40 protein-coding genes and 1 pseudogene (2 of these 41 cut by a window edge) are annotated in these 57,671 nt (G+C 58.3%); 26 read left to right on the forward strand and 15 right to left on the reverse strand.

Annotated elements, in window-relative coordinates:
* The 4 genes in view from ACZ5WQ_RS04320 to ACZ5WQ_RS04335 are tightly spaced (at most 45 nt apart) and all read left to right on the forward strand, a layout consistent with a single transcriptional unit that may run on beyond the window.
* Nucleotides 1-1,930 carry the 3' portion of an ATP-binding protein gene (locus ACZ5WQ_RS04320; RefSeq protein WP_464383214.1) on the forward strand. Its footprint begins 884 nt before the window's first position, so the window shows 1,930 of its 2,814 coding nt (coding positions 885-2,814); its start codon lies off the left edge, out of view; the stop codon is at nt 1,928-1,930.
* Between the two features lie 45 nt (nt 1,931-1,975).
* Nucleotides 1,976-2,476, forward strand: coding sequence for an SMI1/KNR4 family protein (locus ACZ5WQ_RS04325; RefSeq protein ID WP_464383215.1), 501 nt, complete (start codon nt 1,976-1,978; stop codon nt 2,474-2,476).
* Nucleotides 2,477-2,498: 22 nt separating this feature from the next.
* Nucleotides 2,499-4,070, forward strand: coding sequence for a hypothetical protein (locus tag ACZ5WQ_RS04330; RefSeq protein WP_464383216.1), 1,572 nt, complete (start codon nt 2,499-2,501; stop codon nt 4,068-4,070).
* Nucleotides 4,071-4,075: 5 nt separating this feature from the next.
* Entirely contained in the window at nt 4,076-5,011 is a 936-nt protein-coding gene (locus ACZ5WQ_RS04335; RefSeq protein WP_464383217.1) for a hypothetical protein, read from the forward strand.
* A gap of 417 nt (nt 5,012-5,428) precedes the next feature.
* Here the strand turns inward: ACZ5WQ_RS04335 and ACZ5WQ_RS04340 are convergent, their stop codons facing one another.
* On the reverse strand, nt 5,429-6,823 hold the full coding sequence (locus tag ACZ5WQ_RS04340) for a tyrosine-type recombinase/integrase (RefSeq protein ID WP_464383218.1): 1,395 nt from the start codon (nt 6,821-6,823) through the stop codon (nt 5,429-5,431).
* Between the two features lie 972 nt (nt 6,824-7,795).
* Here ACZ5WQ_RS04340 and ACZ5WQ_RS04345 point away from each other — a divergent pair.
* The 4 genes from ACZ5WQ_RS04345 (at nt 7,796) to ACZ5WQ_RS04360 (ending at nt 14,111) form a co-directional block, all read left to right on the forward strand.
* Nucleotides 7,796-9,268: a spinster family MFS transporter gene (locus ACZ5WQ_RS04345; RefSeq protein WP_464383219.1), complete on the forward strand. Its 1,473-nt coding sequence runs from the start codon at nt 7,796-7,798 to the stop codon at nt 9,266-9,268.
* Between the two features lie 436 nt (nt 9,269-9,704).
* Nucleotides 9,705-10,520, forward strand: a complete 816-nt coding sequence (locus ACZ5WQ_RS04350; protein WP_464383220.1) for a motility protein A — start codon at nt 9,705-9,707, stop codon at nt 10,518-10,520.
* Nucleotides 10,513-11,298, forward strand: coding sequence for an OmpA/MotB family protein (locus ACZ5WQ_RS04355; protein WP_464383221.1), 786 nt, complete (start codon nt 10,513-10,515; stop codon nt 11,296-11,298). The genes ACZ5WQ_RS04350 and ACZ5WQ_RS04355 overlap by 8 nt, the downstream gene beginning before the upstream one ends.
* A gap of 197 nt (nt 11,299-11,495) precedes the next feature.
* Complete coding sequence (locus tag ACZ5WQ_RS04360) at nt 11,496-14,111, forward strand: EAL domain-containing protein (protein ID WP_464383222.1); 2,616 nt, start codon at nt 11,496-11,498, stop codon at nt 14,109-14,111.
* A 25-nt stretch (nt 14,112-14,136) separates the two neighbouring features.
* On the opposite strand, the gene ACZ5WQ_RS04365 is transcribed toward ACZ5WQ_RS04360, so the two are convergent.
* Nucleotides 14,137-14,772, reverse strand: coding sequence for a hypothetical protein (locus ACZ5WQ_RS04365; protein ID WP_269687423.1), 636 nt, complete (start codon nt 14,770-14,772; stop codon nt 14,137-14,139).
* 106 nt (nt 14,773-14,878) lie between these two features.
* Nucleotides 14,879-15,907 carry an IS30-like element ISPsp4 family transposase gene (locus tag ACZ5WQ_RS04370; protein ID WP_057392730.1) on the reverse strand — a complete coding sequence of 343 codons (1,029 nt, stop codon included), beginning with the start codon at nt 15,905-15,907 and terminating at the stop codon, nt 14,879-14,881.
* 205 nt (nt 15,908-16,112) lie between these two features.
* Here ACZ5WQ_RS04370 and ACZ5WQ_RS04375 point away from each other — a divergent pair, with 205 nt between their 5' ends.
* From ACZ5WQ_RS04375 to ACZ5WQ_RS04400, 6 genes are all read left to right on the forward strand, one after another.
* The gene (locus ACZ5WQ_RS04375; RefSeq protein WP_269687422.1) at nt 16,113-16,457 is read left to right on the forward strand and encodes a YggL 50S ribosome-binding family protein; all 345 of its coding nucleotides are present in this window, start codon (nt 16,113-16,115) and stop codon (nt 16,455-16,457) included.
* A 744-nt stretch (nt 16,458-17,201) separates the two neighbouring features.
* Nucleotides 17,202-18,767: a TolC family protein gene (locus tag ACZ5WQ_RS04380; RefSeq protein WP_464383223.1), complete on the forward strand. Its 1,566-nt coding sequence runs from the start codon at nt 17,202-17,204 to the stop codon at nt 18,765-18,767.
* A complete protein-coding gene (locus ACZ5WQ_RS04385) occupies nt 18,767-19,516 on the forward strand; it encodes an efflux RND transporter periplasmic adaptor subunit (RefSeq protein ID WP_464383224.1) in 750 nt (249 codons plus the stop codon). The genes ACZ5WQ_RS04380 and ACZ5WQ_RS04385 overlap by 1 nt, the downstream gene beginning before the upstream one ends.
* A 39-nt stretch (nt 19,517-19,555) precedes the next feature.
* Complete coding sequence (locus ACZ5WQ_RS04390; protein WP_464383225.1) at nt 19,556-26,584, forward strand: DUF4347 domain-containing protein; 7,029 nt, start codon at nt 19,556-19,558, stop codon at nt 26,582-26,584.
* 9 nt (nt 26,585-26,593) lie between these two features.
* Nucleotides 26,594-27,940, forward strand: coding sequence for an efflux RND transporter periplasmic adaptor subunit (locus ACZ5WQ_RS04395; protein WP_464383226.1), 1,347 nt, complete (start codon nt 26,594-26,596; stop codon nt 27,938-27,940).
* Nucleotides 27,934-30,045, forward strand: a complete 2,112-nt coding sequence (locus ACZ5WQ_RS04400) for a site-2 protease family protein (RefSeq protein ID WP_464383619.1) — start codon at nt 27,934-27,936, stop codon at nt 30,043-30,045. The genes ACZ5WQ_RS04395 and ACZ5WQ_RS04400 overlap by 7 nt, the downstream gene beginning before the upstream one ends.
* 436 nt (nt 30,046-30,481) lie before the next feature.
* Here ACZ5WQ_RS04400 and ACZ5WQ_RS04405 read toward each other — a convergent pair.
* Nucleotides 30,482-31,569, reverse strand: a protein-coding gene (locus ACZ5WQ_RS04405) for an IS3 family transposase (protein WP_464383227.1) whose coding sequence is annotated in 2 segments (ribosomal slippage) — nt 30,482-31,317 and nt 31,317-31,569 — 1,089 coding nt in all. Because the reading frame shifts where the segments join, the coding sequence is not laid out codon by codon here.
* 85 nt (nt 31,570-31,654) lie between these two features.
* Between ACZ5WQ_RS04405 and ACZ5WQ_RS04410 the strand changes: the two genes are divergently transcribed.
* The 5 genes and pseudogenes from ACZ5WQ_RS04410 to ACZ5WQ_RS04430 all read left to right on the forward strand — a co-directional run.
* Nucleotides 31,655-32,170, forward strand: a complete 516-nt coding sequence (locus ACZ5WQ_RS04410) for a LysR substrate-binding domain-containing protein (protein WP_464383228.1) — start codon at nt 31,655-31,657, stop codon at nt 32,168-32,170.
* Nucleotides 32,170-33,075, forward strand: a complete 906-nt coding sequence (locus ACZ5WQ_RS04415) for a LysR family transcriptional regulator (RefSeq protein ID WP_285676489.1) — start codon at nt 32,170-32,172, stop codon at nt 33,073-33,075. The genes ACZ5WQ_RS04410 and ACZ5WQ_RS04415 overlap by 1 nt, the downstream gene beginning before the upstream one ends.
* 136 nt (nt 33,076-33,211) lie before the next feature.
* Nucleotides 33,212-33,841 (forward strand): glutathione S-transferase family protein, encoded by a 630-nt coding sequence (locus ACZ5WQ_RS04420; protein ID WP_464383229.1) that lies wholly within the window; start codon nt 33,212-33,214, stop codon nt 33,839-33,841.
* Nucleotides 33,842-33,866: 25 nt separating this feature from the next.
* Nucleotides 33,867-34,844 carry a pyridoxamine 5'-phosphate oxidase family protein gene (locus ACZ5WQ_RS04425; protein ID WP_464383230.1) on the forward strand — a complete coding sequence of 326 codons (978 nt, stop codon included), beginning with the start codon at nt 33,867-33,869 and terminating at the stop codon, nt 34,842-34,844.
* A 55-nt stretch (nt 34,845-34,899) separates the two neighbouring features.
* A pseudogene (locus ACZ5WQ_RS04430) lies at nt 34,900-35,012 on the forward strand (DUF1348 domain-containing protein); the annotation flags it as partial.
* A gap of 26 nt (nt 35,013-35,038) precedes the next feature.
* Here the strand turns inward: ACZ5WQ_RS04430 and ACZ5WQ_RS04435 are convergent.
* Nucleotides 35,039-36,058: an AraC family transcriptional regulator gene (locus ACZ5WQ_RS04435; RefSeq protein ID WP_464383231.1), complete on the reverse strand. Its 1,020-nt coding sequence runs from the start codon at nt 36,056-36,058 to the stop codon at nt 35,039-35,041.
* Nucleotides 36,059-36,178: 120 nt separating this feature from the next.
* Between ACZ5WQ_RS04435 and ACZ5WQ_RS04440 the strand changes: the two genes are divergently transcribed.
* Nucleotides 36,179-37,909 (forward strand): N-acyl-D-amino-acid deacylase family protein, encoded by a 1,731-nt coding sequence (locus tag ACZ5WQ_RS04440; protein WP_464383232.1) that lies wholly within the window; start codon nt 36,179-36,181, stop codon nt 37,907-37,909.
* A gap of 60 nt (nt 37,910-37,969) precedes the next feature.
* On the opposite strand, the gene ACZ5WQ_RS04445 is transcribed toward ACZ5WQ_RS04440, so the two are convergent.
* From ACZ5WQ_RS04445 to ACZ5WQ_RS04455, 3 genes are all read right to left on the reverse strand, one after another.
* Complete coding sequence (locus ACZ5WQ_RS04445; protein WP_269687407.1) at nt 37,970-39,292, reverse strand: amidohydrolase; 1,323 nt, start codon at nt 39,290-39,292, stop codon at nt 37,970-37,972.
* Complete coding sequence (locus ACZ5WQ_RS04450) at nt 39,225-40,316, reverse strand: helix-turn-helix domain-containing protein (RefSeq protein ID WP_464383233.1); 1,092 nt, start codon at nt 40,314-40,316, stop codon at nt 39,225-39,227. The genes ACZ5WQ_RS04445 and ACZ5WQ_RS04450 overlap by 68 nt, the downstream gene beginning before the upstream one ends.
* Nucleotides 40,317-40,430: 114 nt before the next feature.
* The gene (locus ACZ5WQ_RS04455) at nt 40,431-41,351 is read right to left on the reverse strand and encodes an MBL fold metallo-hydrolase (RefSeq protein ID WP_464383234.1); all 921 of its coding nucleotides are present in this window, start codon (nt 41,349-41,351) and stop codon (nt 40,431-40,433) included.
* Nucleotides 41,352-41,687: 336 nt separating this feature from the next.
* Between ACZ5WQ_RS04455 and ACZ5WQ_RS04460 the strand changes: the two genes are divergently transcribed.
* Together ACZ5WQ_RS04460 and ACZ5WQ_RS04465 are read left to right on the forward strand one after the other, a co-directional pair.
* A complete protein-coding gene (locus ACZ5WQ_RS04460; RefSeq protein ID WP_464383235.1) occupies nt 41,688-43,814 on the forward strand; it encodes a TonB-dependent receptor family protein in 2,127 nt (708 codons plus the stop codon).
* 106 nt (nt 43,815-43,920) lie between these two features.
* Entirely contained in the window at nt 43,921-44,082 is a 162-nt protein-coding gene (locus tag ACZ5WQ_RS04465; RefSeq protein ID WP_464383236.1) for a hypothetical protein, read from the forward strand.
* Between the two features lie 21 nt (nt 44,083-44,103).
* On the opposite strand, the gene ACZ5WQ_RS04470 is transcribed toward ACZ5WQ_RS04465, so the two are convergent.
* From ACZ5WQ_RS04470 to ACZ5WQ_RS04485, 4 genes are all read right to left on the reverse strand, one after another.
* Nucleotides 44,104-46,560: an EAL domain-containing protein gene (locus tag ACZ5WQ_RS04470; protein ID WP_269687402.1), complete on the reverse strand. Its 2,457-nt coding sequence runs from the start codon at nt 46,558-46,560 to the stop codon at nt 44,104-44,106.
* 13 nt (nt 46,561-46,573) lie between these two features.
* Nucleotides 46,574-47,005 (reverse strand): response regulator, encoded by a 432-nt coding sequence (locus tag ACZ5WQ_RS04475; protein WP_233049593.1) that lies wholly within the window; start codon nt 47,003-47,005, stop codon nt 46,574-46,576.
* Nucleotides 47,002-49,167, reverse strand: a complete 2,166-nt coding sequence (locus tag ACZ5WQ_RS04480) for a sensor histidine kinase (RefSeq protein WP_464383237.1) — start codon at nt 49,165-49,167, stop codon at nt 47,002-47,004. Before ACZ5WQ_RS04480 ends, ACZ5WQ_RS04475 begins: the two co-directional genes overlap by 4 nt.
* 81 nt (nt 49,168-49,248) lie before the next feature.
* Complete coding sequence (locus tag ACZ5WQ_RS04485) at nt 49,249-50,223, reverse strand: hypothetical protein (RefSeq protein WP_464383238.1); 975 nt, start codon at nt 50,221-50,223, stop codon at nt 49,249-49,251.
* Between the two features lie 123 nt (nt 50,224-50,346).
* On the opposite strand from ACZ5WQ_RS04485, the gene ACZ5WQ_RS04490 reads away from it, so the two are divergent.
* The 3 genes from ACZ5WQ_RS04490 to arfB all read left to right on the forward strand — a co-directional run bounded on the left by ACZ5WQ_RS04490 (nt 50,347) and on the right by arfB (nt 52,617).
* Entirely contained in the window at nt 50,347-51,381 is a 1,035-nt protein-coding gene (locus ACZ5WQ_RS04490) for an Lnb N-terminal periplasmic domain-containing protein (protein ID WP_464383239.1), read from the forward strand.
* Nucleotides 51,382-51,395: 14 nt separating this feature from the next.
* Nucleotides 51,396-52,106 (forward strand): type 1 glutamine amidotransferase, encoded by a 711-nt coding sequence (locus ACZ5WQ_RS04495; protein WP_285676477.1) that lies wholly within the window; start codon nt 51,396-51,398, stop codon nt 52,104-52,106.
* A gap of 97 nt (nt 52,107-52,203) precedes the next feature.
* Complete coding sequence (arfB, locus tag ACZ5WQ_RS04500) at nt 52,204-52,617, forward strand: alternative ribosome rescue aminoacyl-tRNA hydrolase ArfB (RefSeq protein ID WP_088277890.1); 414 nt, start codon at nt 52,204-52,206, stop codon at nt 52,615-52,617.
* Between the two features lie 3 nt (nt 52,618-52,620).
* Here arfB and ACZ5WQ_RS04505 read toward each other — a convergent pair whose 3' ends face one another.
* The 3 genes from ACZ5WQ_RS04505 to ACZ5WQ_RS04515 all read right to left on the reverse strand — a co-directional run bounded on the left by ACZ5WQ_RS04505 (nt 52,621) and on the right by ACZ5WQ_RS04515 (nt 57,138).
* Complete coding sequence (locus tag ACZ5WQ_RS04505; protein ID WP_464383240.1) at nt 52,621-54,366, reverse strand: alkaline phosphatase D family protein; 1,746 nt, start codon at nt 54,364-54,366, stop codon at nt 52,621-52,623.
* Between the two features lie 73 nt (nt 54,367-54,439).
* On the reverse strand, nt 54,440-55,486 hold the full coding sequence (locus ACZ5WQ_RS04510; RefSeq protein WP_233049598.1) for a DUF2817 domain-containing protein: 1,047 nt from the start codon (nt 55,484-55,486) through the stop codon (nt 54,440-54,442).
* A 434-nt stretch (nt 55,487-55,920) separates the two neighbouring features.
* Nucleotides 55,921-57,138: a serine hydrolase domain-containing protein gene (locus ACZ5WQ_RS04515; RefSeq protein ID WP_464383241.1), complete on the reverse strand. Its 1,218-nt coding sequence runs from the start codon at nt 57,136-57,138 to the stop codon at nt 55,921-55,923.
* 205 nt (nt 57,139-57,343) lie between these two features.
* Between ACZ5WQ_RS04515 and ACZ5WQ_RS04520 the strand changes: the two genes are divergently transcribed.
* Nucleotides 57,344-57,671 carry the 5' portion of a YkgJ family cysteine cluster protein gene (locus ACZ5WQ_RS04520; protein ID WP_088277872.1) on the forward strand. The gene runs 50 nt beyond the window's last position, so the window shows 328 of its 378 coding nt (coding positions 1-328); it begins with the start codon at nt 57,344-57,346; its stop codon lies beyond the right edge, outside the window.

Here is a 57,671-nt window from a genome sequence, read left to right on the forward strand (position 1 = left end):
GGCAGGTGAGCAGGCACAGGTGGAAGGGATTTGCCGTCAGTTCGCTGATTTTTATCGGGTTAACAGCAGTAAGTTTCCGTTGGAAACCCAGTCGAATGTGTATTTTGAGCGGCTGTGCAAATCCTACCCGATTCACCCTGAGATTTTTGATCGCCTGTACGAAGACTGGTCCACGCTGGACAAGTTTCAGCGCACTCGTGGTGTGCTGCAGTACATGGCGATTGTGATTCATCGGCTGTGGAACTCGGATAATAAAGACGCGCTAATCATGCCCGGCTCTATTGCGCTGGATGATGGCAATGTGCGCAACAAGAGTATTCATTACCTGCCGCAGGGCTGGGAGCCGGTGATCGAGCGTGAGGTGGATGGGCCTCGTTCTGAGCCCTACGACATCGACAGCCGTGATACACGCTTCGGTGCGGTGCAGGCTGCCAGGCGCGCCATGCGAACGGTCTTTTTGGGTAGCGCACCCGCAGGCACTGGGCAGATGGTCAAGGGAATCCAAGTTGAGCGGATTCTGCTGGGGGCCGTACAGCCGGAGCAGACGGTGGCGGTATTTGAAGATGTCATCAAGCGTTTGCGTGACCGCTTGCATTACCTCTATGCCGAGCAGGATCGGCTGTGGCTGGATACCAAGCCTAACCTGCGGCGCGAAATGGAAAGCCGCCTGCAGAACATAAGCACTCGAGAGCAGCTCATACCGCTGCTGCGAGACAAGGTACGTTCGGTATTTGCGAGCAATCACAATTTCGCCGGTATCAATGTGTTTGCCCACTCAGGCGATATTCCCGATGAGTTTGGCCACGGGCCTCGCTTGGTCGTGCTGCCCCCGAGTGCAGGGTTCAGTCGTGGCGACGGCAAAGCCGCTCAGTCTGCTGCGGAAGACATTCTGACAAAACGCGGAGACCAGCCACGCCAGAAGCGCAACCGTTTGATCTTCCTGGCGCCGGATTACGATGTAGTCAGTCGCTTGAAAGAAGCGGGTCGCGTTTTCATCGCCTGGCAGGAGATTGTTGCTGACATCGACGACGGCAAGCTCAACCTGGATGTGTTCCAAGCCAAGCAGGCGAAGAAAAATCGTGATGGCGCCGAGCAGACTCTCAAGCAGGTTGTTAGGGATTGCTACAAATGGTTGCTCTGCCCGTCAGAAGACTTTGCCGCTGGGGCACCGCGCCTTAGCTGGGAAGCGGTTGCAGTATCGTCGGCGGCTACCAGCCTCGTAGCAGAGATCGAGAACAAACTGCGTGAAGAGGAGTGGGTCGTCACCGACTGGAGTCCCGTTCATCTCAAGCAGCTGTTGGAGAAATGGTACTTCCGCGACGGCGTAAACGAAGTCAGTGCGCTGAAGGTTTACCAGGACTGCTGTAACTACCTTTACATGCCGCGGTTGCTTAACGATGGCGTGTTCAAAACCACATTGGCTAAAGGCCTTGGCTCTACCGACTACTTCGGCTTGGCTGCAGGGAAAGAGGGTGAGAAGTACCTCGGCTTTGTGTTTGGACGCGACACCATGGTTACGCTGGATAGCGATACCTTGCTTGTGCAGCGTGATACTGCTGATGCTTACCGCGAGGCAACCAAGCCAGCAGCGCCGGAGCCAGTTGACACTCGTGGCGTGGAATCTCCTTTCGGTGGGAGTGCGGGCCCAGTGGATGCTGGAGCTGAGCCGGAATCGTTGCCCGAGCCGGCCGGTGCCCCGCTGAAGACGCGTTTCTACGGCACAGTCGACATAGATCCGGTTAAGGCCAAAATGGACTTCGCGCAGATCTACGATGAGGTCGTCGAGCAACTCACGTCGCGTCTGGGAGTAGACGTGCGTATTTCGGTCGAGATCCAAGCCAACTGCCCGGCAGGGTTTGATGAAGCGCTGCAGCGTACCATCAAGGAAAACTGCAGCGTCTTGAAGTTTGCACCGCCTGATTTTGAGTGATGGTGTTTTCAGCATTTGAGTGTGGTGATACGCAGGAGGCGACAAATGAAGCAGTTGTGGCAGAAGCTGGAAAACCATCTACGTGAGCATAACCCTGAGCTGCTTGCAGACCTGAATCCGCCTGCGACGGATGCGCAGGTGCGTGAGCTGGAAAAAGTGGTAGGGAGAGCGTTACCTGCAGACTTGGTCTCTTTGCTGAAGCAGCATAACGGTCAGGGAGGTATCGCGGACTACCTCTTTGGTGATTATGAATTCTTATCTAGCGCCAGAATGTTGGATGCTTGGGCATTTTGGAAAAAACATAATGACGCCGGTCGTTTCGACCAGGAAGAAGTCACTCCCGAAACGGGTGTGACCTCAAATTGGTGGAGTGACAGTTGGGTGCCATTTGCATATAACCACTCTGGTGATTATCTGTGCGTTGACCTCGGGCCCGCCGTCGGCGGAGTGTCTGGACAGGTTGTGTCTGTTTGGCATGATGACGGAGCAAGGAAGGTGAAGGCCGAAAGTATTACCGAATTTATGGTGCAACTTTTCGGCATTTAGTCGTTTTCTAAAGGAGTGGGCGATGGATCTTGGTCTCGTTGAATTGAGGCAGAAGCGGCTTCAGATGCTATTTGACGACTGTCAGCAGCAGGTGATTTCTCAGGTTATAGGGCCCTTTGGGCTCTCTGTCGCTATGTTTGAAGACCGGAATGGTGGGAATGTAACAACCGTCCATAATTTTGAGCGAGAGCCTGATGCTATCGATGGTAGCAATAGCTACATAGCCGAGAAGGATCATGGGCATTACGAGGAGTCTCGCTCTAAGTACGAAAGAGAAAAATTTAAGCAGATCAGTAAAAAAAAGAAAGATGAGCTTAAGTCTGCTGGCGTCGATGGCTATACAGGCAAAGCTGTTGCTGCGGCGGATCTTGAGGCTGATCATGTGACTTCGCTGAAGGTGATCCACAACACCCGTAAAAACCATTTGGCTTTTGAAACGGGTGATGATTATGACAGGCTTTCAGGTGTCGCAAACGCAGATGAAAATCTGGTGGCCACCCATAGGGACGTCAATAATCCTAAAAGAGCCAAGGATATTATCGATTTCGCTAACGAGGAGGTCGACGGCACGACAAATCGGGACTCGTTAGGCCTCGATGATCAGCTCATGCTCGCAGCGAAAGGAAGGTCTGAAAAGCACCTCGAGTCTACGGCGAATCACGCGATTTTGAAAAAGCAAGCTGGGGAACTGCTCCAAACCGGCGGAAAACAAGCCGCCTTGATGGGGCTTAGGCAGTCGCTAGGCCTGCTGTTGACCGAGCTCGTCAATGGTCTGTTCAACGAGTTCAAGGTCCTCATTAAAGCAGGAGTGCAAGCGGGGAAAACGCTGTTTGAGGAAATAAAAGAGCGCTTGCAGCGTGTCATTGCTTCAGTGGTTAAAAAAATTCCTGATGCAGCATCCCAAGCTTTCCAGGGTGGCGTCAGTGGCTTTATGAGCAATCTGATCACCTTCCTAATTAACAATTTTCTGTCGACTGCGAAGCGGTTTGTAACGATCATTCGCGAAGGTCTCATTGGCCTGGTCAAGGCCTTTAAAATGATCATCTTCCCCCCGAAGAACATGACTTCAAGCGAGGCACTGCAAGCAGGTCTGAAGGTGCTCACAGGGGTGATTGTGACCAGCGTGGGCTTCCTATTGCAGGAGAGTGTGGCGACCTTCCTGAAAACATTGCCTTTCCTGATCCCTGTGGCAGATGTGGTCTCTGGCGTGCTCGTTGGCATCATGACGGGGTTGCTGTCCGCATTTTTGGCTTATCAGCTGGATAACCTGTTCGAGCGCTATCGCTACGCGTATGACGAGAAACTGCTTGATGCCATCGTTACTGATGCAAAACTGACAGATAGATTTGCCAGCGATTTGGTGACACAGGCGGAGGCGTCGCTCGGAGCTATCGCGAGATACGCTGATTCGATCAAAAGCTACCAACGCACAGGCGAAGTATTGGCTGCTGCCGGTCTGGCTTCTCAGGCTACCGCGTATAGCCTCAATCAAACTGTGGCGAGCACAAAGGCGCAGGTTGAAGATACAAAAAAAATGATCACGTATCTCGATGAAACTCAGTCCATGTTGGAAGATTTTTTCAAGGAAAAGTAGCCGCAATGAGCAGTTTGACAGGTAAGGAAATCCAGATTGTTAACGCTCTCTCATCAGCAGATTTGCCGGAGAAAATTATTGGCGAAAGCTGTGTAAAAGAGCTGATTTCTGCAGTGGTCAATGCCCAGCAAGAAGCTAACAATGCTGCGAGTCGTTTGGAAACGGTCAGATTCATCAAAGATAATAGCAACGCTATCAGCAACTGGTGGAACAACACCGAGGATAGCGTGAAGGATGCTCAGCTGAGGCTAAGCACAACAGTGGCGAATCTGAATCGCCATTCCTCGCAGCTGCTGATTTTCAATACCGCGATATCAAAGGTCCTGTGTGATCAGCAGGACGTACTTTTGCGCCAACAACGGATTCTGGAGGAGCAGGCGGAGCAGCTTAAACAACAGAACCTGGGTATTCTGACGCAGCAAGAGGCGCTCGAAGAGCAGCAAGTCGAGATTGCCAAAGCCAACCAAGGTCTCTTGGAGGCTAAAGGCGTTTCGGCTGAGCAGGCTCGTAACCTTGTCGGCTGCGTGCAGCGTGTCGAAGCGGCTGAGGAACGTATAAACCAGCTCCACTCGAACCTGCTTAGTGCTATTGATGCCCGTCTTGACCAGTCAGTCGCTGATGTCAAAGCGTCTTTCGCTCCAGCAGTGACAGGCCTTGAAGAGCGAGATAAGCAGCTTCTGAAGCTTATCCAGGATCACCAGCGCAAGTTCGTGGACAGCTCTGCCGCGATGGCTGCATGTGAACAACGCATCGCGCAGCAGGAAAAAGCACTGCCAGCAGCGGTTGCGAGCATGGAAGCAGCCATGACTCCAGTTAACGAGGCACTGATGGTTCTGCAGGGGCAATACGCCAACCTGAAAGCGCGTGTAGTGCTAGGCGGCGTTACCCTTGCTGTTGGGGTTTTGCTTTGCGCTGGACTGGCCGGCTACGCACTGCTTTAAGGTTGACAGCTTGTTGCTATTGGTTGCCTCATTTCAAGTAGGCAGTTCATTAACGTGAGCTATCGTTTATTCCCACGTTTGCCGCTTAGTTGGAAAAGAGTTGCATAGTTGTAGCATTGGTCCAGCGTAAAATTGTCCGTTCCAAGGAGGAAAATGTGGCAGGTGGTGGGGTGTGGTCGGTTAGGACCCATTGCTACGATTGCAAAGCAACCTTGTTCAAGATCGGCACGATGTGGACGTATCACCAAACAGTTGCTGACCAGGTCACCAATGTGATCTGTCCTGGTTGTGGCTCTCATTTTGATGCTGATTTCCGTTGAGTATTGTTGACCTGCACCGATCAAGTACTCACCTGACACCGGTTCAGTTTCGGGGCTGAGTCCGGTGTTGTCCGTTTGAATGCCAGTATCCTCTTAGCTATGTTTCGGCAGGCATCCTCAAAATCAACTGAAGCTCTCTCCCGAGGATTTCCCAGGCCTGCTGCTTTTCCTCAGCATAATCGTGCAACAAGTAATGCCGTCTGACCTTTGAGCCGCCCAGCAGGTGGTTCTGGCAGCGGTCGATGATGTCGAGGGGTACTCCCAGAGCCTGCATCATGGTCGCGCCAGTCCTGCGCATGTCATGCGGCGTCCACTCGCCGTTGGCACCTTTCGCTAGAACTAGGCTGTCGTCGTGATGCCTGCCGGCAAGAGGTTTGCTGCGATCCTTGAATCGACATTGGCGGTCGCCAATCAGCTTGCTGACGGTTTTGGTGTTGACGTGGGCATCGCCGGAACGGTTTGGAAACACGAATGGTGTAGAGCCAGTTTCGTGCTGCAGGCGTTGGAACTGTTCCTTTGCAAAGTCCGAGAGGAAAATGTGGTGGTCCTGGCGTTTGCCTCGCTGGCCTTTGGTGTTCTCAGCTGGAATAAACCAGCGTCCGGTTTCCAAGTCGACGTGCTTCCATTCTGCCTTGAGTAGCTCGCCAATACGGCAAAGGGTGCTTAGGCAAATCCATACGGCGCACTGAACGCGCTCGTTGACTGGTCGAATGCCGCTGTACTTGCTGCCGGCGGGCAGGGCGGTGTAGTCCTCTTCCAGTTTGATGAAGATATTCCAGAGTTCACGAATCTCATCAGGGGACAGCACGCGGTCGCGTTCTTCCTGGTAGTCATGATCGAGTAGTTTCTTCACGTCGATCAGGTCAGCTGGGTTGCCGTCAGCCATCAGCGGGCGCCAGGGTTTGCGTTTCTCGGCCCAGTGCAGCATCTGGCCTAAGTCGTTGTTGAGGATCACAACAGAGCGGTTGAGTCCGCGTGCTTTGACTTTACGCAGGACGCTGAGTAGGTCCTTGTCTGTCAGGCTGCGGATCTGAGTCTTGCCGATGAAGGGGAGGACGTCTTTCTTGAATCTGCGCTGCAGTTCGGCATTGCCGTCCTGGCGAGCGACACCGTCAGCCAGCCAGGTATCGAACAGATCCTGAACGGTCTTGCTCTCACTCGCCTGGCGCTCGGCTTCAGCGATTGTGGCAGCAATGGCGGCTTGCGCTTCGATCTTGGCTGCCTTGCGGGCGGAGGTTGGGTCAACGCCTTTGCTGACTGTTGCACGTACGTCATCACGTTCAGCACGAATTTGGGCTAGAGACTTCTTCGGCCAGCTACCCAGTCGGTGGTCACCTTTCTTGCCATCGAGCTTGAATTCGTAGCGGAAGAGTACGGTGATCCCGCGGACACCAGCACGTACTTTACCAACCAATCCGCCATCTTCCCGGAGAGTTTTTCCGTCGTCAGTCGTGGTGAGTGCTTCAAGCTGCTTGGCGGTGATTTTGGCCACTCTCTACCCCTTGTATAAAACGGTGGCTTAGAATTTTGCCCCACTTTTGCCCCACCGAATCGCTTGGCTGTCGGTGGATGTTGGTGGACGTCTGTGGATGCTAATCTAGCCTGTATGCCGCGTATTTACTAGGGTTTGTGCTGTCCGGCGACGTCTATGGGGATTCATGGAAATCCACCAAAAAATCGCATGGGGTGCAAGGGGTCGAGTGTTCGAATCACTCCGTCCCGACCAAACAATCGAAAGACCAGATCAGACTGATCTGGCCTTTTTTTCGTCTGGCGCAAGGTCGGTGCAATTCGCAGCTACTGATCTTGGCAATATCCGGGCCTGGAACCTAGTCAACTCCCACCACTTCCTCGTGAGCCCGCTGATCCCTCGGGATCATCCCTTCGCTGGCATGGTCAGCGATCTTCTATCCATCCTGAGGATGACCGTCGAGTGACCTGTTATGCCGACTGATTTGGATTGGCAGTTAACAATGCAGTCAGATGGCGCTTCCAAAGCTCACATGACGGCGCAGGGCACGTCGTAATCCCTTGCTGCAGTGTTAGGTCTGTGCACCAGCAGACTCGATCAGAACAGGCAGTAAACACTGCAGGCTGCAAAGGCGTGCGTTTCTGCAGCGTGCCGCTCAAGCTATGGCATTTGTTTATGGGCGGGTATTCAAACCGGCTGTTTGGCTCGATCCTGACTGGTCGTTTCGCTATTACCCTGTAACGTAATGCGCACGGATGACGCATGCGAGCCTGAACCTGGTAATCGCCTGAGGTTGAACGCGACCGGCGACAAAACTCAACAATTCTGTCCGCCAATGTATCTGTATCCCGCTATGCCGATATAGTGGGTCGGCTCGTCCGGTTGCGGGGCAGGGTTTTATGCTGTTCTTCAGGCCAGACCTCGCTTGCAGTAGGTAATACCAGTGTGGGATTACAGTCCGCATCGACCAATAACAATATACCTGGAAGGCTTATGTCCATGAGACCCACCACTGCCGCAGAGGGCGCAGCCCAAGGCCAACTGGCCGGCTACGGCTCCAAGGCTTATCGCAATTATGTGCTCCTTGCGCTGACATTTATCTACATCCTGAATTTCGTTGACCGCGCCCTGCTGGCCGTCGTCGGCCCTGACCTGGTGCCGGACCTGGGGATTACAGACACCCAGTTCGGGCTTCTCACCGGCTTCGGTTTTGCCTTGCTCTATACCGCCGTTGGCATTCCGCTGGCACGCTTTGCCGATGTCGCCAATCGTGTCTGGATCATGACGGTCTGTGTGGCCCTGTGGTCGCTGATGACCGCGCTTTGCGGTCTGGCGACGGAAGTCACTATTGGCTCGGTCACCATCGGCGCGTTCTGGATTCTGCTGATGTGCCGCGTTGGTGTGGGTATTGGCGAGGCTGGCTGCACACCGCCGGCCAACTCGCTGATCGCGGACTATTTCATCCCTCGAGAGCGCTCACAGGCATTGGGTTTCTACGCCATGGGCGTAACGCTCGGCACCATGGTTGCCAACCTGGTTGGCGGCTGGGTGACCGATGTGTTTGACTGGCGCACCGCCTTTTTCGTCGTCGGCTTGCCTGGCCTGCTGGTCGCCCTGGTTTTCAAACTCACGGTAAAGGAGCCGCCGCGAGGTTATACCGATCCGCCGGTCGCAGTGAAAAAAGAGCGGGCCAGCCTGGGTGAGGCGATCCATGAGCTGATGGGCAAGCCTGCTTTCTGGCTGATGACCGCCGGCGCTACCATCGCTGCGTTCTGCGGTTATGGTATCTCCTCGTTCCAGTCGATCTTTCTGGTCCGGACCTACGAGATCACTGCCGGTCAGGCTGCGATCTGGATCAACACACCGGTTGCCCTGTCAGCCGCCATTGGTACCTTTGCTACCGGGTGGCTGGCGACCAGAATTTACAAGAAGCACCCGGGCGCCATCGCTTGGGTGCCGGCGGCGGGCCTGTTGCTGTCGGTCCCCTTTTATATCTTCGCCTTCACCACGGACAACCTGTTCTACGCGGCAATCGGTTTGATCATCGGTGGCTTCGTCAAGTATGGCTACCTGGCCGCCCAGTACACCATCGGCCAGGGCGTGGTAAGCATGCGGGTACGCGCTATGGCCACGGCGGTGATGCTGCTGCTGGTCAACCTGATCGGCTACGGCTTCGGCCCGCTGTTCATTGGCGCAATCTCGGACATCTTCTTCAAGTCCGGTATCGCCGATCTTGGTGTGGCTGCTGGCGAACTGGCACGGAACCAATGTCATCCCGCAGTGGTTGGTCAACTGAACCAGAACCTGCAGGACGTATGCGGGCAGGTCTATGCGCAAAGTCTGCAAACCTCCATGGTCATAATGGCCTGCCTCTACGCTGCCAGCGCTCTATGCTTTCTGCTGACCTGGACCCGCCTGGGCAAGGACATGGTGGACAGAGAGGTAAAACATCCGGTCACCGCATAAGTGACTGCTCGGGAGGGCGCATTGCGCCCTCTCTTTTTGCCCGAATCATCAACTGGCGCAGTAGCGTGACTGGAGCCGGTTGAGCTTCTCATCATGGGAATAAACGGCGCGATCTGCGCTTGAGCGTTGAGTGAAGGTCGCACTGAACCGCCATTACCGGCGTTGCAGGATGCAGCCTTGCTCGTTCCTGTACCGGTTTGGTATTAAGCAAATGCGTGGGCGACACGCTGGCATGCGTACTCGCGCGACTAGCTCCTGTTCCTGAGAGTATCACCTGACTGTCGGGGTCATACTCTTGGGGCTATCCCCATCCGCGAGGCTGAGGCACACTCTCCCTGACGTAACATCGCTTCGGTTTTTCTACGACCAGAGATCCGTGACGGTCCGCTGACGTGAACTCGCTGGCGATACCCAATTACATTCTGATGGAGCCTGCATGAATCCGTCCACGCTGATCGGCATGATTGCCGGTGTGCTGTTGCTTGCCACTGTTCTGGTGTTTTCAACGGAGGCGCCGGGGCTGTTTCTCAATCTGCCCGGACTGGGGATTGTGCTGTTTGGCACGCTGGCGGCGACCTTTATCAGCTACCCCATGCGCGAGGTGCTGCGCATCTTCGGCCTGCTGGCAACGGTGATGCGCAATGAACGGCTGTATGCGCGGCAGGACATCGAAGAGCTGATCAGAATCTATCGTATCTGGATGTCTGGTGACCTCAAGGCGGTTGAGCGTGCCCTTGAGCAGGTTGCCAATCCGTTTCTCAAGACCGGGGTTCAACTGGTGGTGGATATGACGCCGGAAGAGGATGTGATGGATCTTCTGCAGTGGCGCATAGGGCGTTTGCGTGCGCGTGAGCACGCCGAGGCGCAGCTGTTCCGCGTCATGGCCAGCTACGCGCCGGCCTTTGGCATGGTCGGGACCCTGGTCGGCCTGGTCAATTTGATGTTCCTGCTGGGCGACGGTGATGTCACCAGTATTGGTCAGCAGATGGCAGTCGCCCTGATCACCACCTTTTACGGGGTGCTGCTGGCGAACCTGCTGTTCAAGCCGGTTGCAGTCAAGCTGGAGCGGCGCACCGAGGATCGTGTCGCGCTGATGAATACCATCATGCAGGGCATCTCGATGATGAACCGAAAATGCAGCCCGGCGGTGATGCGCGAAATGCTCAAGTCGTTCATGGCCCATTACCGGGACGAGATCAATGACGGCAGCAAGGGCAAGCCGGCGCTGCACGGTGAGTCTCGTGATGACTGATCTGCCGGGCGATGGCGATGATCGCGCACGCAGCGTCCAGCTTGAAAAGCAGCTGCATCTGACTGAACTTGAACTGCAGCGGGCGCGGCGAGAAGGTGCTGTCGCTGCGCACAGGGCACGGCGACAGCCGGTTATTCATGAAGCCTTCGAGCCTCCTGAAGAGGAGGGTTGGCTTACTGTTTATCTGGATGTATTGACGCTGCTGCTGGTGATGCTGGTGGTCATGCTGACGTTTGCCGGCTCGGTACGTGATAACTCATCGGGCGGCGTCCAGGTCGACACGCTCAGCGAGACAGCAGCTCCTGTGCAGATCGTTTCTCCGCCGATTACGGAGCCGGTTGCGCCGGCACCGACGTCTGATCCGCTTTCCGGGCTGGATACCTCAGCGCTGGGAGATGACATCGAGGTTATCTACAACGATCAGAGTGTGAGTTTTCGCATCAGCAGCGAGATCATCTTTGCGCCGGCAGAGGCGGAGCTCAGTCTTGATGGTCTGCTGGTGCTGCGCAAGTTGTTGCCTGTGCTGCGTCAGGGTGAGAACCGCATTACCATTGCCGGGCACACGGACAGCCTGCCGATTCGCAGCCTGCGCTATCCGTCGAACTGGGAGTTGTCAGGGGCACGTGCCGGCAGTGTGGTGCGTTACCTTGAGGCCAACGGTATTGCCAGTCAGCGCTTGGTCGCCGTGGGATATGCCGATACGCAGCCACTGCAGGGGAATGATACCGCCACTGGTCGAGCAGCCAACCGCCGCGTGGAGCTCATTCTAGAAAAATAACGGCATCCGCCGGGGAAGGGGGTTACAGCACCGATTTGGCGCTCGTGTTTTTTGAGTGACATCAATGTAACATTATTAGGTGGCTGGGCGTCCCAGTTGCGCCTATGGTTTTGCGGGAGGCTTGCCTTGTCGCCCAATATTAATCCGAGACTGCGCGCGCCTGCCGCCGCCGTTGTCAGCAGCTTTCGAGGTACTTGATGTTTCTGGATCTGGTCGAGAATCTGACGCTGCTGATTGCGCTCTGCTGGCTTCACGCAATGATCATGCGCTACCTGGATGGCTACGAGCTGCCTGGCAAGGTGTGCTCGGGAGTACTCTTTGGCGCTGTGTGCGTTGTTGGCATGATGATTCCGCTTGAGCTGGCCGAAGGCCTGATCTTCGACGGTCGGACAGTGGTGCTCAGCATGGCCGCCTTTTTTGGCGGGCCGTTGGTGGCGGGGATTGCCGGCGTAATGGGCGGGTTGTTCAGGTTGTCGCTGGGTGGTGTCGGCCTTGTGCCCGGATTGCTGAACGTTGCCATGCCGGTGTTGATGGGGTTGTTGTTTCGTTATCTCCATCGGCAGCACCGCATACCATTCAATGTACTCTCGTTGCTGGTCTTCAGTACGCTGATGCACTTGCTTGAGGTGCTGATTCTTGCCCTGCTGCCGGCTGCCAATTACGCGCTGTTCCTGGAACATGCCTTGGTTCCGCTGCTGGTGGTGCTGATTCCGTCGGCTGTGCTGTTGGGGCTGCTGCTTGAGGATGTGGAGAAGCAGCGCCATGCACGTGATGCGCTGCGCCAGAGCGAAGCCTATCTGCAGGCCATCACGGATGCGGTGCCGGATGTGTTCATGGTACTCGATGAGCAGGGTACCTATCTGAAGGTCAGTACACCCCAGCATGAGCTGCTTGCTGCAGATCAGACAACGCTGCTGAACAGGCGTCTGCAGGACGTACTGCCGAAGGAGCAGGCTGATCGTTTCCTCGAGTTTATCGCGCGCACCCTGGCCTCGGATCAGCCGCAGTCAATCGAATACAGCATGCAGACCCTGGCGGGGACCAGAACCTTCGAAGCCAGAGCACGGCGTCTCGAGATCAGGCACGGTGGGCGGCGCGCAGTGGTGTTGTTTGCACGCGACATCAGCGACCGGGTGGCTCTGGAACTTGACCAGCGGATCGCAGCGATCGCCTTCGAATCCCAGCAGGGGATGCTGGTTACCGACGCGCAGACACGAATCATCAAGGCCAATCGCGCGTTCTCGGCCATCACCGGCTACAGCGAAGCAGAGGTTCTGGGCCAGCCGACGCGAATCCTCGGCTCAGGCCATCAGGGGGCGGAGTTTTACCAGCAGATGTGGAAGGCGCTTAACGAGTCTGGTGGCTGGCAGGGCGAAATATGGAACCGCCGCAAGAGTGGCGAGGCATTTCCCGAATGGCTGACGATCAGCGCTGTACACGATGCCAAGGGACGCCTGACCAACTACGTTGCCTCTCTGACCGATATCAGTGAGCGCAAGGATGCCGAAGAGAAGATTCAGCATCTCGCCTTTTACGATCCGCTGACCAATCTGCCCAATCGTCGGCTGATGCGTCAGCGCCTGGAGCAGGCGCTTGTGGTATGCCACCGCGAGCAGCACTACGCTGCGTTGATTTTCCTGGATCTGGACGACTTCAAGAACGTAAATGATCTATATGGTCACCAGATTGGAGATGGGATGCTGTGTCAGGTTGCAGAGCGGCTCCGGCACGCCCTGCGTGAGCGCGATACGGTAGCGCGCTTCGGCGGAGACGAGTTCGTGGTTTTGCTCGAGGGCCTTGAAGTCAATGCGACCGAAGCGGCCACCCAGGTTGAACACATCGGCAGGAAGCTGCTGCAAACCCTGCGTGAACCCTACCTGATCAAAGATCATGTTTTCAGCAGCAGTGCGAGCCTCGGCATTGTGCTGTTCAACGATGAGCAACACACCGCTGACGAACTGATGCAGTACGCTGATCTGTCGATGTACAGCGCCAAGGCAGCAGGCAAGGACATGCTGAGCTTCTATGACCCGCAGATGCAGGCGGTTGTGAGCATGCGGCTCGAGCTTGAGGAGGACATTCGGCGAGGGTTTGCGCAGGAAGAGTTTGTGCTCTATCTGCAGCCCCAGGCCGATGCCAGCGGTAATGTTGAAGGGGCCGAGGCGCTGGTCAGATGGCAGCATCCTGCGCGGGGCCTGCTCGCGCCAGGCGTGTTTATCGACATTGCAGAGCGCTCTGGGTTGATAGAGTCACTGGATCTGGCAATCCTGCGTCAGGGTTGTGAGCTGCTGGCGCGATGGGCACAGCAACCGCAGACCGCGACGCTGTCGTTGGCTGTCAATATCAGTGCACGGCTTTTGTACCGGGACGATTTTGTCTGTCAGGTCAGGGAAATTCTGCAGCAAACAGGCGCCAGTGCACTGCAGCTCAAGCTTGAGATAACCGAGTCCCTGTTGCTGACCGATGTAGACAAAGCCGTCTCTCGAATGCAGCTGCTGAGGGAGATGGGGGTGCGGTTTGCCATTGATGACTTCGGTACCGGTTACTCATCCATGGCGTATCTGCAGCGCCTGCCGCTCGACCAACTGAAGATAGACCAGTCTTTTGTCCGGGGGCTCCCTGATGACAAAGGCAACATCGCCATTGTCAGAGCCATATTGTCGATGGCCGAAGGGCTTGAACTTGAGGTCATCGCCGAAGGCGTTGAGCATTCGGCGCAGCAGGAGATTCTGCGTCTGCATGGCTGCAGGCACTTTCAGGGTTACCTGTTTGGCAAGCCGATGTCCGTGGATGCATTTCTTGAGCTGCTTTGAAATCTGGCGCACGAGCTGCTCGGCATCAGCTGCCGGCACGCTCGTCTCTGATGCCCAGTATGTGTCGCCGGATTGACCGATTTGAAACCAGACCGGCGATCATGACCCTAAGCCTGTTCCATTCGTGCACCCAGCGACTGTCGGTTGCGAGTTCAAAGTCGGGATCGCCCGTGTGAAGTCTGTTTACTCTCAGGCGCGGCAAGGCAAGGCAGTAGTCACCGCGATCGGTTATGACGCCTAACCGGTTTTGGCTGCTGAATAGCTCGTTGGCCGCGTCATGGTCAAGATCGTGGTTCGATGTAGAGAAGGTGCCGCCCGGAGCCAGTGTAGCGCTGTCGTGACTGAACGCCGCCAGCACCGGTTGCACATTTCGGCCTTCGATCAGTTCACCCGCCACGCAGCGCAGATAGTGGATCTGCGGTCCCAGGATGTCGATACGCTGGATGACCATTGGTCGATCGCTGCGGTTCTTGATTCGCAGGAACGTCGTCCAGTCGCCTGGAAGCAAGGAGGGACGAAAGTGAGCGGCGGTCACCACCAATGGCTTTGCTCGATGTCGCAGCAGGCGAGTCCAGATGGTCAATGCCGTGAGCAGGGCCAGCAGGGTAGCTATCCCGGCCAGTGTTGCGGCGTTGTCCCAGAGCCAGATAAAACGATTCATTATCTCTCCATCAAAGGCGTTGAATCCGGGAAAGATACTTGCCGATCTCGGCTTGAATGGCAAAACAAAGTGCAAAGGGCGGTTGCAGGAGCTGAGTGCAACACGGTTATTGAATTGACGCAGGAGCATCATATTGCATAGCCAAGGCTTTCTGCATCACTTCGCTCATGACTTCGATAGGACATTTGAAATCGAAGCGCTTACGTGGACGCATGTTCAGTTGAAACGCAATGGCATCCAGTTCTTCTTGGCTATGTACCGACAAGTCAGTGCCCTTGGGCAGGTACTGGCGGATCAGGCCATTAATGTTTTCGTTGCTGCCGCGCTGCCAAGGGCTGTGCGGGTCACAGAAGTAGATCGCCACACCGGTTCTCTGGGTGATCTCGGCGTGCTGTGCCATTTCCCGGCCCTGGTCGTAGGTCATGCTCTTGCGCATCGCCAGCGGCATGTTATTGAGGGCGGCGCTGAAGCCCTCCATCGCCGAGGTCGCCGTCGCGTCGTTCATCTTCACCAGCATCAGGTAGCCACTAGTGCGCTCCACCAGCGTACCTACAGACGAGGCGTTAGCCTTACCCTTAATAAGGTCGCCTTCCCAATGCCCCGGCATCAGCCGGTCTTCAACTTCTGGCGGGCGCAAGTGAATGCTGACCATCTCTGGAATCTGCCCGCGCCGATCCACACCGCCAAGGCGTGGTCTACGTGTCGTCTTGCCTTGGCGCAAACAAAGGATCAACTCCTTGCGCAGCTCACCGACGGGCAGGGCATAGATCGCGTTGTAGATCGTCTCGCGACAGACGTAGGCATCTCTAAGACTGGGTATGTTCATACTGCGCAGCTTGCCGGCAATCTGCTCGGGAGACAAACGCTGGCGCAGCATATGGATCACCAGTTCAAAGCGCTCACTACCTGGCAGCAGCTTTCGCATGGGCCGACAAGCCTGGCGGCGGACCTTCATCCGCTGCTGAGCCACGCGGGCCGAGTAGCTGCCAGCTGCATCTCGATTGCGGCGCATCTCTCGGCTGACCGTCGAAGGGGATCGGTTGATCAAGCAGGCAATCCTGCGCAAGCTGAGGCCTTGGGCATGACTAACTTGAATGGTGGCACGCTCTTCAACGCTGAGTTCGGAATAAGACATAGGGCAGCACCGTACCGGAAAGGTCAGGTGTTGCACTCAGTTTTTGCCGCCGCCAAGCATATCAGCGTTCAGGAAGGCCAACTGGTATCAGTCCGCGGTAACAGGGCGCCGCGCGACGGGTTTAGCAGTGCAGCTGGTCGGAAGGCCAGCGGGAGCGGGGCTACCCTGCTACAATCCGCGCTGACATCATTCAAGAGGAAAACTTATGGCTACCAATCGGTCCCGTCGCCTGCGCAAAAAGCTGTGTGTTGACGAGTTTCAGGAGCTGGGCTTTGAGCTGAATCTCGAATTCAAGAGCGATCTTGATATTGAGGCGATTGACGCCTTCCTGGACCAGTTCCTGGCTGAGGCAATGGACGCAAACAACCTGGATTATGTTGGTGGCGAGGGCTTTGGTCTGGTTTGCCTGGCCGAGCGCGGCTCGGTCAGCGAAGAGCAGCGTCAAGCTGTCGAGAGCTGGCTCAAGGCGCGCAGCGAACTGGCTGTCTGCGAAGTCGGTCCTCTGCAGGATGCCTGGTATCCTGACAAGCCGATCAACGCAGCGGTTTAACAGTTTAGGGGCATCAGGTAATGATGGCCCAGATTTGCGAGTAAAGCCCCTGGCCCAAAGGCAGGGGCTTTTTCGTAACAGCGCGCAGCCAGGAATAAGGTTTGGCTTCCAGCGTTTAACAGCCAGAGTTTATTTTGGTGATTTATTTAGTGTAGTTAGCACTTTATAGCGTCTTTTTGTATCGTCTCATGCTGCATAAGCTTTATAAATTAAAGGCTTAAGTGGCTGCTTTTTCGGGTCCGAATTGCTTTTTTTCTTGTTGTTCTCTTCCATTCTGAAATCCGCAGCTCATTGCCCAGTAAGCTGAGGAACGATTGTGCTTTATCAGAGCGCCAAGTGTGCTCTGCACTTGCCGTTATGCGATTGGGTATTACATTCCGCTAATAGCTTGGTTAGCGGCAAGGCAGCAATAATTGCCGCAGTTGGCTGGTTTTTTGGAGCGGTATAGTCACCATTCTGCTGGCAGATGTTCTGATTGCTAATGCGACTTCTGTGTTGATAGTGCTATTCGACTGCCGTGCCTGATCCTGTCTATGGATGTCGAGTGTTGAGTTTTTGGCGCTAATTAATTGGCGTAGTTCGCGTGTGCGCAGTTACGTTTCGGCTGGGGAATATTGACCTGAATCAACCTCTCTTTACTTACAGCTTTTTGCTGTAAATAGGCTTGTTTTTTGATTTGCAGAATGATTAGTATGTGGCACGTCGCCATTGGATTGGTCCGATCTTCTACCGAAGGAAGAGTTCATGCTTAAGAAGTCCCTGCTAGCTTTATCTGTTGTTGCCCTCGCAAGTGGTTGCTCTGTTACTCCCAACGTGATTAGTCCGCAAAGCCTTGAAACGACAGCGCTTTCGGATATCGACCGCTTGGCGCAGGAGCAGGCTGTTGAGGCAGCGATCTCTCTGGATGAGGCGATCGCTCGCGCCGTTCTCAACAATCGTGATAAGAAACTGAAGTCCCTGGAAGCGGCTCTGGCCCAAGGGCAAATCGATCTTGTTCGCCATGAGATGTTGCCTGAGCTGACGGCATCGGCGGGTTATTCGAAGCGCAGTGAATACGCAGCGTCTGCCAGCGTCAACTTTACTGATGGCGAGCCGGATGCGCTGGGTCCGAACCCGGCTTACTCCGTTTCACAGGGTCGCGAGCGTGATACTCAGGATGTTGCTTTCTCCTGGAATGTCCTCGACTTTGGTCTCTCCTATGTTCGTGCCCAGCAGCATGCGGATCGTTATCTGATTACCAGGGAGCGTGAGCGAAAGGTTGTTCACAACATTACCCAGGACGTGCGCGCTGCCTACTGGCGAGCAGTCTCGGCAGAGCGCCTGCTGAGCAAGATCAATCCTCTTATCGATCAGGCCAGTGATGCACTGGCGAACTCGCGCCAGGTGGAAACTCAAGGACTGCGTTCACCGCTGGATGCGCTGTATTACCAGCGTGAGTTACTGGATATTCTCCGCGCGCTGCAGGCCCTGCGTCAGGACCTTATGGGAGCCAAGACCGAATTGTCGGCCCTCATGGGTTTGAAGCCGGGCACGCAGTTCTCGCTGGTTGACGTGTCGAATCCGGCTTTTGAAGTGCCTGAGCTGAGCGTGGGCCTGGCCGAGATGGAAGAGCAGGCGCTGCAGCAGCGCCCTGAACTGGTCGAAACTCACTACCAGAAACGCATTTCTGCTGCAGAGACAAAGGCAGCAATGCTGAGCCTGCTACCGGGCATTCAGTTGACCGCCGGCTCGTACCAGGACAGTAACGAATATCTGCTGAACCAGGATTGGACCAGTGTCGGCGCGCAGGTCAGCTGGAACATGCTGGACGTGTTCAAGATTGGCGCTGAGCGTCGGATGGCAGAGACCCGCGAGGCGCTGACCGAAGAGCAGCGTTTGGCTACCTCCATGGCGGTTCTCACTCAGGTGCATCTCTCTCGCATCCGCTATGAGCAGGCGCGCAAAAGCTTCGACCTGGCCACTCAGTATCTCGGTGTTGCCGAGCGCATTGGCGAGCAGACCCGCAATGCTGCGGAGCACAAGCGCATGTCGCAGCTCGATCTGATTCGTGAGTCGCTTAACACTGTCCTGGCCGAGCTGCGCCGTGATGTTGCGTATGCCGATCTGCAGAACAGCTACGGTCGTGTCTTTGTGACCATCGGCATGGATCTGCTCCCGCAGGATTATCAGACTCTGAATGTTGAGGCGTTGGGCCAGGAGATCGGACAGCGCTTTGATCAGTGGCAGCATTCAGCTCAAAGTGCACAGTCTGCGGAGGCCGTTGTGCCAGTTGAGTCTGATCAAGTCGTCGCCAGCGACAAGACCAGCTGATGCGTCAGCAATTCAATCTGGGGCTGTCGCTGGCCCTGCTGGCAAGCGCGGCTTCGGCTCAGGCCGAGTACCAGGCGCGAGCAGTGATCAAGTCACTGGATCGCGCCGTACTCTCGGGCGAGCTGGCTGCGCGCGTCCAGCGCATTCCTTACCTTCCCGGTGAGGCCTTTGAAAGGGGAGCAGTTCTGGTTGATCTGGACTGTTCCCTGTATGACGCCCAGGCCGAGAAGGTGGCTGCTGAAGTTCAGGCAGCGCGAATCAAAAGCGAAAATGCTCGTGAGCTTGATGCCTTGAACTCAATCGGTGGGCTGGATGTCGCTCTGGCGCAGTCAGAATATGCCCAGGCTCTGGCTGAGCTGAAAATTGCCCGTCTCAACACCGACCGCTGTGTAATCAAGGCACCCTGGCGAGGCCGCGTTGTCGGTCTGCGGGTCAACGCCCACGAGAATATTCGCCAGCAACAGGAATTGATTGAGGTTGTGGGTGACCAGAACCTCGAGGCGGAAGTGGTTGTGCCTGCAGCCTGGCTGAACTGGCTGACCGTGGGCCAGCCAATCAGCTTGCTGGTGGACAACCTTGCCGAACCCGAATCTGCCGAGGTTAGGGCGATTATTCCCGCAATTGATGCTGTCAGCCAGACAGTCCTGCTGAGAGCCAAATTGCCACAAAACACGCAACTTATACCCGGTATGAGCGCGACTGCCGTATTCAGCGAGCCCGCGCCCGCCGAAGAACAAGTCAGCCCCTGAAACAGACCATCTGGCCGGTGCCCTAAAGGGATAGAGGACATGAAAAAACACACCCCCGCTAACGCAGTTCGCTTTCGCCGCAAGCCCCTGATCAGTGCGCTGGAGCCGCGCATTCTGCTTGATGGTGCTGCGGTTGCTACCGCTGTAGAAATGACCACGGACGTGGCTTTTCAGGAGGCCGCAACGCATACCGCTTCGGCCGAACAGAGCATGCATTTTGCTGCGCCGGCGCCCACGGCAAGTGAGCCTGGTAATCGCCGCGAAGTCGCTTTTGTCGATACCTCGGTAGACAACTATCAGGGCTTGATTGATGGGCTGGATGACGGTGTTGAAGTCATTCTGATAGACAGCAGCGAGAACGGCCTGGAACAAATGGTCGCCGCGCTGCAGGGGCAGTCGGGTATTGATGCCATCCACCTGTTCTCTCACGGTGATGTAGGTGAGCTGAAACTCGGCACACTGACGCTCAATGGCGAGAATCTGGATGCCAATGCGCAGCTGCTCGCCGCGCTGGGTGAAACGCTTACCGAGTCGGGTGACCTGATGCTCTACGGTTGCTATGTCGGGTCTGACAGTGAAGGGCAGGGGTTTCTGGATGCTGTAGCCCAACTCACCAGCGCTGATGTTGCAGCGTCCGAAGACCTGACCGGTGCCCAGGCGCTCGGCGGGGACTGGGAGCTGGAGGTGACCAGTGGTTCGGTCGAGACCACTGCATTGGTTGCGGCTGGGTACGATGGCACGCTGGCGCCGTTGGTAATCTCCAACCTTGATGACCTCCAGTACAGCGAAGGTGACGGGGCTGTGCTGATTGACGGCGATGTGACCATCGGTGGCGGCACTGATTACACCGGCGGTTATATCGACTTCGAAATTGGTGATGCGACGTCCTCAGAGTCGCTGGGCTTCATCAGTGACAGCACACCCTCAACCGTGAACGGTGAAGTGTCCATCGTTGGCAGTACGGTTTATCGTGGTAACGGGTCTGTCGCGATTGTGATTGGTAGCGTTGACCTGGTCAAAAACGGCGAAAATGGCCAGCCGCTGAGAATCAACTTCTCCAACGCCTTTGAAAACGGCGACTTCCAGGATGGCACCAACGGTTCGACGGTGATCTCGGGCTGGACATCGGTCATGCAACGTCTGCGCATGGGGGTTGACCAAATCGCGGGGCAGCTTACACCTGTTGACCCAACCTACCCGGCTAGCAACGGTTCCGTGGGTGACAACACCACCGGTGGCAATTTTGTTCAAAGCGCCAAATTGTCCAATTATGCTGGCTCTGATGCGAGTGACTTGGCAATCGAGTTGGATACCGGGGCAGCCAGCTTTAATCAGTCCTATGGAGTTATTCGCGGCCCAGCCGTCTACAGTGACGGGGCTGTTGCACTGCAAGCTGGCGACAAGGTGTCCTTTGATTGGAAGGCACTTAGTGGTGGTGACGCCTATGATGCGTTTGGCTACATTATCGACGTCAATACCGGCGAAACCATTACCATTCTTGATCGCACTGGTACTAGCTCAAATCAAGAAACCAATTGGGCTCGTGAAGAGATCACTATCGGCGCGGGCCAAGAGGGGGTATACCGCTTTGTATTTGTAGCCGGTTCCTACGATTTCACCGGCGGCAACTACGTCGGCGGCAAACTGATGATCGATGACGTCAAGGTCACCCAGGCCAACCCGCCGGGCCCGGTTGGTGACTCTGTACTGACCTCGCTTGCCCAGCGCATAACCTACGAAAATACTGCGGTCGACTACAATACACTGACCCGCACCGTTACCGTCTCGGTAATGGACAAGGCTGGCAATACAGGCTCCGATACCAGTCAGGTCACTATCGCTGAACGTAACAACGCCCCCTCGTTCAGTGGCAATGCAACACTCGGCGCTGTCAATGAAGACACCACGGCTCCAGCAGGTAGCAGTGTCGGCACCCTGTTTGGCTCGCTGTTCTCGGATGTTGATGCATCCTTTGATCCGAAAGATTCGTTGGCTGGTATCATCATCACCGACGACGCCAGCGATTCCTCGCAGGGCGAGTGGCAATATTCCACTGATGGCACCAACTGGCTAGCGGTTGGTACTGTGTCGGCCGATGCAGGTCTGCTGCTGTCTTCTACTGCGAGCCTGCGGTTCGTTCCTGCGGCGGATTACAATGGCGCGCCCGGTAGCCTCAGTGTTCATGCTGTTGACAGCTCTGATCCCGGCATTACCTTCACCAGCGGTGCGACCAGACAAGCCTTTGATACTACCGCTGTTGGAAGCACCGGCGGCACAGCAGCAGTCTCGGCTGCAGCTGTTAGTCTTGGAACATCCATTACCGCAGTTAATGATATCCCGGTAATTGATAACAGCACCGGGACTGTAACCGGCGCGTCGGAGGATACTGCCAGGACCATTACCTACGCAGAACTGCAAGCCTTGGCCAACGCCTCCGATAAAGAGGATGCCTCGGTATCGTTCCGTATCGATTCCATTCTCAGTGGTACCTTGCGCCGCGAGTCTGGCGGGGTACTCAGCGATGTCGTTGCCGGTACTACACTGCTGGCACCAGGCGAGAGCCTGATTTGGCTGCCGGGCAGTAATGCCAACGGCGTACTCTCCGCTTTCACGGTGAAAGCCGTTGACAGCCAGAACGGGGTGTCTGCAGCCAGCTTGCAGGTCAATGTGGAGGTTGCGGCTGTCAATGATCCAGTCTCCATTACCGGCAAGTCATCTGTCACACTTAACGAAGACTCTTCGATTCTCATCAACGGGTTCAACCTGACGGATGTTGAAGGGGACAACGTCACCGTTCGTATCAGTTCAAACCATGGCAACCTGAGTCTGGATAATCCAGGCACGGTCTCTGTTTCCCAGTCCGGTGGCCACACTCTGGTGTTCTCGGGTGCCATTGGCGATGTTCAGGCCGCTCTTAACTCGCTTCGTTACGCAGGTGATGCCGATTACTTTGGCAGCGACCAGCTGACTATCGAAGCGAGTGACGACAGCGGCTCCAGCTGGCAACCCTATCGGGTGGATGAGCAGGGATTGTTCTACAACCCTGCGAATGGGCATTACTACGAGTACGTCAGTGCACCCGGTATGACCTGGGCGGACGCTAAGGCTGCCGCTGAGAGCCGCGAGTTGTTTGGCTTGAAGGGGTATCTGGCCACCGTAACCTCCGCTGAGGAAAATGCCTTTATTACTCCGAAGCTGGGTGGCGATGGCTGGATGGGTGCCAGCGATGCTGCTATTGAAGGGCAATGGCGCTGGGTAACCGGGCCAGAGGCGGGCACTTTATTTTGGACTGGTACGGGTAGCGGTAGCTCGGTTGACGGCAACTATGAAAACTGGGGCGACGGTGAACCGAACAATGCTGGCGAAGAAGACTACGCGCACTTCATCTCCAGTAATGGAAAATGGAATGATTATGCATTTAACAACGGTGATATTAGCGGCTACATCGTCGAGTACGGTGGAGCTGGATTTGGCACTTTGGAAGCAGCTACCCTCGACATCACCATTAACGCAGTAAACGATACCCCAGTCGTGACAGGCGTCGATACCGATGGCGCCATCAATGATAGCGGTCCGCTCTCAGATACTGGTTCAATCACCTTTACTGACGCAGATCCCTCTGATCTGCCTACGGCGGCAGAGACGACCAAGTCGGTTACCGCCAAGCGTGCTGATGGCACCACCAATCTGCCGCTGACTACCGAGCAGCTGGCAGCGATCGAGAACGCTTTCAGCATCAGCCCGACGGCGGGTAATGACAATGACGGTACCATCAACTGGACCTATGACATTGACGCCGGCGACCTGGAATTTCTGGCCGAGGGTGAAGTGGTTACCGCCGTGTTTACCATCACCGTTGATGACGGCAATGGCGGTACGGCGACCCAGGACGTGACCGTGACCCTGACCGGCAGCAACGATGTGCCTGAGATCAGCGCGGGTGATGTGACCGGCGAGATCACTGATGGCAGCAGTGACCTGACTGACAGCGGTTCGATCAGCTTTACCGATGTGGATCTGACCGACCGCCCAGTGGCGACTGAGGTGACCAAGTCGGTTACCGCCAAGCGCGCTGATGGCACCACCAATCTGCCGCTGACGGCCGAGCAGCTGGCAGCGATCGAGAATGCTTTCAGCATCAGCCCGGCGGCGGGTAATGACAACGACGGTACCATCAACTGGACCTATGACATTGACGCCGGCGACCTGGAATTCCTGGCCGAGGGTGAAGTGGTTACCGCCGTGTTTACCATCACCGTTGATGACGGCAATGGCGGCACGGCGACCCAGGACGTGACCGTGACCCTGACCGGCAGCAACGATGTGCCTGAGATCAGCGCGGGTGATGTGACCGGCGAGATCACTGATGGCAGCAGTGACCTGACTGACAGCGGTTCGATCAGCTTTACCGATGTGGATCTGACCGACCGCCCAGTGGCGACTGAGGTGACCAAGTCGGTTACCGCCAAGCGCGCTGATGGCACCACCAATCTGCCGCTGACTACCGAGCAGCTGGCAGCGATCGAGAATGCTTTCAGCATCAGCCCGGCGGCGGGTAATGACAACGACGGTACCATCAACTGGACCTACGACATTGACGCCGGCGACCTGGAATTCCTGGCCGAGGGTGAAGTGGTTACCGCAGTGTTTACCATCACCGTTGATGACGGCAATGGCGGCACGGCGACCCAGGACGTGACTGTCACCCTGACCGGCAGCAACGATTTGCCGGAGATCAGCGTGGGTGATGTGGCTGGCGAGATCACCGATGGCAGCAGTGACCTGACTGACAGCGGTTCGATCAGCTTTACCGATGTGGACCTGACCGACCGCCCAACGGCGAGCGAAGCAACCAAGTCGGTTACCGCCAAGAAAGCGGATGGCACAGAGCTGCCGCTGACCGCTGAGCAGCTGGCAGTGATTGAGGAAGCCTTCAGCATCAGCGCGGCAGATGGGAACGTCAACGACGGCACTATTGATTGGACTTACGACATCGACGCTGGTGACCTGGAATTCCTGGCTGAGGGGGAGGTGGTTACCGCCGTGTTTACCATCACCGTTGACGACGGCCAGGGCGGCACGGCTACCCAGGATGTGACAGTTACCCTGACCGGCAGCAATGATGTGCCGGAGATCAGTGTGGTGGATGTGACCGGCGAGATCACCGACGGCTCCGACCTGGCCGACAGTGGCTCAATCACCTTTACCGATGTGGACCTGACCGACCGCCCGGCGGCGACCGAAGTAACCAAGTCGGTTACCGCCAAGAAAGCGGATGGCACCGATCTGCCGCTGACCGCTGAGCAGCTGGCAGTGATTGAGGAAGCCTTCAGCATCAGCGCGGCAGATGGGAATGTCAACGACGGTACTGTCGATTGGACTTACGACATCGACGCTGGTGACCTGGAATTCCTGGCTGAGGGTGAAGTCGTTACCGCGGTGTTTACCATCACCGTTGATGACGGCAATGGTGGCACGGCGACCCAGGATGTGACCGTTACCCTGACCGGCAGCAACGATGCACCGCAGGTCACCGTTGACGCGCCTGAGGACTTTACCGAGGCAGGTGACGCTGCCGCCCAGGATCTGGTGCAGTCCGGCGAGGTGCACTTTGCGGATGTCGATCTGACGGACACGATCGACGTCAGCTTTGAGTCAAATGACGATATCACCTGGAGTCGCGCGGATAACAGTGTCGTAGGTACGCTGCCTGCTGGGCTGGCTCAGGCGCTGGTTGACGCATTCAGCACTGGTGCCACCGAGCTTGATAACGAAGGGAGCATTGGTTGGACGTACGATGTCCGTGGCCTTGACCTGGATTTCCTCAATGCAGGAGATGAAATCAATTTCAGCTACACCGTGACAGTAGAAGATAGTCAAGGCGCGACTGATCAGGCTGTTGTGAACTTCCGGATCCTTGGCACCAACGATGCCCCAGAAGTCACCGCGCGCGAGCTGAGCCGTGAGGAAACCACTGTGCAGCTGGGCGACCGCTATGCGCTCGAAGTGGACAGTCTGTTCTCCGACAAGGACTCGACGCTGAGCAGAGAGGATCTGGACTTCAGCATCAGCGGACTGCCGCGCGGGCTGGTTTATAACTCGGAGACCGGCTCGATCTCAGGTTCGCCGCGCGAGCCAGGTGTGTTCGAAGTTCAGGTAACGGCAATTGATGCCGAGGGTGCCACTGTCTCCAGAGTGTTCGAGCTGACGGTAACTGCCGTGCCTAACGAAGCCCCGGCCAATCCCGGCCCGGGCAGTACTCCACCCCCAGCGCCCGATACTGACTCCCAGCCGGTTGAACTCCCGCAGTCGGGTATGCCAGATGGGCTTGTCAGCGAGAGCGGCGACACGCGTGACCCGCTGGATTCCAGTGGTTTTATGCCGTCGTCCGGCCTTGGCTTCGAAAGTGTTGTTGAGGATGCCATTGGTGAAGGTAGCGAGCCGTTTGATGATCTGCAGGGTGCGGACAACGATGGTGAAGGTCGATCCGAGCAGGTCATTCTGTCCGAACCGGGCGCTATCGCGGTCCAGGTCAGGAACTCCGATGGGTCAACGACCGTTCGCGCTTCGATTGACGTCAACGTAAACGAGGCGGGTCAGGTAGAGTTCACCCAGGTTCAGCGGGATGCATTCGATGTTGTTTCCCTGGTGGTAACCAGTATCAAGAGTAACTCTGAAGGTCAGGTCGTCATTGCGATTCAGGACACCAGTACCAATGGTGGTACCCAGCGTTACAGCGGAACACTTTCGAGCGGTGAGCAGCTGCCTGGGTGGATTCAGCTGGACCCGACCACTGGTTCGGTCACAATCGGCAATCCGCCTGCTGGTCAGAAAGAGGTCAGTATCAGGGTTCAGGCGATCGGCTCCGACGGGCAGATTCGCGTGCTTGAGCTCAAGCTTGACCTTGAGGAATTGTTCAAGCGAGCGGCCGGCGCTGATACGGAAGCAGTCGAGCCTGTCGACGTCGAGTCAACGGGATTCATTCCGCTGAATGACCAGTTGGCTGCGGAGATAGCGGCGCGTGACCACTATGGCAGCCGACTCGTGTCGATGCTCCAGTCAGTTTAAGGGGTATTGGTGAGCGATACTGTCGCGGCCCTTTTGGGGCTCGAACAGCAACTGCGCAAGGCTGAAAGCCTTGCGCAGTTGTTTTATACATTGGTCAATCAGACACATACCTGCGTGCCTTACACCCAGAGCGTTTTGCTGGTTGGTGAGCGCATGCAGCGGCCGCATGTCGTTGCCGCGTCTGATTTGCCTACTGTTGATTACACCTCACCCTACATCGCCTGGGTTGAGCAATTGGCGCGTTTTGTAAATGGACAGGGGAGTCCGGAAAATCAGACCCAGCTGAGGCCGGCTGATCTGAGCGCGGACCTTGCCAACGAATGGCGAGAGCTTGGTCTTCCCGATCATATCCTTTGGCAACCGCTGCGGATCGAGGCCAGAAATGGCGAGGTCGCAGGCGTTCTGCTTCTGCTGCGGGACAAAAACTGGAGCGAGGCCGAGCAGAGTGTGCTGCAGCATCTGGCGGGGAGTGCCGGGCACGCGCTCTTTGCGCTGCGTCGCGGTCAGCAGTTCACTCGTTTGAAAAGCAATCTGCAGCACCGCAAGGTGTGGCTGGCCAGCCTGTTGGCGGTTCTGCTGATAATGCTGCTGCCGGTACGCCTGAGTACCCTGGCGCCGGTTGAAGTGGTACCGAAGTCTCCCTATGTTGTTGCAGCCCCCCTGGAAGGGGTGGTCAGGCAGGTAGCGGTAAAGCCCAATCAGCAGGTGCGCCCGGGCGACGTGCTGATCGAGCTTGAGCAAAGTGAGCTTGCCAGTAAGGAGGCGGTTGCCAGGCAGGCGTTATCTGTTGCCGAGGCCGAACTGAAGACTGTTCAGCAGGGCGGCTTTCTGGATCCCACGCAGAAAGCCAGGCTCGCCGAGCTGGAAGCGCAGGTTCGTTTGAGACAGGCCGAGTGGCAGTTTGCCCGGGACCAGCTGGAGCGCTCGGTGATTACGGCTGACCGGCCGGGTGTTGCCGTACTGGACAACCCGGACGACTGGAAGGGCCGGCCTGTGAGGGTAGGGGAACGGATTATGCAGGTTGCGGATCCGACCCAGGTGGAGTTCAGAATCATGCTGCCGGTCAAGGATTCGATTTCCCTGGTATCGGGATCGGAGGTAAGGGTTTTTCTCGATAATGATCCTCTGCATGCCTGGTCGGCACAGCTCAGTGAGTCCGGCTACGAACCACAGACAACGCCGGATCAGCAGCTGGCCTACCGTTTGATCGCACAGCTCAGCGAGTCTGAGCTGCAGGCAGAGCCTCCCCGTGTTGGCCTGCGTGGTACCGCCAAGGTGTACGGTGAGAAGGTGAGCATTTTCTTCTACCTGTTTCGCCGCCCCATTACCTCGGTTCGGCAGTGGCTGGGATGGTAGAGTTCAGGCTACCTGCACTCAGGCAGGACCTGAAGCTGCTGCCGGGAGGGCATGACGAAGATGGTGCGCCACGTTATCTGCTGCATGATCGAGTGCGTAACCGTTATTTCACCCTGTCGATAGACGCCCTGGCGCTGATTCGCCACTGGCAGCCAGGCCGCACGCTGGAAGAGATGCATGCATTTCTGCAGGCCCGAGGGCTGGATCATGCGGTCGAGGAGATTCGTGCGTTTTCCGATTTTCTGGTTGCAAACAACCTGGTGCTTGCCCGCAGCAACGGCGCCAGTGACGCCTTTTATCGTCAACAGCAGGGCAGCCGGCCCAGCGTCTTGCAATGGTTACTGCATAACTATCTGTTTATTCGAATTCCGCTGTTTCGGCCTGACAACTGGCTGAATAAAGTCGGCCCGAAGCTGTCATGGCTGCTCGGCAGTACTGCACATCGGATTGTTATGGTTCTCGGAGTCCTGGGCGGCCTGCTGGTGCTGCGCCAATGGGACGAGTTCAGTGCGACCTTTCTTTACTTCTTCAGCCTGGAAGGGTTTCTGCTTTACGGTCTGACGCTGGTGCTGGTCAAGAGTGCCCATGAATTGGGGCATGCGCTGGTATCGCAAAGACTGGGTTGCAGAGTGGCGTCCATGGGCGTCGCATTCCTGGTGATGTTTCCGGTGCTGTATACCGATACTACGGATGCCTGGAAGCTGCAGTCCCGTCGTGATCGCCTGCGTATTGTCACTGCTGGCGTCCGAACAGAGCTTTATCTCGCGCTCATTGCCACGTTCCTGTGGGGTGTCCTGCCGGATGGTTCGCTGCGCAGTGCCGCGTTTTTTATTGCGACCACCAGTTGGGTTACCTCTGTCCTGGTCAACATCAGTCCGTTTATGCGGTTTGACGGGTACTACGCGTTTTCCGACTTGATCGGGGTAGAGAACCTTCAACAGCGTGCGTTCGAACTCGGACGCTGGCGGTTGCGTCGCTGGCTATGGGGGCTGAATGATCCGCTGCCGGAGCCGATGCCACGTCGACGCGCACGGCTGCTGATCCTCTATGCCTGGGGCACATGGTTGTACCGCTTTTTCCTGTTCTTGGGTATTGCTCTGCTGGTGTATCACTTTTTCTTCAAGGTGCTTGGCATCTTTCTATTCATTGTCGAGGTGCTCTGGTTCATCGTCATGCCCATATTCAAGGAAGTACGTACGTGGCGAGAGCGTCGCGCTGATTTTCACTGGACAGGCTGGCGATTGGCCGGGTGGGCACTGCCATTGCTGGCGCTAGTCTGGATGTTGCTGCCCCTGTCGGTTGATGTTCGGCTGCCATCCGTCTTGCGTGCTCAGCAGGTGCAATCGCTGTTTGCGTCGGAGCCGGCTCAGGTAGTGGCGGTTCACGTGCAGTCCGGCGATCAGGTGACGGCGGGGCAGGTACTTGTGCAATTGCAGTCGCCGGAACTCAGGCAGCAAGTGCAGGAAACGCTGGAACAGCTTCAGCTGGTTCGCCTGAAGCTCTCTCGTCAGTCGACTTTTCGTGATGACCAGGTCGCTCAGGCGGTCAACCTTGAGCGTCTGCAGCAGTTGAATGAACAGTTGGCCGGGTTGCGTCAGCGGGAGGCGAAGCTGGTCGTCAGGGCTCCGATCAACGGGTTTGTCGGCGCCATGGCAAGCCTGTCTGACAACCAGTGGATCGGACGCGATGAGCCGATTCTTACTCTGGTCAACAGTGACCAACTGATCATTGAAGGATTGGTAAACGAGCGTTATCTGACCTCTCTTGAGCACGGTCAGGTCGGTGTATTTGTCGCATCCTCCGGTGAAGGCGAGCGAATACCTGTGCGGGTTGCACAAATTGATATCAGCGCTGTTCCGGCGTTGCCCTACGCAGAGCTCGGCTCTGACGCGGGCGGCCCTATCGCCGCACGACTCAAGGATGACCGGCTGATACCGGAAGCCGCACATTATCGCGTCGAAATGACGCTTGAAGGCCCTGTACCCGAGGTTCTTCGACAGAAAAGGGAGGTCGGCGTGGCCGTCATTGAAGGCAAGCCACGGAGTGCATTGCTGCATCAGTTGCAGCGTCTGATTGCGCTTTTTATTCGGGAGTCCGGATTCTGAGCAAAATGATTTGCGCGCCTGCCCGATCCATGAGCGGTGCTCTGGCATGCAGGTGCACAATGTCACGCGGGGCAAAGGCACCCCCAGGCTACCAGTTCTGCCAGTGCCGGTATGGCTTCGGCTTCATCCTCTGAACTAAACGCCAGCACCTGACTGAGCGTGCTGCCTGACCGAAAGGGCGCTAGCAGATCAGCCTTAAGCGAGCTTATCCGCTCCGTGTGAAGTTGCCACTGAGGGCGCCACACCAGCACGTTTTCCGGTTGCCAGTCTTCGGCGCGAGGCATCGGCAGCTGGTCTATCTGGCTTTGCCATATCCGTAACAGCGGGCTGGTTGAGCGCAGCAGGGCAAGCGACGGGTGCCATGCCAGTGGTTGTTCAAGCCAGGACAGCGCGCTGTGGTAATCCCCCCATTTTTAGTGCTCGCCAGAAGTAGAGGTCAGGCCACGAGAGCCAACTTCTGTTTGGGGGTGATGCCACCCAGGGCCATGTTTGGCCGTTCGTGATTGTATATCCATACCCAGCGCGTTGCATGCTCCTGCACCTCGGCGATGGACTCGAACAAGTAATGGCCCAGCCAGTCGTAGCGCACCGTGCGGTTGTAGCGCTCGACGTAGGCATTCTGCTGTGGATTACCGGGCTGGATATGCTCCAGTCGAATGCCGTGCTTTTCCGCCCATAGCACGAGCTTGCTGCTGATGTATTCCGGGCCATTGTCGCTGCGGATAATTTGGGGCTTGCCACGCCACTCGATCACTTGATCCAGTGCGCGCACCACCCGCTCTGCCGGCAATGACAGATCGATATCCATGGTCAGGGCCTCGCGGTTGAAGTCGTCGATCAGGTTGAACAGGCGGAAGCTGCGACCGTCGGCCAACTGATCGTGCATGAAGTCCATCGACCAGCAGTGATTGATTGCCTCCGGCACAGCCAGTGGCTCGGGCTTCTCTCGCACGATGCGCTTGCGCGGCTTGATCCGCAGGTTCAACTCCAGCTCCCGATATATCCGATACACCCGTTTGTGGTTCCAGCGATAACCTTTCACGTTACGCAGATACAGGAAGCACAGGCCGAACCCCCAGTTGCGTTGGTTATGTGTGAGTCGGATTAGGTGATCGGCGATCTCGGCATTTTCTTCCGACAACCGTGGCTGGTAGCGATAGCAGGTCGTGCTGATGCCAAACGACACACACGCCAGTTTGATGCTGACCTTGCCTGAGGCAACCGCGTGTTGCGCCATCTCTCGTCGCCGAGATGGCTTCACCACTTTTTTGCCATCGCCTCCTGGATGAGCTCGGACTTCAGGCGCTCCTCGGCATACATCTTCTTCAGGCGACGATTCTCCTCCTCCAGCTCGCGCAGTCGAGCCATTAACGAGGCGTCCATGCCACCGAACTTGGCGCGCCATTTGTAGAAGGTCGCCGAACTGATGCCATGCTCGCGGCACAGTTCAGGCACGGGGCTGCCGGCTTCGGCCTGCTTGAGGATGGAGATGATTTGACTGTCCGAAAAACGCGATGTCTTCACGCAAAATTTCCTTGATCCAATTAGGAGAAAATTCTACTTCTGACGAGGACTGATTTCAGGGGGGATTACCGACCGGGTTGTGCACATGCTCGATGAGGGGATCGACGTGGCGGTGCGGATCGGTGAGTTGCCCGACGGCGATCTCAACAGCATTCGCGTGGGAGAGGTGCGCCGGGTCGTCTGCGCGTCGCCCGGATATCTGGCCCGCCATGGCCGGCCCGCGCATCCGAGCGAGCTGGAGGCCGCTTCGGTGGTAATGTCCGCGTCCAGTTCGCTGCTCACCGAGTGGGAGTTCCGTGGTCCTGCGGGGCGGATTCAGGTCATCCCTGAGCCGCGTCTGGTGGTGACCGCCAATCAGGCCGCAATCAACGCGGCGAAACTGGGCTGGGGCATCACACGGGTGCTGTCCTATCAGGTCGCGGAGCAGGTCCGGATCGGCGCGCTGGAACTGCTGCTGGAAGACTATGAATTGGAGCCACTGCCGATTCATGTGGTTCACCAGGGCGGGCGGAGGATACCGGCCAAGGTACGTGAGTTTGTTGATTTCTGCGTCGCGCAGCTGAGCGCCAACAGCGCGTTGCAGGGCAGGGGGCCGCGCTGATGGACCGATTTCAGGAAATGACGGTGTTCGAGGCGGTGGCCGACGAGATGAGTCTGGCCAAGGCGGCGCGGCGCTTGTATCTGTCGGCCCCTACGGTCACGCGGGCAATCGATGCGCTGGAGCAGCGTATCGGCGTCAAGTTGTTGCAGCGCAGCACGCGGGGCGTGGCCCTGACCGAGGCTGGTGAGCGCTTTCTTGCGGACTGCCGGCGTATTCTGGCGGAAGTGGCTGACGCCGACCGTTCTGCCAGCGGCTTACACACGTCCCCTCAGGGGCGGTTGCAGGTGTCCATGCCGCTGCTCTTCGGGCAGTCGCTGATGACGCCCATCCTGCTGGAATACCTTCAGGCCCATCCGCGGGTCGAGGTGTTTGGCGTGTATCAGGACCGGGTGCCCAATCTGCACGAGGAGGGAATTGAGGTCGCGGTGCAGGTCGGGGCATTGCCCGACTCGTCACTGTTTGCTGCCAAGGTCGGTGATGTGCGGCGCATCATCTGCGCCAGTCCGGCCTACCTTGCCGCGCATGGCACGCCCACGCGGCCGGAGCAGTTGATTGAACATCAAATCGTGCATTCATCTGCCGACTCGCGCACGCCGGAATGGCAGTTTGTACAGCAGGGAGTGGTAAAGCGTTACGCGCTGCTGCCACGCTTGAGCTGTGCAACCAATCATGCGGCGATTGCGGCTGCCGAGCGGGACGCGGGGCTGGTGCGCTGCATGAGCTATCAGGTGCATGAGTCGCTGGCGCTGGGGCGGCTGCAACCGGTACTGCAGGAATTCGAGTTGCCGGTATTGCCGGTGCATGTGGTCTACCGGGAAGGTCGCCGCGCCGCTGCGCGGGTCCGCAGCTTCGTGGATCTGGCCGTCGCGCGCTTGCGAGTACACCCGGCATTGAACGAAGGGTAATTTCAGTTTTCGCAATAAAGGATTGCTGTTGCCGGTTATTCCTCACTTTTGTGTGAGGTAAGAAGATGAGACTCCCGCGGGCATTTGCGGCTACCACCGCAGCCCGTTTTACCTGTCATAGATACTGGAGTCTCACATGTCACATCCGATCAAGTTCTATCGTTACCCTCTGTCCGGCCACGCGCACCGCGTTGAACTGATGCTGTCGCTGCTGCGCGTTCCCCATGAAACCGTATTTGTCGATCTGGCCACCGGTGCGCACAAGCAGCCGGCCTTTCTGGCGTTGAACACCTTCGGCCAGGTGCCGGTTATCGAGGACCGTGGCCAGGTATTCAGCGATTCGAACGCCATTCTGGTGTACCTCGCCACTCAGTACGATGCCTCCGGTCGCTGGTTGCCAGGCGATGCCGCAGGCGCCGCGCGGGTGCAGCGCTGGTTGTCGGTCGCCGCCGGCGAGCTGGCCGCTGGACCGGCGCGCGCCAGGCTGATCACGTTGTTTGGCGCACCCTATGATGCCGAGTCCACCATCAATGCGTCGCACGATTTGCTGGGCCTGGTTGAACGTGCTCTGACTGCCAGCAGCTACCTGGCGGGAGAGCAGGTGACCATCGCGGACGTCGCGCTGTACAGCTATGTAGCGCACGCACCGGAAGGCAACGTTTCGCTGAGCAAGTATCCGCGGGTGCAAGCATGGCTTGCGCAGATTGAGAGTCTGCCCGGCTTTGTGCCGATGGCGCGTTCCGCGATTGGCCTGCAAAGCGCCTGAGCGATTGGGCACAGAGGGCTCCGTCATGAGTAACGCAGATGTTTGGCATGCAGGCGAGCGCGAATTGCAGCGTCGCCTCGGTGTTGCCGAGCGGATGGCTGAGATCGGACCACGGGTGCTCAGCCCGGTGCTGCCTGAGCAGCATCGGGCGTTCTATCCGCTGCTGAACTTTGTTGTCGTGGGTGCGGTTTCAGCCAACGGTGATCTTTGGGCTGGCATGCTGGAGGGGGCGCCGGGCTTTGCCTGGTCCCCCGATCCGTCGGCGCTGCGGCTGGATACCCGGCTCAGCAGCGCGGATCCCTGTGCTCGGGCATTGCTTGAGACCGGGGCGGTTGGGTTGCTGGGTATCGATTTGACTACCCGACGGCGCAATCGTTTGTCAGGACAGATAAGCGCGATTGACTCGAACGGGCTGGATATTCGGGTCGAGCAGGCGTTTGGCAATTGTCCACAGTTCATCCAGCAACGTCAGTTGGTCGCAGAGGCTGGCGCCTCGGAGGCGGCGGGCACCCTTGTAACCAACAGCCTGACTGACCGAATGCGCGAGCTGATCAGTGCTGCTGATACCTGCTTCGTCGCCAGTGGCTTGCCATGCGACGGCCAGGATGCCGCGGTGGACGTGTCTCATCGCGGTGGCTGGCCCGGTTTTGTCAGAGTGACAGGAGACCGCCTGACCATGCCGGAGTTTTCCGGCAACCGCTTCTTCAACACCCTCGGCAACCTGCTGGTCAATCCGCGTGCGGGGTTGCTGTTTGTCGACTTTGCCAGTGGTGACCTGCTGCAAATTACCGGTCGGGTCGAGCTGCAATGGGACGCACCACAAGCCGAGCGCTACGAAGGTGTTGAGCACCTTTGGCATCTGCAGGTGGAGTGTGCGGTCTGGCGACCGGGCGGGTCGGCTTTGCGCTGGCAGTTTGAGGGCTTTTCGCCGGCGTTGGGTCGCACCGGCAGTTGGGCCGATGAGTCCCTATCTGTTAATGAATCGGGTACGCCCCAGGAGTAGAAGGTGAGTACTGAACAACGTCAGCCGTTACCCCCCCCCCGAGAGACGGCAATCGAAAAGGTACGCCTGTATCAACGAGCGCCCCATCCGACCTGAGAAGCGCCTTTCCATTGGCCTCTCGGACCGAGGCCGGCTGAACATCCGGGGCTGTCCGAGCTGGGCTTGTAGGGGCCAGACGCAGCGGCTTGTGGCCCCTAAGGAGAGGTGACGGCAGCGGCCTGTCTGAACTGTTGCCGCCATTTGGCCGGTGACACGCCGATGCGTCGCTTGAAGGCGCGACTGAACGAGGAGAGGTCACTGTAACCAAGCCGGTCTGACAGGCTGGTAACGTCACAGCGTGAGGCCTGAAGGTGCCAGCAGGCCATGCGGATGCGTGCATCCTGTACCAGATCACGAAAGCGGATCTGCTCCTCTTGCAGCCGGCGTTGCAGACTCCGCGGGTGCAGCCCAAGCTGTGCTGCAATGGTGTCGATGCAGATGTGCTGCAGGCCCGGCTGCTCGGTAATCAGGTTGCGAATCTGCAGCTCCAGACTGGTCTGCAGCCGCTCCCGGGCATTGGCCAGGTACTGCTCACTCTCTTTGCCGTCGTCGGATCGCGTACTGTCGAAGACAGCACTGAACATCGCTTCGGGGAACACCAGGCTGTCGTGTTCCTGATCGAACAGCACCTCACAGCCAAAATGGTTCAGATACTGTCTGAGCGCCCCGATCCGGCTATGGGCAAAGGTTACCCGTAACGGGCGTTGCGCATGGCCAAGTAGCAGGCGTGCAACCCGCAAAAACGCCGCCACGGACATCTCGTGATACTGACGTGCATGCGGGCTTGGGGCGCTGTGCTCGGTGCGGATGATGTGGACCTGTCCTGCGAAGGTCTGCAACTGCCAGTGTTCGGCGCTGCTATGCAGGCTCATGTATCGCTGAGCTATGCCGAAGGCCTCCTGCAGGGTGGTGGCATTGCTCAGGACCTTGCCGAGCAGGCCCAGCATGTCGATGCCCTGATGCTGTGCAACCCGCATGCCGAAATCCGGGCGTTGCAGGTGTTCAGCCGCGATGGCCAGCAAGTGCTGCAATTGCTCAATCTCGACCTGATGATCTTCGCTGTCCAGCAGCGCAGGATTGATACCCGCCTTGCGCAGGAGCAGGTCGGCGGCGGCTCCGGCTTCTGTGCGAAAGCCGCTGATTGCCGCGCTGCGTACAACATATCGTATTGTCACGGTGCCTCGGAGCACTATTGGCCAGGTTTCAGAGTTGGCGGCGTGTCGCAAAATGTCAAGTTTTGCTCCGGGCTGTTGCCTAGTCTGACACTCCTGATAACAACAATAGAGGGTGTGGCCATGTTTGATGTGGTAATCAATAACGGCCGGCTATTCGATGGCACAGGTGCCCCGTCGCGTGTGTGCAACCTGGCAATTCGTGATGGCGTGGTCGCGGACATATCCGAACAGCCGCTGGATGAAGCCGGCGCTCGGGTGATCGACGCTGGCGGCTGCTGGGTCACGCCAGGTTTTATTGACACCCACACCCACTACGATGCCGAGCTGATTGTTGCGCCCGGTCTGTCGGAATCGGTGCGTCACGGCGTGACCACGGCCCTGATAGGGAGCTGCTCACTGAGCATGGTCTGTTCCGACGCCGAAGATGCTTCGGATATTTTCACCCGGGTTGAGACCGTGCCACGTGAAAAGGTCCTGCCGATCCTGCAGCAGAACAAGACCTGGCGCACCCCCTCCGAGTGGGTAGCCTTCATTGAGCGCCAGCCACTGGGCCCTAACGTAATCAGCTTTCTGGGTCACAGTGATCTGCGGGTTGCGGTGATGGGCTTGCACCGTTCCACCGATCGCGCCGTCAGACCCACCGAGGCGGAGTTGCTGCAGATGGAGTCGTTGCTGGAAGAAGCGCTGGACGAGGGCTTTCTCGGTCTCTCGAGCATGTGCTTGAAGTGGGACAAGATCGACGGTGACCGCGAGTGGTCCAAGAGTCTGCCCAGCACCTATGCTCGCTGGAGTGAGGTGAAACGGTTGAACGAGCATCTGCGACGCCGTGGTCGAGTCCATCAGGGCGCGCCGAATGCTGCCAACCCGCTGCAAATTTTTCAGTACCTGGGCGAGGCGCTGGGCGTGCTGCGCAAGCCGCTGAAAACCACACTGATTTCCATGCTTGACCTCAAGGGCAACAAGACGGTTGCGCCGATGGCCAAACTGGCGGCGCGGGTAACCAATTTGCTGGGCGGCGATTTTCGCTGGCAGGTGTTGCCGACACCCTTTGCGATTTATGCCGATGGCATTGACCATGTGGTGTTCGAGGAGTTTGGTGCCGGCGAAATGGCGCGTAACCTGAAGACCGAGGTCGAGCAGAACGCGCTGTTCAAGGACGAGGCCTACCGGCGCAAATTTCGCAGGTTCTATTCGGAGAAGTTCTCGCCGCGCGTCTGGCAGCGTGACTTTGGCGACGCCATTATTCTTGATTGCCCCGAAAAGCGTTACGTGGGGCGAGACTTCGCCGACATTGCTAATGAGAAGGGGATGCACGTAGTCGACCTGTTCCTCGATCTGATGGTCGAATACGGCCGCAAGCTGCGCTGGTTCACCATCATCGGCAACCACCGGGTTGACCGGCTGCGGGCCATGGTCAGCAACCCCGACACGCTGATCACCTTCTCGGATGCGGGTGCACACATTCGCAATATGGCGTTTTACAACCTGTCGCTGCGCTTTCTGCAGCTGATCAAGCAGTCAATCGACGAGGGAAACCCGGCCATGAGCCTGGAGCGAGCTGTACATCGCCTGACCGGCGAGCAGGCCCAATGGATGGGGATCGATGCCGGCACGCTGCGGGTGGGTGACCGTGCGGATGTGGTGGTGCTGGATCCGTCGCAGCTGGGTCAGCCGCTGGATATCGAAACGTGGGCAGAGATGGAGGGCTTTGGGCTGGAGCGCATGGTCAACCGCAACGCGGGCCTCGTGCGCAACGTGCTGATCAACGGCAAGGTTGCAGTGGAAGAGGGCGAGCCGGTAGCCGAACTGGGCAAGGTTCAGGGCTTTGGCCGCTATTTGCGGGCGAGGTAAGAGCGGTTGCAGCAGCTCGTGCTGCCCGGCCCGGATAACCCGGCGCCGGGCAGTCACAGATCAGTTATCGTTCTGTGTCTGTTGCAGGTAGTCGGTTGCGAGCATGCTCAGTGCCCGCACGCCGGTCACCAGCGCTGCGTCGTCGACCACAAAGCCGGGCGAGTGATTCGGCGCGGCCTTACCCATCTGGTCCATTGGCGTGACGCCCAGAAAGAAAAACAGGCCCGGTGCTTCGTTGGCATAGAACGAGAAGTCCTCCGAGCCGGTGACCATCGGCGATACCACCACCCGGCCCTGTGCTGCACGGCGCAGGGTCGGCAACATGCGCTCAGTCAGTGCGGGGTTGTTGGTGGTGGTCAGGTAATTGTCGATGATTTTTACCTCGGCGCTGGCCCCAGCCGCTTGTGCAATTCCCTTTGCCGTGCGCTCGATACGCTCGTTGACCTGTTGCTGGACGTCATCGCCGAAGGTTCGCACGGTGCCGGTCATGACAACCTCTTCGGGGATGATGTTGTGCCGGCTGCCGCCATGAATGGTGCCAATGGTGACGACCGCAGGAGCGGGCATGATATTGGTCTGCCGGCTGACAACGGTTTGCAGTCCGTTGATGATCTGCGCGCTGGTTACGATTGGATCGACCCCATCCCATGGCTGGGCACCGTGGGTTTGCTTGCCCTGAACGCGGATATGCAAATCACCTGAGCTGGCCATCACCGGGCCGCTGCGATAGCCGATCAGGCCGGTAGGCATGGCAGAGCTGACGTGCAAGCCAAAAACGGCATTTACCTGCGGATTCTTCATCACACCCGCTTCCACCAGTTGTCGGGCGCCGAAGTGACGCTCGCCATCGTAGGCATAGTCACTGGGGCCTTCTTCGGCAGGCTGAAAGATGAATTTCACGCTGCCCGGCAGCTCGTCCTTTACGCTGGCGAGGACTTCGGCGGCCGCCATCAGGATCGCAACATGGGCATCATGGCCACAGGCGTGCATGACCGGGCGCTCCTCACCCAGATACGGCTGGCGGACGTTGGATGCGAAGGGCAGACCTGTTGCCTCAAGCACTGGCAGGGCATCCATGTCGGCGCGTAAGGCGACCACCGGCCCCGGCTTGCCGCCCTTCAGCAGGCCGACTACACCGGTGGTTCCAACGCCGGTCTGTACGTCCATGCCGAGCCTGCGCAGGTGCTCGGCGACTAGCGCAGCGGTGCGGTGTTCCTGATTACCCAGCTCAGGGTGCTGGTGAATGTCATGGCGCCAGGCAATGGCTTTGGGCGCAATGGCCTCGGCGCCGCTGACCAGGCGTTCGTCGAGTGCGTTATCCGTGGCGTTGGCTGCCAGAGCCAGGGGCAGAAGCAGCGCGGGAAGCAGGGTGCGGCAGCGCATGGGAGCGTCCTCTTGTTTTGGTTGTTTCAGGGGTAAGGTGTGGGCGCAGCTGGCTCGGTGAGCAGCCGAACCACAGGCGAAACTGTCGATAGAACTGACTGGTCTGGCGATAGCCGAGTAACAGTGCAAGGGTGGCATCGGCATGACCGCTGTGCAGATACTCCAGACATAGCTGCTGGCGAACGCTGTCCAGCAGCGCACTGAACGGCCGCTGCTCGGCGGTCAGCCTGCGCTGCAGTGTACGAGGTGCCACCGCCAGCAGGCTGGCGCAGCGTGAGAGGCGGGTTTCACCGCGGGGCAGCAGCGCTGTCAGTAGCAATTGCACGGACTCGCTCCAGTTGTGGCCGGAATGGGAGCGAATCAGCTGACGCTCCCTGCGTGCGAGGCGCGCAATATTGGGTTGCGCAGTATTCAGCGCACGGGCCAGTTCTAGCGCAGGAAACCGGAGTTCAAGACGTTTGGCATCTGCGAGGAGCTCCACCGGGACACGCAGCAGACGCCGGCAGGCTTCACACGCGGCGTCAGAGAAACCGGCCATGGCCGCGCCGGCCTGCTGCAAGCCCAGCCCCTGGCAGATGCGCAGCAGCGCATACAGGGTCGCCAGCAACTGCTGTTCGGTGGCCTCTGCCTCCGGCGTTGGCGTTACCACGATTCGGGCCTGTGCGCCGCTTTGCTCCAGCGCCAGACTGGCCAGGTCGCTGTTTTGCTGAAAGTAGCGCTGACTCAAATTGATGGCATCACGCAGGGTGCGGGCGTTGCCCAGATAGGTGGTTGCCAGAAAGGTTTCGGAATAGTTCAGATAGCTGAAGGCGCGGACCAGCAGCCACGGATCCTGCTGTTCCTCGGCCAGCTCTGTCACCAGCTGGCGAATGGCTGCCAGCGGCACTCGCCGGGCATGGGGCTGCAGCGTCAGATGGCTGCGTTGCAGCGCCGCCTCCAGGCTGTTGGCCGGTACACAGGCACGCAGGCCCTTGACGATCTTGTCGAGGTGCTCGCTGGACGCGGTGGGTGCAGTCTGTGCCATGGCGAAGATTAACCGGGCTGCTGAAAGGGTTCGTCCAGTGTCGCGAGCCCGACGCAGGCAAACAAGTGCGGATCGCGCCATCCTGTGCACAGACGCCGCTGGCGCGGGAGTTGTTCAGGCCAGTTGGTAGCGATCCTCATGCTGAACCAGCCGACCATCGGCCAGCAGCTCGGCGAGGTGCTGGCTGATGGTCCTTCGCTCCGCGCCCTTAACCCAGGCTGCGTCGTATCCGGGCGGGTAGAGCAGACGTTGTTCAACCAGTTGGGACAAGGTGCGTGGACCGCTCCGCAGCATGGTCAGCAGCTTGCTCTCGCGCTCGGTCAATTTGGCAGTATAAATAGCCAGATCGTGCAGGAACTGTTCGCGGTCGGTGTAGATGCCGCGATGGTGCGAGGTGACCCAGACCTTGGCGGGAATGCGCGCAACGGCGTCCAGGCTGCGACGAAAATCCGCAAGGTTGGAGCAGGCGTCACCGTAGTAGGGACCGAATCCGGTCAGGTCGATATCACCGATAAACAGCACCTCTTCGGGCTCGATCAGCAGGGCGCAATGGCCTGCGGTGTGGCCGGGCAGGTGGAAGGCGGTGATACGGTTGCTGCCCAGATCCCAGAGCGTGCCGTCCTCATAGCCAATGGCGTCGGGGCGTGGGGTGTAATGGAACTTGCGCTCAAAGTTGGCGCGCATCGCGGCGGCCTGGCGCGGATCCATGTCTCCGTAGGCAGCGAGCATGCCGTCCCAGCTCTGCACGGTCGGCAAGTCGTTGATATGAGCATGGACCGGCACATTGGGCAGCCGGTGCAGGCCTGCGATGTGGTCTTCGTGAACGTGCCCGAGCACCACCAGTTCGCTGTCGTCGAAGGCGGCGCCAATATGGTTGGACACCAGCGGGGTATCCAGCGCCGTACGGACCTCGCTACCGCGAATCAGGATCTGATTGCCGTCCGGGTACTTGCCGCTGCGCTCGCCGAAATAGACCGAGACACGGCCGAAGTCACGATGGCTGACGGGGAGTTGAGCGGATTCCTGAACTGGCATGTCGGCGTCCATTTTGGCTTGCCGCGACAAGGGCGGGCGATTGTTGTTGGATGTCCTTGTTACGGCAAGCTGCCGCACCTCGTCAAGTTTGGCGGCGCTGGTAATCGGGGAATACCGCCTTGCGAAGGGGTGCATGAACGCCCTGATGACCGTTGGCCGCTCTGGAATGCGGCTTCCGCGAGAGTTGTGCGCTGCACTCGCCAGCGGCTCTTGTCAGCAGGGGGCTGATCCGTGTGAAACCGGCGCAGTTGCTGGCATTGCGCTTGGTTGTTCGCGCAGGGGAAACCAGTAAAATGCGCCGTTCGCACTGTTCCTGTCTGCTGCTGGAGTTGCCGCATGTCCAATCTGTTAACCCCGCCGTCACGTTTGGCGCCGCTGTGTCTGGCCTGCCTGCTGGGCTTTCCTGCAATTGCTCAGGCGCAAGCTGTTACCGAACTGGACGCCGTGACGGTAACCGGCGAGACGTTTGATGAGATTGCCAGAGCGCGTGAAGCGCTGAGCGAGGTGCCCGGCGGCACTAATGTGGTCGACATGCAGCAGGTTGAACAGGGACGGGTGGCTGGCGTGGCCGATGTGCTGGCCTATCAGCCGGGCGTATATGCCCAGTCGCCAGGTAACGAAGGTGTGAAGATCAGTATTCGCGGCTCGGGAATCAACCGCGGCCCGGGAGCGCATGCGTCGGGTAATCATATCCTGCTCGATGGCCTGCCGCTGACCGGTTCGGGCGGTACGCCGTATGAGCTGCTGGAGCCCCTGTGGCTCAGTCGCGCCGAGGTACTGCGCGGGGCCAACGGCTTTGAGCGCGGCGCACTGGCACTGGGCGGGGCGGTTGATTACATCACCCGCAGCGGGTTTGATGCGCCGCGTCTGCAGCTGCGCATGGACGCGGGCAGCGACGGTTACCTCAAGCGCCACATCGCATCCGGTCAGGTAATCGGTGATCTGGATTATTACGTGGGTATCACCGACCTGCACTACGACGGTCAGCAGGATCACGCCGCCGGCAGCGGCAAGGGTGTGGTCGCCAACGTCGGCCTGCAGCTGACGCCGGATCTGGAAACCCGTTTCTACCTGCGTTATCGGGAGACCGAGCATCAGACGCCGGGCCGCCTGACCCAGTCGCAGATCGACGATGATCCGACTCAAGCCAACGCCGGAAATATCGCCCGTGATGCCAAGCGTGAGCAGCCGGGCAGCACCTGGCTGGCAAACAAGACCACGCTGCGCCTGGATGACGTCAGCACGCTGGAAATGGGGCTGGTGTATCACCACTACCCGATGGACCTGATGGAAAGCCCGTACCGCATCCGGGTGGATTACAGCGACGTCAGCGCGACGCTGAACTACAAGCGTGAGCACGAACTGTTTGGCTTGAACTCGAACACTACGGTTGGCTGGCGCACCACGACCAATCTGCCCAGCAGCGATGCTAAGGAAACGGCGTACCAGCTGCTTAATGCCAGCGGCACGATCTATCCGGTCGGTACGCTGATGCGCGAGTACACCCATCAGGGCTCGGACAACGTATTGCACGTCAGCAACGAATTGGAGCTGGCACCACGCCTGTGGTTGAGCAGCGGACTGGCGCTGATCTACACCCAGCGTGAGGTCGAGGTGACCTGGCCGGACACCGATGAGAAGCTCAACGAAGGCACCTGGGACTACGCGCCGCGTCTGGGGCTGCGTTATCAGCTGGAGTCCGGTAGCGAGGTCTACGGCAATCTGTCCCGTTCGGTTGAGCCGCCGCACCCGTGGTCGATGATCTGGGGCTCACCGACGCGCTTCCCAGTCAGCAACCAGCCCTGGAGCAACCGTCAAAGCACCCCGGTCAGTCTGGATAACCAGACCGCGACGACCTTTGAAGTGGGTGCGCGTGGAGATTCGCTCGTCGGTTTGTGGGATCTGGCCTGGTACTACTCGCGGGTCAATCACGAACTGCTGACCATCGAGATCGAGCCCAACATCTTTGCCGAGTCAAATGCCAGCGCGACCGTGCATCAGGGTATCGAGGCGGGATTGACCAGCACCCTGTGGCAGGGCGACGAGCTGGGCGCGCTGGCGCTGCGTCAGGCGTATACCTTCAGTGATTTCCACTACCGTGACGACGACACCTTTGGCAGTAATGCGCTGCCGGGACTGCCGCGTCATTACTACCAGGGAGAACTGCGCTATCAGCATCCGGTCGGTGTTTACGTAGGGCTAAATGCCCAGTTTGCATCCAAGGTGCCGGTGGATTACGCCAACTCCTGGAATGCCGATAGCTACACGATTTTTGGCGCTACCTTGGGATACGATGCGCCCAAGGGCGACTGGCAGACCTGGCTGGAGCTGCGCAACCTCTCTGACGAGCGCTACGCTGCGACCGTGACTCCCGGGTACAACGACAATGGTTTGGAAGCTGCACGCCTGACGCCCGGTGAAGGCTTTGGAGTTTACACGGGGGTGTCCTGGAACTGGCTGTAACCCCCACGGCTGAGCTGTTGACCGTTCATCCAGTGGGCTGGAACCTGACGCAGGGTTTGCTTGACTGAATTAACAGGTACACGTCGATTCTGTCAGGAGGTACGCCATGTCATTTGATCAACAGCACCCGGGAGAGAATAACCTGCCACATTCACCGCTACCTGAGCTTGAACCGCCGCATAGCCGTTGGGAAGGCCCGCTTGAGGGGGAGGAACTCAATGAGCTGGATGCGGGCGATTTCTGTTATCGGCTGCGTGAAGAAGACTAAGCGGGAGCTACCGAGGCTAGCTCAGACGGTCAGTGCAGCGGCACTTTCCAGCCTGTCCAGGGGGACGGGTTTGCTCAGATAGTAGCCCTGTACCATGTCACAGCCCAGCGCGCGCAGAGTTTCGAGCTGCGCCGCTGTCTCTACGCCCTCGGCGATGACCTGCAGGTCCAGCTTGTGGGCAAGCAGGGTGATGGCTTCGACAATAGCAAGATCGTTGAGGTCATCCGGCAGCCCCGATACGAAGGTGCGGTCTATCTTCAAGACATGCAGTGGCAGACGTTTGAGGTAGGCCAGCGAGCAGTAGCCTGTACCAAAGTCGTCAATGGCTACAGTAACGCCAAGATCCCTGAGCGCCCCGAGTGTGGAGCGGGAAGACTCAAGGTCATTGATCAGCATCTGTTCAGTGATTTCCAGCTCGAGTTGCTCTGCCGGCAGCCCGGTATCGCGCAGCACCGCCGCTACCTGCTCGGCAAGGCGCTGAGAGGAAAACTGGCGCGCTGACAGGTTGACCGACACCCGTGGCGCCTGTCCGAGCTCTGCTGCAAGGCGGAGCATGTCCTGGCAGGCCTGGCGCAGAACCCACAGACCAACGTCGTCGATCAGCCCGGTTTCTTCCAGCAAGGGAATGAAATCATTCGGTGCAACCAGTCCGTGTCTGGGGTGATGCCAGCGAATCAGGGCTTCAACACCGGTTACCTTTCCGCATTCGAGATCAGCCTGGGGTTGGTAGTGCAGTACAAACTCGTTACGTTCCAGTGCCCGGTGGAGCTCTGACTCCAGTGCCAGCAGCCGTTGCTGGCGCTCGTTCATGGCTGGTGCATAAAAGCGGAAAGAGCGTCCACCGAGCGCCTTGCTTTGATACATCGCGGAGTCGGCATTGCGCAGCAGGGTTTCGACGTCATCGCCATCGTCCGGATAGACCGCAATACCGGCGCTGAAGCTGACGAAGATATCCTGACGGGCAATACGTACCGGCTGTTCAAAAGCCCTTTTTACCTTGTCGAGTATGCTGGTGATGGTGTCTGCGTCGTTCAGGTCGTTAGCTACGATGACAAACTCATCACCGCCATAGCGGGCAAGAATATCGTTTGACCGAATGTGCCGGCCAAGCCGAACACCTACCTGCTGCAGGAGTTGATCACCGATGCTGTGGCCAAGACTATCGTTGACCCGCTTGAAGTTGTCCATGTCCAGAAAGATGACAGCTGTGAGGTGATTGAGCCGTGCTGAGCGCTGGATTTCCGTTTGCAACTGTTCGGCCAGCAGAACCCGGTTGGCCAGCCCGGTCAGCAAGTCATGTGTCGCCTGATGCTGAAGTTGAGCCTCGAATTGCTTACGCTCGCTGATATTGCGGGCGATGGTCGAGTAGTAGGCAATACGCCCGTTCTGATCACGATGCGACATGACAACCTGGTGCAGGTAAATCTGTTGCCCGGCACTATCCTGAAGCACTGACTCGCGTTCCCAGACTCCGTGCTTTTCGGCCTGGGCGAGGGCTCCACGAATCAGTACTTTTGCTGCGTTAAGGGCATTGTGAGTTTTTGCTTCACCGGTCGCGACGTCAGGCAGGCTCAGCGATCTGGCCAGCAGCGCGTGGCCAGCCTTGTTGAGATAGAGCACCTCGCCACTGGCATCGGCTACGGCAACTATGTCAGTGGTCGCTTCAAGAATGGCGTTAAGGCGGGAGCGGTCCTCTTCGGCGAGCACGCGCTCGGTAATGTCGCGGCCAGTGGATACGAAATGAGTTATCTGCCCGGCGGGGTTGACTAGAGGGGTTATTACCTTTTCCTCGAAGAACGCCTCGCCGCTTTTCTTGCGGTTGATGAGCGTGCCCCGATACACCTGTTTACTTAGGATGGTATTCCACAACTCGGCATAGGCGGATGGGTCCTGATCGGCTGATTTGAGCAGATCAGGTGTCTGCCCCTGGGTACTTTCGGCGGTGTAGCCTGTCATGTGCTCGAAAGCGGGGTTTACATATTCGAACTGGCCGTCACGGCTGGTGATGAAAATACTGTCTGCAGCCTGTTCTACCGCCTGGGACAGTTTGCGCAGTCCGTCTTGCGCAATACGATGTTTTTTCTGCAGGGCCTGTTCGGTGATGGCCCGTTCTACCGAGGGCGCCAGGCGCGTGAGGTCGTGCTTGCCGATAAAGTCCTGGGCGCCGGCCTTGATTGCGGCGACTGCGGCTTTTTCACCCAAGGTGCCGGATACGAATACAAAAGGTATGTCTGGATCAAGTTCGCGCACTATGCGCAGGGCAGTGACACCGTCAAACAGCGGCATACTGTGGTCGGACAGCACTACGTCCCACTGTTCGGATGCCAGGCGCTGGCGCAGTTCTGGTTCGGACTCTATACGGTCCCACTCAAGAACAATGCCATGCGTTTGCATGTGATGGACGATTAGCAGAGCATCGTCTTCATTGTCCTCCAGCATCAGGACCTTCCAGCGGCTGCCTGTTACGTCTCCACCCATGATAGCGCTCCGATCAGGTGTCCATTGCGGGTTGATTGAGGCCAAGCCAATAGCTGCCCAACTGCTGGGCGACAGCGATAAATTCTTCAAAGTCCACCGGTTTGCGAACGTAACTGTTGGCACCCGATTGATAGGCCTGCAAGCGATCGCTTTCCTCCAGTGAAGAAGTCAGAATTACCACCGGGACCATACGCGTGCTGTCGTTGGAACGCAGTTCGCGCAGGACATCCAGCCCATTGAGCTTGGGCAAGTTGAGGTCAAGCAAGATCAGTGCAGGCGCAAGCTGTACTTGAGCATTCTGCGCGCCAAAAAGCTTCGCCAGTGCCTGCTCGCCATCCTCTGCAACGACCACTGGCGTCCGGATACGGTTGTTGTGCAGAGCATGCAGCATCAAGGCCACATCGTCCTGATTGTCCTCCACAAGCAATATCGGCTTTTCCATCATTGCTCGCTCCTTGCGCGTTTGAATCGTATATAGAATGTCGCTCCGTGGCCCTCGCTGGATTCGGCCCAGATACTGCCACCCAACTTGTTCATGACCCGCGCGATAGAGGCCAGACCGATTCCGGTCCCGGGAAATGCGCTTGCGCTGTGCAGGCGCTGAAACGGCGTGAATAGTTTGTCAGCATAGCTCATGTCAAACCCGACGCCATTGTCGCGTACGAACACCACGTCGCCTTCAGGGTCGTCGATACGGCCGATCTCGATTCGCGGCTCTGCGGTATTGCCGGTGAACTTGAACGCGTTACCGAGGAGATTATCCAGCGCTACACCGAGTAGCGCTGGATCTGCCTGAACTCTGATGTTCGGTTCTATCTGCACGTCAATCCGGCGCTCCGGCTGGCTTTCTTGCAGCCGCTCGGCTATTGCTGCAGCAGTGCGACTCAGGTCGAGGCTGGCAAGCTTGACCTCGGCGCGCGTTACTCGGGCCAGCATCAGAAGGTCATCGATCAGGCGGCTCATGTTCTGCGCAGCCTTGCGGATCCGATTGAAGTAGTCGGTTTCCTGGGCGTCGAGTTTGCCTTCAAGGCTACTTTGGAGAATCTTGCTAAAACCGTCGATCGCCCTGAGTGGCGCGCGTAAGTCGTGGGATACCGAGTAGCTGAAAGCTTCCAGTTCACTGTTAACGGCCTGCAGTTCGTTGTTCTGTTGGGCCAGGCTTTCGTTAAGCTGGCGGATCTTGCGTTCGGTGGTGCGGCGTTCGGTAGCGTCCCGAATGGCGCAGAAAACCAGCTTGCTATCGGCTGTTTGAATAGAGCTCAGGCTGATTTCAACGGGCAAATGGCTTCCATCCTTACGTCGTGCATACAAACTGAGCCCCAGGCCCATCGGACGGGATTTGGGCTCCATCATGTAGCCACTGCGGTGCTGTACGTGGCGCTCGGCAAGGTTTGTCGGAATAAGCACTTCCACTTTCTGGCCAACCAGTTCCTGCTCCGCATAGTCGAACATGACAGTAGTCTGCTCGTTTGCCAGGGTGATATTGCCGTCGGTATCGGTGATGATGATGGCATCCGGTGCCGCTTCAATCATCGCGCGAAACATCTTTTCATTACTTGCCATACTTTGTTCAGTGGCTCGGCGCTGGGCGATGGCACGGGCCAGCAGCAGCGAGAGCATGGCGAACAAGAGGATGACGAGGGCTGCAGCCTGCCAGAAAATCCGGCCGGCGTTCTGGCTGGTGCCCAATAGCTGTTTATTAGCGAGCTCGGAGACAATGTACAGCTTGCCTAGCGACTGACTCAGGGGGATATCGTTGCGGGGGTCGAAGTCGACGCTGACGAAGCGGTACATGGCATCGTCGGACACGGCACTGCCATCGTTGTCTTCCCGTATCATCTGGCTCCACAGGGACACGTGCTGCTGTGACAGGTTGGCGCTACTACGTTCCGGCAGCATGAACCCCCATGTTATTGCGGGATCGCTTGCCTTTAGCCAGTAACCGTTGGCGTTCACCAGCCAGAGTGCCGCCTTATTGGGCTTGTCTAGCGAGGCCAGCGCGTCGAGCAAATATTGGCCGCGGTAATTGATGACCAGCAGGCCCCTGGTTTGCCCGTCGGCATCGGCAATTGGGGTGGCGACGCGAATTGTCGGTTGAAATGGGCGCTCGATTTCGCCGTTTTCCATATTGAGGTCGAACGGAGACAGGTAAACGCTGCCCACTGGCTGCTGCAGACCGAGCTGAACATAGTAGCGTTGACTTTTGTCCTGCAGGCGTGTCGACGGCAGAGCCAAAGGCTGCCCGTCGGTCAGCTCCACGCGTATGTGTTCGTGTCCGTTCAGGTCCAGCAGGCGGATCTGGTAGTACTGCGGGTGGTATCGCTGGAAGGTCTCAAAAGTTGACGTTGCCTGTTCGTCCGATTGCATCAAGGCGAGCTGGCCGGCGAGGTAAAGGGCATCGGCCTGAATGCGGGACAACCGACTACTCAGCAGACTCTGTGCGGACTCTACCTGTGCCTGCTGCTCTATCGCCGCGGTGCCCCGCGCCATCTGACGCTGGTTGTGCATCAAGGCACTGGTCACGATGACGGTCAGTAGGGTCAGTGGCAACCAGATAAGGAAAAAGTACTGAAGTACGTATTTACCCTGTTCCATGCGGATCGGCATCGTATCTTCATCCCTGATGCTCGTGAGTAAAGCTTTTTACGATCACCGGGTCAGTATAGGTTACGCCCGTAATCCTGCATCTCACTCGCGCGTCAGTTGCGCCCTGAACAACATTTCCAGTCGCAGACTGATGGCCCAGCGCGGCTTGAAATCGGCTTCACGCGGGAAGTGCAGCGCGGGCACAATATCCCAGTAGAGGTACTGGCGATGGATGTCGCGCCGATAGTCGGCCTGCAGGTAATAGTCGTTGACCCTTGGGTTTGAGGAGCTGCCGCCGACTATGACCGCCGAGTAGCGAATGGCACTGCGTTTGCCCAGTACCTTGTTGAGTTGCGCACTCTGCGAGAATTCAAGTTGGTCGTAATCCTCCTGCCATTGCAGCTGGCTGACAAAGCGCAGGTGCCGGGTGCTGTCCAGTGGTCGGCCAACGTCCCAGCGCGAGCGAGCAGAGTAGCCGTCATGCTCGAACCAGGAGGCGCGATTGTAGCTGGACAGCTGCCACGGGCTGTCGCCCAGCTGCCAGAGCCGCTCAGCGCTGTAGCGCAGGTACGGATTGACCGGCCAGTGCAGTTTTACCCCCGCGCCAACACGGGTGTGCCAGCCTTCGCGTTTGTCGCGGCTGCCCAGTCTGCTCAGGCCAGCGACGGTATCGCCAAGGCCATCGGTGTCATTACGCAGCCGTTCGGCGCCTTGTTCTTCAAGGGTGCCTCGGCTCTCCTCGGGATCACTCTCGATAATCAGCCGCAGCCGCTCTTCTGTGGTTGGTACATCGAGTTTGAAGCGGATGCCGGGGTCGATATCAAACTCTTCGGATTCGGCCCAGTCGAAGTCGGTACTCAGGCGCAGGTAGGACTCGTTGTCGACGCTGTCGCTGTCGATGGTGCCAAAAAAACCGTCGATGTTGCGGGCGGTATTGTCGACCCAGCGCGTCACGCTGTCGTGGATCGGGGTAATGGTATCGATCGCCCAAGGGGAGAGATCGGAATCATTCGTTTCGTCTGCACCGGTCACGCCGGCGGTTAACAGCAACATCAATGCAAAGATCTGTTTGCCCATGCTGTTTCTCCTTTCCCCTTGGCTGCAGTATAGCCTCTCTGGCAGATGGCACCGGGGCGCCAAGGGTGTAGACTTCGCACCTGTAGGGCGCTGTATTCAACGGCGATCCGTTGGGGAGGCGTCATGCTGGAGACAGTGCAGGCTTTGATGGTGGTGCTGGTATCGCTTTGGGCGATCCCTGCGCTGTGGTTCCATCGTCCGCGTCGTCTGTGGTTGCGCTATCTGCCACTCGGTTGCTGGGTGCTGGTCATGACGCTGGTGCTTAGTCTGACCTCACGCGGCGAGGCGATTGACGCGCTGCTGTGCTTCCTGGCTGCCTTTAGCCCCTTGCTGCTGTGGTGGCGAGGCGTGCTGCCCAAAGGCAACTGTGACTGGGCGGACGATATGGCCTATACGACCACTGGGACTGTCGACGGGGACGTTCTGCGATTGCAGCGGGTGCGTTGCTTCGAGTGGCGCAGTGCCGACGATTACGATATCCGCTGGCAGAGTCGTGAATACGCGCTTTCGACGCTGCAATCGGTAGACATGTTTCTGTCATTCTGGGGCCATCGCTCAATCGCGCATATGCTGGTTTCCTTCGGGTTTGCCGATGGCCGATATTCGACCTGGTCGGTCGAAATTCGCCGCGCCCGCGGTGGTGATTACTCGGCGATTGCAGGCTTCTTCAAACACTTCGAACTCAACATCGTCGCCAGTGAAGAGCAGGATATCGTCAAGGTACGCACCAACCACCGGGATGAGGATATGTACCTGTATCGCACCCGATTGACACCTGCCGCCGGCCGCGCGTTGCTGCTGGGCTACGTCGAGGTTGCCAATCGGCTGGCGGTGTCGCCGCGCTTCTATCACACGCTGCACGCCAACTGCACCAACGTTGTCTTCCGGCTGATGCAACGCATTCGTCCTGATCTGCGTTCGGATATCCGCTTGCTGCTCAGTGGTTTTCTGGACAACTACGTATACCATCAGGGTGGCTTGCAGCCCGGTTATTCGCTGGCCGAGTTAAAGCGGCTCGGGCGAATAACAGAAAGGGCAAGGGCGGTGACTGGAGACGAGGATTTCTCAGCCTGCATCCGCAAGGGCGTGCCGGGCTGTGAGGATGAGTACAAGGCAGGACGCCATGATCAAGCTGCTGGCGTGACGGCGCCGTTTTGATGGAAGGAATTAGCATGAAAGTAGGTCTGTTGCAGTGTGATGATGTGAACGAGCTCCTGCTGCCCGCGCACGGAAACTACCCGGAGATGTTCGAACTGGCACTGCGCAAGCGTCTGCCGCAGATGGACTACCGTATCTACCCGGCCCACAAGGGTGAGTTGCCCGGCGATCCGCATGAGTGCGATCTGTATGTGATCAGCGGCAGCAAGCATGGCGTCTACGAGCAGCTGGACTGGATTCGCTCACTTGAAGGTTTTATCGCCACTCTGTGGCGCGAGCGCAAACCGCTGATTGGGGTCTGCTTCGGGCATCAGGTTATGGCCACGGCAATGGGCGGTGAGGTTCGCAAGTCTGAGCGTGGCTGGGGCGTTGGCGTGTCCTTTAACCAGATCCATGAGCCCAAGCCATGGATGCAGCCGATCCAGGACAAGATCGATCTGATCGTCAGTCATCAGGACCAGGTCGTTGAGTTGCCACCCCATGCGCAAGTTATCGCCGGCAGTGATTTCTGCCCGAATTACCTGTTGCAGTACGGCGATCACTTTCTCAGTGTTCAAGGCCATCCGGAGTTCGAAAAAGCCTATTCCGAGGCCTTGATGGATATGCGCACGGCGTCAATACCGCCCGCTCGGGTACGCGCCGGCAAGGCGTCTCTGCACGCTGCTGTCGACAGCGACCTGATGTTCGACTGGATTATCAACTTCGTTCAGCAAGCCCGCGGTTGATAGGGTTTTGCCTGTCGCGCAGCATCGGCGTATGCTGCGCGGGTTGACATCTGCGCGGGAGCGCCGGTGTTTCAGCTCATACACCAACGGTGGCGCCATGATTTATATCTCCAACCAGGTTCAGCTCGGCGACTGGGAAGTCGAGATGACCGCTGTGCGCGCACAGGGTGCGGGCGGTCAGAACGTCAACAAGGTGTCCAGCGCGATCCATCTGCGCTTCGACATCAATAACTCCAGCCTGCCGCTGTTCTACAAGGAGCGCTTGCTGGCGCTGCGTGACTCGCGCATTACCAGTGATGGCGTGATCATCATCAAGGCTCAGCAATTCCGTACCCAGGAAATGAACCGCGAAGACGCCATCAACCGGCTGCGCGAGCTGATTCTGGCTGCCGGCGTAGTGCAGAAGAAGCGCCGCCCGACCCGTCCGACCCGCAGTTCGCAGGTCAAACGGGTAGAAGGCAAGGTCAAGCGCGGTCAGACCAAGCAGCTGCGCGGCAGGGTCGACATCTGATTTTCAGCTGAGCGTCGGCACCAGAACCCGGTTTGCAGCGCCCGGCAAGGTGCGCAGGCTTTTGGCCCGGCCAGTGTCCAGATTCCAGGTTGACGACTTCACTGTATCCACGAAGCGCCAGTCTGCGACTGCATCATTGGTGGTGAAGGTGACGACCAGATATCCGCGCTGATTGGCATTCAGGTATTCCAGACCGTCGACCAGCGTCGTGATCGCCTGTTCGGCGCCCGGCACTTCGGCATCGCTCAGACCCAGATACTCCTCGAGCCCGGGCGAGCTGACTGAGGCGGTGGCAAATTCCACACCGACGGCATCGCCGCTGAGGGTGGCCAGATTGTTGGCCCAGGCATTGTGGGTGTCGCCCGCCAACACAATCAGGTTCTGGTTCAGACCGCGTGCGGTGCCCAGCAATACTTCCCGCTCATAGGCATAGCCATCCCAGGCATCGAGGTTGTACGGGATAACGGTCTCGATACGCGCTATTTCTTCAGAGGTCAGAGTCGGATCGCCGGCCTGCCGACGCAGTTTGATGGTTACCAACTCGGTGAGCATCGTGGTCAGGTCACCTGAACCCGGGCTCTGCAGCGCGGTCAGCATCTCCGCCGGCAGCAGCATGCGGCCCATGAGGATCTGTTGGCCCAGCACCTGCCAGATGGCAGTCGAGGTCGCGAGCTGGGTCTGCAGCCAGTTCAGCTGTGTCTGGCCGAGCAGGGTGCGGTTGCTGTCGCTGACATCGGCTGCAAAAGCCGTTGCGTCAAACCCGCTGGCGCCGATGTAGTTGGCGTAGTCCAGTTGCTCATCGCGGCCGATTATCCGGGTGTCCAGCATATGCAGACTGACCAGGTCGCCGAAGTCGAAGCGGCGATAGATGGTTTCCTCGTCGTTAGCCGAAGCAGGGCGCACCGGCATCCATTCAAAATAAGCCTGCAGGGCCGCCAGCTTGCGGGCGGTAAAGTCGCCTTCTCCCTCGTTGTGGTTTTCTGCGCCGTCACGCCAGGTATCATTGGCCACTTCATGGTCATCCCACACGGCGATAAAGGGCGCAGCGGCGTGCAGCGACTGCAAGTCGGTGTCGGTGCGATACAGCGCATAACGGCGACGATAGTCGGTCAGCGTGAGGATTTCGCCAGCGTTGTTGTCGGGCAGCAAGCGGCCAAGGGCTGCGGCGTCTTCGGTGGCGTAGCCGCCGTTGCCGTACTCGTAAATGTAATCGCCGAGGTGAATGACTGCGTCCAGCTCTGACTCTGCTGCTGCCGCGGCGTAGACATGGAAATAACCGGCCGGGTAGTTGGAGCAGGACATTACCGCGAAGCGCACCTGATCGATGCTGCCTGCCGGCAGGGTTTTCATTCGGCCGACCGGCGAGATTACATCAGCAGCCTTGAACCGGTAGTAGTAGGTGGTACCTGGCAACAGGTTCTGCGCATCGACCTTCAGGGTGTAATCCCGCGCAGCGCCGGTGGTTGCTGTGCCGCTGTGAACCAGGTCGGTGAATGCCGCGTCAGTCGCTATTTCCCAGCCGACACTGATGTCGGCGCTGCGGCCATCGAGCGGAGTCACACGGGTCCAGATGATGACGCGGTCAGCGAGCGGGTCCCCGCTGGCTACGCCGTGATTGAAGCTCAGCTCGCGAGCAGCGTCGTCTGAAGAACTGCTGGAAAGGCAGCCTTGAAGGCCGCTGGATACCACGATGGTGCCGACAGCGAGCGCTGATGCACGAAGAAAATCACGCCGGTTGAGTCCGCTCATTTCCTGCTCCTGATGATGTTTGGGCTGGGGCAGAAGGGTGGCAGTGTGGTGTGACAGGCTGACGACGGGATGGTTAAGGCTTGTCGACAAACCACAGGTCGATTGCCTGCCGGGTGAGCAGATCGCGGTTCCGAGCAGCTGGAATCCAGTTTTGCCAGCAGCGGGTGGCGTTGGTAAGAAACTCGAATAGTGGCAGATGCTGGCGCAGGACCCGGCGTTTTCGATGGCTGATGACCGGGTTGAAGTAGCCGAAGTAGTCGAACATCTGCCGGGGATTCTTGCGCACCCACAGCCAGGAGCCCATTTCCAGGGTAAAGGGCAGGAACAGGTTTTGTGGGTGGTGTTCCAGACCGTGGTCGTAGAGGTAGTCCCAGAGGTCGCCGTGGGTGGTGTAGTTGATCGACTGCGGCTCGATGATATACGGGTGGTGGTGCGGGTAGGTCTGCTCGAACAGCTGCTTGAGGCTCAGCACCTCGGCGATGTGCTCAATCGGCTTGTGGCTGCGTGCGTAACTGCACCAGAGCCGGTCGCGGCGACCGAAGCCGCTGTGGCAGTCGACACTCATTGCGAAGGGGGCTGACAGCAACCGTTGCTGCACGACGCTGACCACCGCCGCCGACTCGGCTTCCATCGGGGCGCCCAGTTTGCCGCGATACCACGGCAGACGTCTGCTGATGCGATGCCCGCTTACCAGCCAGGGTACCGGCCCCATCGCATCCACTGGCGCGTTACGCATCAAATCCACCCCATTGAGGTTGCTGCGCCGGTGATGCCAGATCCCGCCGGGGTTGATCATCGGCATGAACAGCAGCCGCACGCGCTCAAGCTGCTCGCGCAGCTGATCGTCCCAGTCCAGCCGGTTGACCAGACTGTGCAGCCAGGAAATGAGCACCTGCGTGCCGATCCGTTCAACCCCGTGTACGCCGCCAAAAAAGCCGATAACCGGCGCCTGCGGTGAGCGGCTGCCGAGTTCAATCACCCGGATTGGGATATCCAGACCGTTGACAGGCACCTTGAGTGGGGTGGTAACGCGCAGATGACGTGCCGCCTGATGCAACAAGGCTTCGAGCTGGGTGTGCTCTGGGAGGTGACGTTGAATCAGGTGTTGCGCGTCGCTCATGATGCACTCGGGCGTGGGATAGCCCGATGGTGGCAGGGGAGTGTGACGATTGGGTGACGGATTGGTGTTCGTGTGAGTCGGGCGCGGCATGCCGCGCCCCTACGCAAACCTATGTCGTAGCGCGGACTAGAAGTCCCCGTTTGCGTGGGCGAGTAGCGCAGGGCCGGCGGGACAGAGGACGGCAGCCTGTTTGAGGCTCGAAGAGCCGAGTTCTGCCGGCCCCCGCTGGCCTGATCAACGCAGCAGACCCGAAGGGTCGCGCGGCCGGGGTGCGCTGGGGGTCGTTAGGGAAAATGGGCAAGTATTTCCCCTGGCTCGCTGTAAAGGCGAAAACGAATCACCTGCCAGCTTGGCAATCAGCCTTAACGACGAACTGCAATGGGTTGAGACTATCCAGCGGCGCCGGTGCCATACGGCAAAGCAGCCTGCAAACCTCAATCCACCAACGCGCCATTGATGATCGCCCGCAACTCCTGCCTTACCGGATAACTCGACGACGGAATCAGCTGGGTCATAAACACCATCAACAGATCCTCAACCGGGTCGACGAAGAAGTTGGTGCTGGCCATGCCGCCCCAGCCGTATTCGCCGATGGAGCCGTTGGTCTGCGACTTGGCGACGTCAATCTTGACCGAGAAGCCGAGGCCGAAGCCGCTGCCGTCGTAGGGTGTTTCGCTGAAGGAGCCGACGGATACCCCGGGCAGGTCCTGGTTGCCGGGCAGGTGGTTCATGCGCATGAACTCGAGCGTCTTGCGGCCGATGATGCGGGCGCCGTTCAGTTCACCACCGTTGGCCAGTGCCTGGGCAAAGCGGAAGTAGTCGTCGATGGTCGAGACCAGACCGCCGCCGCCGGAGAGAAAGCCGTGGGCTTTGGTGAAACTGGAGTCCTGCGGATCGTCCTGCAGACTGAAGCTGCCACCGGGCTGGAACTGATAACAGGCGGCGAAGCGCGGGATGCGGTCGGCCGGGACGGTGAAGAAGGTGTCGGTCATCTCCAGAGGATCGAAGATATGGCGCTTGAAGTAGTCGTCCAGGCTCAAGCCCGACAGTACTTGCACCAGATAACCGCAGACGTCTGTCGCCACCGAGTAGTTCCAGGCGGTGCCGGGCGAGAACTCAAGCGGCAGTCGTGACAGTTCGTCGATCAGACGGTCGAGGGTCAGGCCGGGGCCGCCATCGAGTTTGAGCGCCCGGTAGGCGGCGTCGACGTTGGTGCGATTCATGAAGCCATAGGTCAGACCGGACTGGTGGGTCAGCAGGTCACGGATGGTCATGGGGCGCTCGCAGGGCGTGGTCAGAATGTGCGGATGGCTGCCGGTCTTGTAGACGCGCAGGTTGCTCCAGCTGGGGATGTACTTGTGGACCGGGTCATCCAGCAGAAAGCGACCTTGTTCGTACAGCTGCATCAGGGCAACAGAGGTGACCGGCTTGGTCATCGAGTAGATGCGGAACAGCGTATCGCGCTCGACCGGCAGGCCGCGCTCTACGTCTCTCAGCCCTTGTGCTTCGCAATAGACAACCTGGCCACGGCGCGCCACCAGAGTCAGAGCGCCGGGCAGCTTGCCTGCGTCAATATAGGCCGATTGCAGGTGAGTGCCGATGCGCGAGAGCCGTTCCAGGTCAACGCCGGCGATGCAGTTGCTGTTTGCCATGGATCTATCCGTCTTGTTCGTGAGCCGTCGATAGTAGCCTGTCCGGCGGCGAAGCAGAAAGCGCTGCGGCGGCCAAATGGTCTGCCATCCAGCGTCGTGATGGTGGTTACAAAATAAAGTTCGGGGCGCTGTCTCCGGGCTCTTGTGCGGCGACGCGGCGCGGAGTAAAAAACGCGCTCCGGAGCAGCATGAGGATTGCGATGAAATGAGCGACCATTCGCCCTGTCTGAACTGCGGTGCCTGTTGCGCCACATTCAGGGTGTCTTTTTACTGGGGAGAAACTGACAGTGCCCCAGGGGGTGACGTACCCACCCAGCTTACTGAACAGATAACACCGTACCGTGCCTGCATGCAGGGCACCAATCAGCCCCAGCCGCGTTGTGTGGGTCTGATGGGAACGGTCGGTGAGGGCGTTCGCTGCAGTATCTACGAGAAGCGCCCGAGTCCTTGCCGTGACTTCCCATTTCACGGTGAAAACGGGCTGGACAGCCCGGACTGTCAGCGCGCCAGAGCCGCTCACGGCTTGCCCCCGC

It is taken from the genome of Halopseudomonas sp. T1L2 (genome assembly GCF_055397385.1).

Excerpts from the sequence above, each read along its gene's own strand:
- ACZ5WQ_RS04440 (WP_464383232.1), top strand. The coding sequence starts at position 36,179 with ATGTTTGATGTGGTAATCAATAACGGCCGGCTATTCGATGGCACAGGT.
- ACZ5WQ_RS04370 (WP_057392730.1), bottom strand. The coding sequence starts at position 15,907 with ATGTCTTATTCCGAACTCAGCGTTGAAGAGCGTGCCACCATTCAAGTT.
- ACZ5WQ_RS04335 (WP_464383217.1), top strand. The coding sequence starts at position 4,076 with ATGAGCAGTTTGACAGGTAAGGAAATCCAGATTGTTAACGCTCTCTCA.
- ACZ5WQ_RS04360 (WP_464383222.1), top strand. The coding sequence starts at position 11,496 with ATGTTTCTGGATCTGGTCGAGAATCTGACGCTGCTGATTGCGCTCTGC.
- ACZ5WQ_RS04400 (WP_464383619.1), top strand. The coding sequence starts at position 27,934 with ATGGTAGAGTTCAGGCTACCTGCACTCAGGCAGGACCTGAAGCTGCTG.
- ACZ5WQ_RS04380 (WP_464383223.1), top strand. The coding sequence starts at position 17,202 with ATGCTTAAGAAGTCCCTGCTAGCTTTATCTGTTGTTGCCCTCGCAAGT.
- ACZ5WQ_RS04365 (WP_269687423.1), bottom strand. The coding sequence starts at position 14,772 with ATGAATCGTTTTATCTGGCTCTGGGACAACGCCGCAACACTGGCCGGG.
- ACZ5WQ_RS04450 (WP_464383233.1), bottom strand. The coding sequence starts at position 40,316 with ATGGCACAGACTGCACCCACCGCGTCCAGCGAGCACCTCGACAAGATC.
- ACZ5WQ_RS04455 (WP_464383234.1), bottom strand. The coding sequence starts at position 41,351 with ATGCCAGTTCAGGAATCCGCTCAACTCCCCGTCAGCCATCGTGACTTC.
- ACZ5WQ_RS04470 (WP_269687402.1), bottom strand. The coding sequence starts at position 46,560 with ATGGGTGGAGACGTAACAGGCAGCCGCTGGAAGGTCCTGATGCTGGAG.
- ACZ5WQ_RS04425 (WP_464383230.1), top strand. The coding sequence starts at position 33,867 with ATGAGTAACGCAGATGTTTGGCATGCAGGCGAGCGCGAATTGCAGCGT.
- ACZ5WQ_RS04375 (WP_269687422.1), top strand. The coding sequence starts at position 16,113 with ATGGCTACCAATCGGTCCCGTCGCCTGCGCAAAAAGCTGTGTGTTGAC.
- ACZ5WQ_RS04445 (WP_269687407.1), bottom strand. The coding sequence starts at position 39,292 with ATGCGCTGCCGCACCCTGCTTCCCGCGCTGCTTCTGCCCCTGGCTCTG.
- ACZ5WQ_RS04350 (WP_464383220.1), top strand. The coding sequence starts at position 9,705 with ATGAATCCGTCCACGCTGATCGGCATGATTGCCGGTGTGCTGTTGCTT.
- ACZ5WQ_RS04345 (WP_464383219.1), top strand. The coding sequence starts at position 7,796 with ATGTCCATGAGACCCACCACTGCCGCAGAGGGCGCAGCCCAAGGCCAA.
- ACZ5WQ_RS04460 (WP_464383235.1), top strand. The coding sequence starts at position 41,688 with ATGTCCAATCTGTTAACCCCGCCGTCACGTTTGGCGCCGCTGTGTCTG.
- ACZ5WQ_RS04390 (WP_464383225.1), top strand. The coding sequence starts at position 19,556 with ATGAAAAAACACACCCCCGCTAACGCAGTTCGCTTTCGCCGCAAGCCC.
- ACZ5WQ_RS04355 (WP_464383221.1), top strand. The coding sequence starts at position 10,513 with ATGACTGATCTGCCGGGCGATGGCGATGATCGCGCACGCAGCGTCCAG.
- ACZ5WQ_RS04490 (WP_464383239.1), top strand. The coding sequence starts at position 50,347 with ATGCTGGAGACAGTGCAGGCTTTGATGGTGGTGCTGGTATCGCTTTGG.
- ACZ5WQ_RS04475 (WP_233049593.1), bottom strand. The coding sequence starts at position 47,005 with ATGATGGAAAAGCCGATATTGCTTGTGGAGGACAATCAGGACGATGTG.
- ACZ5WQ_RS04420 (WP_464383229.1), top strand. The coding sequence starts at position 33,212 with ATGTCACATCCGATCAAGTTCTATCGTTACCCTCTGTCCGGCCACGCG.
- ACZ5WQ_RS04465 (WP_464383236.1), top strand. The coding sequence starts at position 43,921 with ATGTCATTTGATCAACAGCACCCGGGAGAGAATAACCTGCCACATTCA.
- ACZ5WQ_RS04515 (WP_464383241.1), bottom strand. The coding sequence starts at position 57,138 with ATGGCAAACAGCAACTGCATCGCCGGCGTTGACCTGGAACGGCTCTCG.
- ACZ5WQ_RS04485 (WP_464383238.1), bottom strand. The coding sequence starts at position 50,223 with ATGGGCAAACAGATCTTTGCATTGATGTTGCTGTTAACCGCCGGCGTG.
- ACZ5WQ_RS04325 (WP_464383215.1), top strand. The coding sequence starts at position 1,976 with ATGAAGCAGTTGTGGCAGAAGCTGGAAAACCATCTACGTGAGCATAAC.
- ACZ5WQ_RS04415 (WP_285676489.1), top strand. The coding sequence starts at position 32,170 with ATGGACCGATTTCAGGAAATGACGGTGTTCGAGGCGGTGGCCGACGAG.
- ACZ5WQ_RS04385 (WP_464383224.1), top strand. The coding sequence starts at position 18,767 with ATGCGTCAGCAATTCAATCTGGGGCTGTCGCTGGCCCTGCTGGCAAGC.
- arfB (WP_088277890.1), top strand. The coding sequence starts at position 52,204 with ATGATTTATATCTCCAACCAGGTTCAGCTCGGCGACTGGGAAGTCGAG.
- ACZ5WQ_RS04480 (WP_464383237.1), bottom strand. The coding sequence starts at position 49,167 with ATGCCGATCCGCATGGAACAGGGTAAATACGTACTTCAGTACTTTTTC.
- ACZ5WQ_RS04505 (WP_464383240.1), bottom strand. The coding sequence starts at position 54,366 with ATGAGCGGACTCAACCGGCGTGATTTTCTTCGTGCATCAGCGCTCGCT.
- ACZ5WQ_RS04410 (WP_464383228.1), top strand. The coding sequence starts at position 31,655 with ATGCTCGATGAGGGGATCGACGTGGCGGTGCGGATCGGTGAGTTGCCC.
- ACZ5WQ_RS04330 (WP_464383216.1), top strand. The coding sequence starts at position 2,499 with ATGGATCTTGGTCTCGTTGAATTGAGGCAGAAGCGGCTTCAGATGCTA.
- ACZ5WQ_RS04495 (WP_285676477.1), top strand. The coding sequence starts at position 51,396 with ATGAAAGTAGGTCTGTTGCAGTGTGATGATGTGAACGAGCTCCTGCTG.
- ACZ5WQ_RS04510 (WP_233049598.1), bottom strand. The coding sequence starts at position 55,486 with ATGAGCGACGCGCAACACCTGATTCAACGTCACCTCCCAGAGCACACC.